Here is a 57,421-nt window from a genome sequence, read left to right as displayed (position 1 = left end):
AACGAGCTGGCGCGGCGCGGGTACACGGTGCATATCCTGAGCCTGTGGGACGCCGCGAGCTGCTTCGAACTCGAACCGGCGGTGCGACACGATGCGCTGTTCGCGCAGCGGCCTTCGTTCAAGACGCGGTACATGACGACCGTCCTCGGCATTCGTCGGTATCTGAAGCGGCATGAGATCGAGGTGTTGATCGAGGTCGATACGATGCTGACGTTGTTTACGCTGCCGGCATGCATGGGCCTCGGCGTGCGGCGCATCGCCTGGGAACATTGCAATTTCGACCAGGATCTCGGGCGACGGGCACGACGGCTGGCGCGGCGGCTGGCCGTCGGCACCTGCGAGCATGTCGTCGTCCTGACCCATCGTGATCGCCGCAAATGGGAAACCGCGCTTCGGTGCCGGAACGTCGTGGTCATTCCGAACGCGTTGCCGCTTCCCATGCCACGCGAGACGGTGCCGGCGACGTCGAATGTGGCCCTGGCGGTCGGGCGCCTCACCCATGCCAAAGGCTTCGACGTCCTGCTGCATGCATGGGCGCTCGTCCATCGACATTGTCCCGATTGGCGGCTCGATATCGTCGGCGATGGAGAGCTGCGCGATGAACTGGTGAGGCTGCGGGATGGACTGGGTCTGCAGCAATGCGTCCGCTTCCTGCCCGCACGAAAGGAGCTCGAACCCCTGTATCGGCAGGCGTCCCTGTTTTGCCTTCCGTCTCGTTATGAAGGCTTCGGGCTCGTGTTGCTGGAGGCCATGGCGTTCGGATTGCCCGTCGTGTCGACCGATTGCGAAACGGGGCCCAGGGAGTTGTTGAGCGGCCGCGAGGTGGCGATCGTCGTCCCTCCGGACGATGCCGCGGCCTTCGGTACCGCGGTTTGCACGCTCATTCGCGAGCCGAATCGCGCCATGGCAATGGGGCAAGCGGGCCGGGCATTCGCCGCGGGGTACGATGGACGCGAGATCGGCAAGCGATGGGCAACACTTCTTGCGGGGCCAGACGCGAAGGGCCGGAGTATCAGCCCCGCGTCCTCGATCTAAGCAGCGTGACCGCGTGGTTGAAGCGGCCCTGCCAATCGTGCTGCTCGCGGAACTGCGCGATGTCGCTTGCCGAGGGCGACTGACGGGTGGTTCGCGCCCACAGCGAGCGCCAATCCATGCCCTTTTCGATCCGTTCGGCCTGCCCGCCCTCGATACGACGCCGCATTTCTCCGAAGGCGGATGTCCACACGGGCACCCCAAGGGCCCGCAGTTCGTAGAACTTGATGGGATCGACCGATGCAGTCAGCGCGTTGATCTTGAATGGGATCAAACCGGCCGCAAAGGTCCGGCAATGTTCGATTGCTTCATGCATCGTGCATTCCGGAGAGACGCGAACGTTCGGGGGCAGGGACGGAACCCGGCTGCGTACCGGGCCGATCAACTGCACCTGTTGCTCCGGCAGGGCCCGCGCGAGTTCCACGACAAGGTCCCAATCGAACCACTCCCCCATGGTGCCGACAAATCCGATCGCGGCGCCGGCCCGGCGCGTACAGGCGTCGGCGGGCGGGAGTCTGCTCATGTCGTAGCCGTTCGGAACCACGTCCACCGCGGCTTTTCCCGCCGTCATCCTTAGAAATTTCTGTTTCAGGCCGGTGGCCGAGCAGATCACCACATCGACCATATCGGCGATCTGCCGCTCCACCCGGGACATGCTTCGACGCGATATCCCCTGGTAGAACAGCGGATAGTCGTCCATGGCATCAAGAAAACGGCATTTCGCGTCGAAGGTTCGCAAAGCGCGCACTGCCAGTTTGGATGGCCGGCCGACACCGACGACAGTCGGTCCTCGCAAGCAAAACTGCTCGCATCGCCGCCAGGCCGCCCTCCAGAAGAATTGATTGATCAGCTCCGAACCCGCAAGGGGCTCGATAGGAAGCCCGCCTGCCCGCTGTGTCGCAACGCGACTCACAGGGACATGCCGCGCAACGGATGCCTTGCCCAACAGCGCAAAGTCGGCAAGTCGCGGCAACCGTGTCGGATAAGGATCGACCCACAGCACTTCGGCGTCCACGTTCGTCACCATGTGGTGGACGAAATAATGGGGCCGCTGCCAGTAGCTGGCCATCGGAACCGGAGCGAAATAGAGCAGGCGCATGTTATCCGGCATAGCGCTCGCGCAGTACGTTGACGATGCGCTCGGCGGCGCGCCCGTCCCCGTATGGCGAGACACCGCGCGCCATTGCCGCATACGCAGTGGAGTCGTCGAGCAGCCGCTGCGTGTTCGACACGATTGCCTCGTAGTCGGCGCCCACCAGCTTGACGACACCCTGGACCACCGCCTCCGGGCGTTCGGTTTCCCTGCGCATCACCAGCACCGGCTTGCCCAGGGCCGGAGCTTCCTCCTGAACGCCGCCGGAGTCGGTCAGTATCAGATAAGCCTTCTTCATTGCCGCCACGAACGGCAAATAATCGAGCGGCTCGCACAGCGTGATGCGTGGATGCCCGCCGAGAATCTGGTGTGCGAGCGTATGGACGTTCGGATTCGGATGCACCGGATACAGAATCTCCACATCCGGGTTGCTGTTGGCGATATCGCGCACCGCGCAGAAGGTTTGTTTCATCGCCTCGCCGAAGTTCTCCCGGCGGTGCGAAGTGACAAGGATCAGGCGACGCCCTTCGCCGACCGCCGGCATTGCGCTATCGCAGCGGGCAGAGACATCGAGCAGGGCGTCGATCACCGTATTGCCGGTGACGTAAATCGCATTCTCCGGTATCCCTTCTCTCCTGAGGTTTTCGCTGGAACTGGTGGTCGGGCAGAAGTGCCATTGCGCGAGCCGCCCCGCCACCACACGGTTCATCTCTTCCGGGAAGGGATTTGCCATGTCCCCGGTTCGAAGCCCGGCTTCGACATGTCCAATTGGAATCCGGTGATAAAAGCAGGTAAGCGCGACAGCCATCACGGTAGTCGTATCGCCTTGCACCAGGACGGCCTCGGGCTTTTCGGCTTGCAGTGCATCGTCCAGATCGAGCAACAGTCTGGCGGTCAGCGTAGTCAGCGCCTGGTTGGGCCGCATGATGTCGAGGTCGATATTGGGCTCGATATTGAAGATCTTCAGAACCTGATCCAGCATGTGGCGATGCTGCGCGGTCGCCAATACCCGCACCTCGGCCCAGGGCTCCCTCGCGAGGGCCCGAATGACTGGGGCCATCTTGATGGCCTCGGGACGGGTACCCACCGCACAAAGGATCTTTCGTTTCATGGCAGGTCCGATACGAGAGGGATGGATAGTGGAGCGAACGCCGGTCGATCAGATCGGGTCGACCACGAACGCCGGCATCGCCTCGCCCGTGGTCGTGGTGGCGAGATATTTCTCCACCACGTCGAGCGCTTCGGCGATGGTCACGTGCATATCCAGATACCGATAGGTGCCCAGCCGGCCCACGAACGTCACGTTTCTTTCTGCTTGTGCTCTCCCGATGTATCGGGCCAGCTGCGCCTTTTCGTTGACCAGGCGGATCGGGTAGTAAGGCGTATCGCCCTCCTCGCACAAGCGGCTGTACTCCTTGAAGATCACGGTGGGCTCGTGGCTTTCCCACGGCGCAAAATGCTTGTGTTCGGAGATGCGTGTCCACGGCACCTCGATATCGCCGTAGTTGATGACCGCATTGCCCTGGTAATCGCCGTGATGGCGCTCTTCGGCAAAATCCAGGGTTCGGTATCCGAGCCGCCCTTCCGAATAGCCGAACCAGCCATCGATTGGTCCGCTGTAGAACAGGTGGCTGTATCCCCCTCCCATGTCGCGCGACAAGGGGGTATTCAGGTGCACCGTGATGGCGGGATGGTCGAGCATCTTCTCCACGATGTAGGTGTACCCGTTTCGAGGCATGCCCTGGAAATTGCTCGCGTAGTAGTTGTCGTCGTAGTTGAACCGGACCGGCAGCCGCTTGAGAATGCTGGCCGGCAGTTCGGACGGATGCATTCCCCATTGCTTCATGGTGTATCCCTTGAAGAAGGCCTCATACAGCTCGCGCCCCACGAAGCGCAGCGCCTGCTCCTCGAAGGTCTTCGGCTCGACAATGGTGGTGTCGGCCTGGGATTCGAGAAATGCCTGCGCCTGCGCCGGGGAGAACGTCTTGCCAAAAAACTGATTGATGGTGAGCAAGTTGACCGGTAGGGAATAGACACGCCCCTGCGTGATGGCCTTCACCCGGTTCGTGAATGGCATGAATTCGTCGAACTGCGGTGGTCAAGTTTTATCAGACAGTCGTTAAGGTGGTCTGGTTGAACTTGTCCTCGTAATCCTGCGGCGACTCATACCCCAGTGTCGAATGCAGACGCATGGGGTTATAGAAGCCAACGATGTACTGCATGATGTCGCGCCGGGCTTCGGCCCGGTCGGCGTAGCGGCGCTGCCACACGCGCTCCATTTTCAAGTTCAGGAAGAAGCGTTCGGCCACCGCGTTGTCCCAGCAGTCGCCCAGGCGGCTCATGCTGCAGACCATCCCGTGACGCGCCAGCAAGCTCTGGTACTCGTCGCTGGCGTACTGGCTGCCACGATCCGAATGCACGATCAGACCCGGCCCCGGCTTGCGGTGCGCAATGGCCATCTGCAACGCGCTTACCACCAGGGTGGACGGCATGGCCGCGGCCATGGACCAGCCCACGACCTTGCGGGAGTACAGGTCCAGCACCACCGCCAGGTACAGCCAGCCCTCTAGCGTGCGGATATACGTGATATCCGACACCCACGCCTGGTTGGGCGCCGCGGGTCTGAACTGTCGATCCAGCACGTTGCGCGCGACCGGCCGGTCGTGCCGGCTGTTGGTCGTTGCCACAAATTTGCGTTTCCACACCGGACGCAGATGGGCCTGACGCATCAGCGTGCGAGCGCGATACCGGCCGATCTTGACCCCTTGCCGGCTCACATCCCGCGCCACCCGCCGGCTGCCATAGGTGCGCCCGCTGGCCTCGAATGCGGCGCGCACGTACACCATCTGTCTGGTCCGCTTGGCGTCGCCACCGGGGCGGCGCAAGAACGCATAATAGCCAGCGCGGCTGACACCCAGCGCCAGGCAGGCGCGGCTCAGGGGAATGGCCTCCTTCTGCAAACCACTGACTGCGTGATACATCACTTCAGTTCGCGGGCGAAGAAGGCCGATGCCTTTTTTAGAGACTGTTTCAAAAAGACGGCTCAGCGCGCCTGAAGATGTTCCAGCAGACGAGAGAGCAGCCGAGTTTTAGGAACGCTTCGTGAATGTCGGCTCGACGTTCGAAGCGAATGCGAAGACGACGAAAGTTGTGAAGCCACGCGTGAGTACGTTCGACAACCCAGCGGAATTTGCCCAAGCCACTGCCGTGTTCTGTCCGGCGCTTGGCGAGCACCGGTTTGATGCCGCGCTCGCGAAGCCGCTGACGATGCGGCTCGGAGTCGTAGCCACGGTCTGCGTAGATGACTTTGGGCTTTTGAAGCGGGCGACCGCGCACGCCGCGAATTGGCGGGATCGCGTCGACGAGCGGCAGCAGTTGGGTGACGTCGTTGCGGTTCGCCCCGGTCAGGATTGCGCTGATGGGGACGCCATTTGCGTCGACGAGGATGTGATGCTTGGAACCTGGTCGCGAGCGATCCGTGGGGTTCGGACCAGTTTTTCGCCCGCCCCAACGGCTCGCACAGACGATGAATCGACGGCTGCTCGGGAGAAGTCGAGTTCGCCGGCCTCGCGTAACTTCGCCAGCAGTAGCTCGTGCAATCGCTTCCAAACGCCGGCCTTCTGCCAATCGCGCAAGCGCCTCCAGCAGGTCGGCCCCGACCCGAATCCCAACTTGGTCGACAGGTCGCACCAGCGTATGCCAGTCTTGAACACGAACAGGATGCCGTTCAGTGCAGCCCGGTTCGAAACCGGGAGCCGCCCTGGATATTTCTTGCGTCGCGGTTTCGGCGGCGGCAGCAAAGGTTCGATCAGTGCCCACAGTTCATCATCAATGATCGGCGCGCTCATCCCCTCGGTTCCAGTTGTTCAGATGGCCAAGGTTAACAGCTTGCCGAAAAGGTTAACAGCCCCCCGGGGCTCTTTTTGAAACGGTCTCTTAGGATCAGGTTGTCCTCCTTCAGGCGCCGGTTCTCTTCCTCCAGCTGACGGATGCGTTGCTGCTCCGGCGTCAGCGGCCTACCAATCCCCTTCTCGCCCTTGAGCTCGGCGTCGTACTGGGCCAGCCAGCGCCGTACGGCCGTCTCGCCAATGGCCATCGAGTGGCACACCTCGGCCACCGACAGGCCTTGATCCCGGATCATCCGGACCACCTCCAGCTTGAAGGCAGGGTCAAATTTGCGGCGTTGCTTCATGGTTCGGTCTTTTTCCTCGTCGATCGTGATTTTCCACTTATCGACCTGTCTGAGGAAATTGAACCACCGCAAACTGCTGGATGTATTTCCAGACCCGTTCGTTGCTCGTATGGAAGATGTGCGGGCCGTACTGGTGGATCATGATGCCGGTCTCGGAATCGCGTACCGCGTGGCAATTCCCCGCGACATGGTTCCTTGCCTCGAAGACCTCGATCTCGTACTCCCCTGTCAGTGCCAGTTCATGCGCGATCACTGCGCCCGACAGACCGGCACCCGCAACAGCGATCCTCTTCATGGCCGCTCCTTCAAAGGATGCGAAAGTTCCGATTCAGCTCGTTGCTGATCGCCCAGTTGGTGCGTTGCCACCACTGCATCAATTCCCGCTTCGCGGTGTCGTCATCGCTGTAGGTCAGGTAGAACCAGGCGTGATGAAAAGCGATGTTCAGCAGATAAGGCCGCCGCTCCGAACTCTCGGGCAATGACTCGTACAGCGAGATGATGTTTCGCAGGATCTTGTGGTTGTCTGGCGCGCGCTTGCGTGCCACGTCCGGCGCCACCGACTGTCCCGGCCTACCTATGTAGTAGCGGTAGAGCGCCAGATTCTCGTAAGAGACCTTCCGGATGAATTTCTGCGGGAAGGCGATATATTCCTGGTCCACATAGAACGACTTTTCCGTGATGCGGATGTCGTTGTCCTTCAACAAACTCGTGCGGTACGTGATGGCGTGCATGTGCGCGTAGGACAGGCTCGAGTTGTCGACCATCACCTGCCTGTAGAAGTCGGCCAACTCATAGACCTTCTCCTCCAGCCGTTCGGCATAGGAGACCAACTCACTGCGGCCACCGTCGAAGCTTCGCAGGTAGTTGGTGACCACCATGTCGGTGTCCACCTTTGCCAGATAGTGCATGTGCTCGGTGAGGTCGACCGGATCGAGCCAATCGTCGGCGTCGACAACCTTGAAATACTTGCCGGTTGCTTCGCGAATGCCGGCGTTGATGCATGAGCCGTGTCCGCCGTTCTCCTTGTCGATGACCCTGACGGTGCCCGGGTACTTTCTTTCGTACTTCCGCGCCAATTCCAACGAGCCATCCGTCGAACCGTCATTGACGACAATCACCTCCAGCCGGCCAAACTGGGAGGGCGCCACCATGCTTTCCATGCACCGTGGCAGCAGCGCCTCCATGTTGTAGGTCGGAACCACGACCGTAAGCAATGTTCCGTCCGTGGCCTGGACCATCGACAGCATGGACGTTTCGATTGCCTTGGCCCGGGATGCCCAGGTATTGGCCTCTGCGTCCCTGCGCAGCCTCGCGCGATGCTCCGGATCGTTCTTCAGCGTGAGGGCGTGGCCAACCTTGGCCACGAAGTCCTGCTCGTCGTCGGCGACCAGGCAGGATTCGTACTTGCGACACTCGTCCATGCCACTGGTCACCACGGGAATGCCCTGCGCCATGTACTCGAACATCTTCAATGGCGAGACGGACGTGGTCAGCTCGTACTCACGGAACGGTACGATCCCGGCATCGAAGAACCGCGAGAAATACTTGAGCCGGTGATATTTCTGGGCGGGCAGAATGTGGACGTTGGGAAGCTCGGAAATACGGCTCTGGGCAAAGGCGCCCTTTCCCCATTCGTAGTCGTAGCCGATCATCACGATGTTGACATCGGGACGGGCCTCGGACAGCACCTTGATCAGGTCATAGTTCATCCAGGCGGCAAAGCTGCCGTAGTAGCCCACGATCGGCTTGCCTTCGTCGACGATCGCCTGGATCTCCTCCGGAACCGGAGGGTTGTCTTCCAGCGTCCAGTCCTCGAGGCGCACGCCGTTCGGCGCGCAAATCAGGTTCCGCTTGCGGTAACGGGCACACTGCCGATAGAGATTGTAGCCGACGCCACTACCAGCACGTCCTCGTCGCGCAACAGATACTCGTGCCGCAGCAGACAGAAATCGGAAATCCCCGGATTGATGTCCTTCGAGATTTCATCGATGAAGTCGTACATGAACGTGTAGCCCAGCCGCTTCAGCCGCTCGATATCCTGCAGCGAAGTCCCGGGCTCCGTCCCAACCAGGTGATAGAACAGCGGCGCCCGGCTCTCCACCGCCAGCAACTCGATGAACTCACGCCAGATGGCACGATCGTCGAAATTGACCAGAAAGAGATGCTCGCCGTCGCGCTTGATGCAGTCCGTGAAGTCATCCTGGTAAACCGGGTTCATTGCGCAAAGCACCAGATAGCCGGCGGACATCAGGTAATCGGCAATATGGTGCGGCCGCTGCTTGAAGACCTCATGCCACCCCATGCAGCAAGAGCCCATGACAAAGACCCCCGCGTATTGCCTGTCGCGCAGATACGCGAGCAACTCGTCGGCACGACCGTTCGCACGTACATCCACGCGCGCCACCGCCTGCTCCGTCGGCGCAAAGCTCTGCGCGCGAGACAGGTATGTCCTGGTCCTTTCCAGCGCGACCCGTGGGCCGTATAGCCGCATGTAGTTCAGGAACAGTCCGATATTGCGGCGGTTCGCATTTCGCGCGCAGCGGGCGAGGAACCGTCCGCCGCGATAGACGGTGCGGACACCGCGGTAACGCAACGACCCTTCAGGCAGTACCCGCTTGCGCACAAGGTGCAGTGCCGTGAGGTACTTCCATCCCCTGGTAGCCTTGATGGTCGCCAATTCCCGCGCCACTCCCTGAAGTTCCTGGTCGCGGGTTGCCAGCACATCGCGGATCCGCTGGAGTTCGGTCCGCCCCTCGGCTACCTGCGCGTAAAGCCGGGACGATCGCTTCTTCTCCGCTTCCAGGTCACCCACAAGCCCCAAGATCCGCCTCTCACGTTCACCCACGGCATCGTTCAACTGCGCAATGCTGGCATCGCGCCTGGCGAGTTCCTGCTCCGTATCGAGCAGGCGGTCACGCAGCGCGGTAGCGTGTTCATCGGTGATGCTAAGGTCCTTGAGAACGACCCCGCTATCAGCCAGAAAGCTGGTGCGTGCGTAGACCAGCAGGATTTGAAGGCCCGGCCAGTAGCAGGGTTGATGCCGGCTGGCGTCGATCACGATGGAATGAACGAGCGCGTATTCGCGCGACGGCGCAACGGCCAGGTTCGATGCCTCGAAGGTATGGTGATGCTCGGGATGCCGCTCGAACTCCCGGTACGGCAGAAGCAGGACCACGCATTTGCTGGCCGCCGACATCAAGCGCTGCAATGTCGAATGCGGGTCATGGAAATGCTCCAGGGTATTGGACGAAAAGACGACGTCGTACTGCTGCGATGGCGCGGCCGCCGTTACCCAGTCCTCCACCAGGAATTTGAGTTGCGGGTAAAAGGAAGCGGCCTTCCTGATGGCCGCATCGGAAAAATCAACGCCGGTGACGCTTCCCGCTCCGAAGTAGCCCGCCAGGACGTCGGTGCCATCGCCTTCGGCGCAGCCCCAGTCGCATATCGTCATGCGCTGCGACCGGGCCAGTTGAAGAAACCAAGAGGGCAGATGATCGATGGCCAGCCGCGCGAAATAGCGGGATTGCTGACGCCCCTGGCTTTCGTCCCAATCCGTCTCGAAGCGCAGGTCCCAGTACTGCTTGTCGTTGATCTCGATGTCATCCCTATACACGGGTCAGCTCCTGGGTGATTTCCGGTTGGAACACGCCGAACAGGCGCGCCGCGGCCGAGGACGAGAAGTAATGCGCTCCCTCCAGGTACTCGTAATAGTGAATGGCAGGACTGGCACGGTTCTCGACCGCCGCGACGAGCAGATACCGCCCCGTGACTAGCGGATTGCGGAAGCGGAAGGCAACGCGATAGATGCCGTTGTCCGACTCGAAACGCATGCGCTTCTGGTCGTGCGTGGAAGAGACAATGAGGTCGCTCCCCTTCAGGTCCTTGATCGAGAAAGCCACGCTGAGATCGTCTCTTTCCACGACTTGCGGCGGCCGGAACTCGATGCGCACTTCCATTTCCTCGCCCAGCTCGAAGACATCGGCTCGCTGTCCGTCCTGCCGGTAAATGCCGGCGTTGCGAATACAGCCGATATGCGAGCCCCAGTGCGTGACCGGCTTGGTGTCGTAGCCCTTCTCGGCTTCCGCATGGTCGTGAGGCGACCCGACCGCCGCGCCCAATGTTGCTTCTTCGAGTTCCGCAATGTCTCCCTCGAACAGGTGCGCCATGAAACTGCCCGTCACGGGGAACACATCGCCGTCCATGCGTAGCCTGCCCTCGTCCAGCCAGATGGCGCGGTCGCACAAGGTCCGCACCGAGCCGACATCGTGGCTGACGAAGAGGATCGTCGTACCGTTCTGCTGCAGGGTCTTGATGCGCTTCATGCATTTGGCCTGAAAGCGCACGTCGCCGACGGACAGCGCTTCATCGACGATCAGGATGTCGGGATCGACGTTGATCGCTACGGCGAAGGCGAGGCGGACGTACATGCCGCTGGAGTAAGTCTTGACCGGCTGTTCGATGAAACTGCCGATATCGGCGAAGGACGCGATGTCGTCGAAGCGGGCATCCATTTCGGACCTGGTGAAGCCCTGGATTGCGCCGTTGAGATAGACGTTCTCCCGCCCGGTGAACTCGGGATTGAAGCCGGCGCCCAGCTCCAGCAACGCCGAAACTCGTCCCTGGGTTTCCACGGTGCCCAGTGTTGGGGTCAACGTCCCGCAGATGATCTGCAGCAGCGTGGACTTGCCCGACCCGTTGCGCCCGATCACGCCTACCGTTTCGCCCTTGCGAATCCCAAACGACACATCGTGAAGCGCCCAGAACTCCCGGAAGTAGTCGATGGCGCGCATGCCGACCAGCCGCCTCAACTTTGGCAAGATGAACTGCTTCAAGCGGGCACGCCCGGACTCGTAGATTTCATAGCGCTTCCCCAGACCCATCGCCCGGATGGCGAACGGCCTGGTTTCCGCCGCAATCGTTCGTGACGCCGGACTGTCGATCGCGTCGAGCACTTCGACGTTAGAGGACATCGGCGAACCCCTTGCGCGTCTTCTGGAACCACCAGAAGCCGAGCCACGCAACGGCGATGCTGATTGCGGCATACAGCAGCAGAACCGACCAGTCCGGAGGCTGCCCCAGCACCAGCACCTTTCGGCTCTCTTCGATGATGGAGGTCAGGGGATTGAGCTGCATCCAGAACTGGTATTTGGGCGGTAGCGCGGAGACTGGAAAGAAGACGGGTGACAGGAATAGCAGTACCGTAGCCGCGATGCCCGTGACTTGCGCAACATCCCGGACGAAAACACCAAGGGAGGACAGAAACCAGGCGAATCCCATCGATCCGAGCGCGAGCGGTAGTGCCACCAGGGGATAGTAGACCGCGGTCCATGGGAACGCTCGATTGATCAGGAGCTGCGCGACCAGCAGGACCAGCAGCCCGATCAAGGAGTGGAACAGCGATGCGCAGAACGCGACCAGCGGCAGGATCTCGAGCGGGAACACCACTTTCTTGACGTAGTTGATGTTCGAGGTGATGACGCTCGGTGACCGTGTAATGCACTCGGCGAACAAGCCGTGCACAATCATGCCCACAAACAGCATGATGGCGAAGTCACCTTTGCTTTGGGCGTCCACCGCCGATCCCCAACGCGCATTGAACACTTCCGAGAATACGAAGGTATATACCGCGAGCATCAGCACTGGGTTGAAGAATGACCATGCCAAGCCCATCACGGAGCCCTTGTAGCGGCCAAGGACCTCGCGTTTGGTCATCTGCAGGATCAGATCGCGGTTCCGGTACAGGCCGCGGAGAAGGTGAAGCGGGCTTGTGGCGTTTGAAACGTGTGGATTCATGCGGCGCTCCCCCTATTCGCGACGTCCCTCCGGCGCTCGGCCGCTGCTCAGCCGCTACGCCAGTCCAGGGCGCATGTCATCAGTGCGGAATCCGCCAGCCAACTGCGATACGTGTCATCCGCGCTTGGCCTTGGTTGGGCAGCACCAACCACACGTACACTGTGAACTTGCTATGGAGATTGGCCGAAATCGCTGGCTTCGATTCTCGTTGGAAGAACAATGTTGGCCCATCCGCCAAAGGTGGGAAACGATGCACCAACATTGCGCCGGCGGATGCGATGCATTCCCCCTCTTTCAGGTGCTTGCCCCGCGGAACTCGACCGATGGTGTGCGCGCGCTAGGATGCTGCCAACTTGGACGATCGATCGTTCGATATGAGCTATACCAGCGTTAGCCCGATGGGATTTCGACGCCCTAACCTTTCCCGCTTGCGGTTTCCCCCCAGACTGGCAGTAGAGCTTGTGGCGCCTTGTAGCAACTTGGGCTCCGCCATCGGCCGCCGACCTAGCTCTCCAAGAATACCATTGCTTGAACGCCGCCCTTCTTAGTGCTACGTGGATACGTCATCAGATCACAAGCCAGGCTTGCCGTCGCTGAAGCGCAAATGCTTCACGGACGTTGCGTGGTAAAGAGCGGCCTTACCGATCGAGTCATTGCGTGTCTACGAGCTTCGGGGCGCGCCTGCTGCGTACCGGCATGCTGTTCTTGGCGAAATTCAGACGATGATGGCTGTGCGCGGCGCCGGCCAAGGTGTGCGCAGTACGCCGCGATTGCACCCCAAGAGCGTTCGCGGTACCGTGCTGGCGAAACCAGTGCGATGACGATCGGGCTCCCGCTGTGGGGTTGTCGCGTGGTGCGATGCGTCGAGTTGGCATGAGCGTCCAGCAACCTCGCACGGCGCGAGTCGACAATGCAAACCCTTAGGCTGTGGGACGCTACGAGCTGCTTCGAACTAGAACCTGGTAATGAGCGACCGTGCGCGCTCCGCGCAGCGCGCCGCCGTCCACAAGGTGGTGTTTGCCTACCGTCCTCGGGATTTGACGGTTATCCGAAGCAGCGTTGGATCCGTGTCTGGTCGGCGTCCCTTTCCGACTGGCACCTGGCTATTGGCCGCGACGGCAAATGTGCAATCAACTGATAGCGCCGCGAGATTCACTTCGTCGGAAGGGCGGTTGCTACAAGCCGGCCAGAACCCGTCCGAAAACGTGTATCGGCGAGGCTCGTTGCTTTTGCTCTTCACCCGTTATGGGGATTGTAACTGCTCTTGTCCACGGTGATCCCGTTCCGGCTACCGGTGGCGACAACAAACCGTGAGACGGAGCTCGAATTAGTAGATGGTAAAGCGACGGCGGCCCTCGTACCCCAACCATATCGAGATGTTCGCCAACTCAATTTGAGGGTGTAGCATACGTGGACCGCACAGCTTGCGATGCGCAACACGTCAAGACTTCGCGGATCACTTGATCTGCGAATCATCGCCGAAATGTGATTTCGCCATTTAGCGGCACCGGGACCCACGAATCCCCTTGGTTGTATCATAAACGTCGGCATAAGCCCCATTCTGCGGGCCACATTTTCGCAAGGCGACAACTGCACTGCTGCAAGCGACAATGGCGGAAGCTGTGCGTCGCTAGTCAATATTTATTGCTTCAAGCGACGCGTACCCTGGGTACGAGAGACGCTGCGGGGTTCGGCCCTTCGGCACAAACGAGCCAACAACTGAACTCCACCGGCGCCAATGGCACAGCCGTCACCGCCGCAACATCTTGCGACAGACCCGAATCAGTCGCCACGCATTCCGCATAAATAGCAAATGCGTTAGTGCGATGAAGAGAAATAGAGCAAACAACAATTGCTGCGAGGCACCCAATTTCCACCCGATTATCCCGATTGCGCCCATCAGCGCATTGCACATGAGTATCAGCCAGACAATACAGTTAGGGGTGAGATTTAGCCGCAATAGCATATGATGCAGGTGAGTGCGGTCCGCCGATAGTGGATTCTTTCCTTTAAGAGTCCGGCGCATCACGACCGCCAGTAGGTCTATCAAGATGAATCCCAAAATCCAAAGCATAACCACTGGCGGCACGCCGGCCTTTAGGTTATAGCGATCCTGCGACAACTCAACCGAAAACCAAACTATCGCAAATCCGAGCATGAGGCTTCCGGCATCACCAAGGAATACCTTGGCGCCACGCCGCAATGGATTTCGCGTGTTGAATATCAGAAAGCCAAGCAGCGCGCCTACAAAGATCACGCAAATACGCTGAGCAGGTAAGTTACCGACCTCTCCAGCCAGATAGGCGAACCACCCAAAAGCAATAAGCGCAAGCCCACCGCAAAGACCATCGAGTCCATCGCACATATTCATTGCATTGACGACAGATACAACAGCGAATAATGTTAGCGGAATTCCCCAGTTCCCCAAAACTATCTCACGGTGCCCAAGCAGATCTCCTAAGGATATAAGATAGACGCCGCCCCAAGAGGTCATGAGGATCGCTGCCACTAGCTGCATCACCAGCTTTGTAACAGGCGACAGATTCTGTAGATCATCGGCCACCCCAATGATGGCCAGCAAAGTCAATCCTCCTAATAGAGCAGAGTAATATCCCTGTCGCTGCAAGAACAAAAGCATGCAAACCCAAATAGCGAGTGTAATGGCGATACCACCGATTAACGGTACATTCCCTTCATGGCGTTTACGAAAATCAGGTCTATCGATAAGGCCGATACGGACCGCAAGCGGACGAAGTGCAAAAACTAACATCACACAAAAGAGGAAGGCCGCCGCGGGAACCCAGAAAAATTGGAACATGATGAGGTCGCGTACCTACATTCTATGGCTTATGCGGAATCGCCAGTAGACAAACGATGTCAACAATTTTGCGAGACTGCTCACATGCCATAAAAAAAAGCGAAAGTTCCGATGACTATCGCGCCGGGCGTCATGGATAACGACACCTGCACATACCCAAGTCACACAACGGCGCAATAAATGGATACGGAGACAGATATCGATGTCTTCGCAATAAAGCCGATAGCGGCTATCAAATCCACCGACCAGGCGAAACGTTTCAGCATCAAACATGAGACACATGCCTGCCAGCCAATCCACTTCGATGGCATGCGGCACATCGGCTGAATAATCAAGCAAGAACTTACCCAGAATCCAGCGTTGTGCGAGACGCCAAACGGAAGGCACGCGGCGTGCATTATCCTCGAAATTGCCGGAAGGATTGATCACACGTGGACCCGCTACACCCGGATGACGAAGCACCTGCTCCATTAATATAATAAAGCCGTTAGCGTCAATCTGGATATCGGGATTAAGGACGCAAAAAAAACGCGTTTTGCATAGTGCGAAAGCGGCGTTGTGATTTTCTGCGAAACCCTTCTGCTTCCGGTTGCACACGCTTATCACGTCGAAATGCTCAGTTGGTCGAACCGCACACGGGACCTCCTGGGTATTGTAAGTGACAATCACCGTCATCGGAACCCACTCCGCGTGCTCACGCAGAGTTAGGAGAAGAGTCCTTACCAATTCCCCTTGCCCGTGGCTCACAATAGATACTGTCAAAGACTTTTCTGCCATAACCATAGGCATACAATCAACTACGGTCGGAATAGATCGCGTACGGATTCTGCGATTCCGCTCGAAAAGCGCTGGTACCCGCCAGTTCGATGCTCTGCCATAACAGCCAACGCACGCGCCATCGAGTTTCTTGGAAACCGAATCCTTCGTTGGAGGTGCTCTATCGCCCCGTCGACAAGATACAGCTTGTCCGGTGCGATCACTCCATACTTCATTAGTCGCCCCCGGAGAGCACGAAGTCTCCGGAGACGGGTTGCCAAATACAGATGTCTGTCGGTGCGAATTAATTTCTTGATTCCGCGCACGTACCTAAGGAATTCCGTTGGAGGCACACCAATAACATTTCGATCGTGCTGCCGATAGTCAGCTAGGAGCCGTGGCAGGGTGGCAATTTTTGCAAAGGCAGCCGCACAAACTCCAATCCATTCGTCGTGCAGCCAGTCCTCCGGGAAAGGTAGCGCAATAGAAAGCAACTCTCGTCGAAACGCACTCGACATGCCGGTTACCACGTTGCGCCGACACAGCACCTCAAACATCTTATCACCACGCAGAAGCTCCAATTCCGAACGGCTCAGTCTCATCGCCTCAAACATCGTCCGTCCCAACGGCGCGCCGTTCCCATCTACGAGGCGAACATCAGCATGAGCAAGCATCGTGTCGCGGTTTGTCGCCAGACACGCCGCGAGCACCTCAATCTTGTCGTCATGCCATACGTCGTCTTGATCGGCTAGAAAAATCAAGTCGGTGCGGAGCAACATTACGGCCTGCTCGAAGTTGCGAGCTACGCCAAGGCTTTCCGCGTTACGCCGAAGGATGACATCAATGCCGTAAATAGAACGAGCCTGTTTCGCCCATTGATTCAGAGCGCACCACGTGCCGTCAGTTGAACCGTCGTCGCAGACGACCACTTGGTCCGGCATCTGCGTCTGTCTTGTGATCGAGTCCAGTTGAGCGGAAAGATAGACTCCGGCGTTGTATGTACACATCGCAACACCGCATGTCATTCGTGAATTCATGCGCATTCCGATAAACAGATGCCTACGCAAATGTATGGCAATATGACTCGTTCAATTACGTGATGATTTTCGTTACGAACGCGAGTGAACATATCGCCTCAGCGAACACATTGCTGGTCGAACCAAGCTGCTGTTCGCCGCAGTCCGACGAGAAAATCCGTAGTTGGTGCCCAGCCTAATTCTTTCTCGGCACGACGAACATCCAAAATGCTGATGGGTACGTCCACTGTACGCCCTGGTCTCCAAGCCACCTCTATTGGCCTAGCCAAGACGACTTCTATTGCGCGAATCACGTCCCGTATAGACCGTCCTTCACCGCTGCCAATATTGAATATCCTCTCTTCGCCATCGTGCAACGCCGCCCGGATAAAAGCCTGGACGACGTCCTCGATGTACACATAGTCGCGCACTACACTGCCATCTCCCCATACCTCCACCGGATCGCCTGCGAGAGCTCGGGCCAAAAAAGCACTAATTACACCCTGGCTCTTAGTGGCAAGCTGATACGGGCCAAACGGGTTGGCCACGCGAAGCACACGATAATCCAAGCCATATAGATGACGATACAAAGATAGATATTTCTCAATGGCCAGTTTCGATATGCCGTACGCTGTAATAGGATACGTTTCGGCCGCTTCAGAAGTTGGAACCTGCTGTGGAATGCCATAAACGGTGCCACCCGAAGATGCAAACACGATGCGCTTAACTCCCTCGGCACGGCAGGCCTCCAAAAGGTGCAAAGTACTGACCACATTTGCCTGCAAATCAGCGACCTTATCGACGTTCGCACTCGACGGTGTAGACGCATTGAGAAGGTGGAAGACTGTATCGCACCCGGCGATCGCACTAGGGATTGATGTCGCGTCGCAAAAATCAGCAGGATACCAGTCCACCCCCTTGACTGCGGCGGGAAATGCTTGACGCCGTCCATACGCGCGAACATAGTCGGCCCTCCCTCGTAACGCTAGGGTGAGATTTGTGCCAATGAACCCACCGGCGCCCAAAATTACGCAACGCATGGACTCCAGAGACCTCATTATCCAAGCTCCTTCAAGACCTCAGCGACACGAATAGCTTCTTTCCTCCAGTCTGTCGCAGCCACGGTGCGCAACCCGGCTTCGCGCAAACGCTTCCTTTCTGTTGGAGATTGCAATACATCTACAAGGGCGGCGGCTAGCCGATCAACCGTCGGTGGGGCCAATCGAGCATTTTCAGGATTCAGCATCCATTCAACCCAAGGGCCGGTATTACTGATAACCGGTGTACCACATGCCATCAGCTCGAGCGGCAGCAAGGAAAGATTCGAAAACGACAACACGAGCGCAGCATCGCATTGGCTATAGAGGTCTGCAAGCTCGGGCACCGGAACCAAACCAGCGTTCAAATGTTCGAACGGAATGGCATAGCTAGATACGTCCCACCCAGCAAAAATAACTTTTACGTCGGGAAGACGCTTCACCACCTCGTCCAAAACCAATAGACCCAACTCGAATGCACGTCGTTGTGTTGGAGGCCTAGCATAGAAGAAGACGTGCCGGCACTCTGGCCGTCGGCGCGGTAACGGTTTGTAGAGCTCCCGATCATATGAAAATCCTATCGCATGGGTCGTCATCCCATACTCGCGAGCCAGCTTCTCGGCAAGCCAACCCCCAGCTGTTAGGCCCACGAAACCAAACCGGTACGATTCCTCCGCTAAAGCACTTTCAGAACCTGCGGCATAAAACGAAGGCTCGAAGTCCTGAACGAAATAGCAACGATAATTGGTATGCGGGAAGGCCCGTACGTAATATGCCGTTTGCCACGCAGTCGCAATGGAAATATGGGCAGCCGGTACGTTCTCCATGCCAATGTAAACCTGGGCTTTCAGAGGAAAGAAATGTTTATTAATTTGAGCGGCAACAAAATCGGCAGAAGTGGGAGTGGGATCGCCCACGATCACGATGCGACAATCATAACCCAACTCCTCTAAATTGCGGACGAATCTAAAAATGTTCAAATGGCCACCTGAGCCAATGCCAAATGGGGGTATTACCCAATTTACGGTGTTCTTCGCTACCCCGAGCGGTTTGGAGATCGGCGCGGCCACCGGTTGTCGGACAAATGAATAAAATGAAAGCACATCTATCTTAGAAGGCGTTCCTTGACGTTCGATACGACTTAGCACCTTGTGCTTTACCAATCGCGCGAGTGCACCGACCCCATAGGAGCGACCGTAGCGCACGGCAGTTTTTAAGCGAGCGATATTTCTATGCAGCGTCACTTGGACTCCCTTGTACCGGTATTAAGAAGACCCAACAGCATGCGCTTATCTCTCGAAAGCCTTGTCCGCAAGGAGTTGGGCAGAGAATCGCCCCGCGCGCCCAAATAGTGGCCTAGTAATCGCATCAGATGATCCCATGGCATTCCTACCACGGCTCGGAAGTTGGTCCGCCAAAGGTTGTGCTGCTGAGCGTAGCCCAGGTCGCGAAGCGTCAACGCGCACCATGAGCGCAACATGGCTCTCGGTCCCGAACACAGCTTGTAGCCAAACAGCCTCCGAAAGGCATAGCTTTCGTCGAAGCTCCGCTGCAAGCGTTCAAACCAGGCATAATCATGTGAGTGCTCTACCACAGCATCTTTCGCATAGCCTTTCTTGTAACCAGCTTCTATGATTTTCTGTGCCCACATCTGGTCCTCGGCAAAGTCAACGTCCGGGTACGGAATAGACTCCCACACGCTGCGACGAATTAGGGCGTTATTGTCCGAAAAGAAATGGAGGTACTGGCGGTAGCCCTCATCTCGATCGTATCGTTCGCGATCGTCGATTTGAACTACATTGGCCGCTTCAAAGCCAGCGAAATGCATCGTCAATTCAGCCGCAGTAAACGGGCTTGCATTCGGATACGCCACATGACGACCAAAGACGCCGGCAATGTGGGGGTCCGAATCGGCTACTGCGACCAAGTTGGCGAGCCATTTATTGGACGCAGGCCTAGCGTCATGGGTGAGCAAAACTGCATATTCGCCCGTTGTTCTTGCCACACCGAGATTTCTTGTACGGCCGTGGCCAAACTCAGACGGTAGGATTTCGAGAAGGCGCAAACGCGCATCGCTAAGGCGACGCAAGTACTCTACGGTGCCATCTCGAGAGCCAGAATCAATCACCAGGATTTCGTAGTCGAAGCCGACATCCTGCATGCGAACCGCGTCCAATACTGACTTAAAAACCGGACCAGGATTCTTCGTTGGAATAATTACCGATGCCTTGATCATCGAAGAGAGCTCATAGATTTGTACGTCGATCCCATCGTGCTTTGATGGCTCTGAACGGTGCGGTGATCCGCCAACTAAAACTTTGCGTAAGGGTATCGATTTTGAGGCAAAGGCCGGCATTATCCGCCCTAAGCCGTTGATTCTCTTCTTTGAGCTCGTTTAATTGGCCGTGATACGCTTCCGCACGCTGCGCCATGTCATTTGTCCGATTCGTCAGTTCTGCCTCGAGCCTAGCCACATCGCGTTCAAGTTCACGGCAGCGGCTCTCCAGTTCCCCACCATGTCGTCCAAGCTCAGCACAGCGTTGCGTGGACTGGGCAAAGGCCTCGCGCAATTCCACTTCGGTGGCACGCGCGCGCACCACAACTGCGGTGTGTCGCTCGAGAATCGCTTTAACGGTACGCTGCCATATAGGCTCCAACGAAATGGACGACATGGACGTGTCCAAGACGCTAAGTACGCGCTCGAGATTGGTCTCTAGATCGAAGCAGCATTTGGCATAGTCGGAGAGCGACTGAACGGCGATTTTTGCCTGTTCGAATCCCCCCACCCATTCGTCCACGAGATCGGATGCTGTCAATCGCCGCATATCCGAACGGCCGGAGAAATTGTGCCAGGCCGCCGCGCTGACATTTTCCGGTGACAGCCATCCCGGCCCACCGAAGTGGTCATAGCAGTAAACGGGAATATGCATGGCAAGACAATACTGAACAGTCTTGCCAATCGTCACCACCGCGTCATACTTGGTGAGGATTTCCGGTTCAATTCGCACCGATGTCCCACCATGGCCAAAATGGTCTACTTCGACGCCTCGCTCTCGCGCCATGCTCATCGCCTCGACGACTTCCCTTGGCGGGTGGTTGGATACAATAGCCAACCGGCTTAGTGCATCCTTCGATCGGGATGCCGAGGGGGGCATGAGCCAGAATCGGAGCGGTGCTGCATTCGGAAATATCGTCATTCGGTCGGCGAGTGCCGGGTATGCGGAGCGAAAATACTCCGCATTCTCGTCCGAATTTACCAGATAGAGAGTAACACCTGCCACCGGGATCGGCGGACACTCAAGGGGCTCATAATGTGACAACGATGAGAAAACCACTTGCGACGCACGTATCCCGAACTTAAAAAATAGGGCATAGTAGGTCAAGGCGTGATGCACCCAAGCGAGATCATACTCGTGCATCACCGCAGGAGGTTGGCTTAAGTTCAGTAATTCACAGCCAATATTTTGAGCAGTTCGTGCAACATCGCCACCAATTTCGAATGACGCAATGGTGACGGCTATCCCACGGGCGCGCAATGATTCTGCAAGCTCCAGAGTAGCAATCTCGGAGCCTGCAAGGTCGGAAAAACGAGAGTTTCCCAGAAGCACACGATTAAGCTTCATGGTCAAAACGCTGTTACAGCATGGCGGAACAACTTATCACCCCAATGAAAAAGCGGACGACCAAAATCGGACTGCACATGAACGGCTTTACCTCGGCGGCCCTCCCATTTTCTTCCATAGGGCTCATAGGGGAAATGCCGAATATAGTATGAGCATGTATCTTCCCAGTGTTTTACGGATAAACTTTTCCCATAATGTTGACAGTAGAAACGAGTCAGCACCAGGCCATCCACTGAGGGCTCCCGCGCGTCCAATCCTTGATAGACCGCGCCCGCATTGTTACGCCACAACATGAGTATATCTCGTCTCTCTGGACCGAAATGTTTCCGAAAATTGAATAGCCGGTCTCCAGCTCCAAATGCTTTACAGTCATCGGGCGTCATATAGGCGTCGAAAAGCTGCACTCGAATGCCTTTGCAATCGGGTGGAATATCATCGCGCAATACGCGCCGAATAGCACCAACGTAACGTTCGTCCGCGTCCGCACATAGGCACCATTCAAAATCGTGTAAAAGCTGCGCAAATCGAAGCAATAGGCCGCGATGGCGAGTTTCCGCGAGCAGCCTCTCTTCTACTGCGGGCTTCCATGAGTCATTACAAATTACCCCTGTTACTGCCGGATGGCCTAAAAGAATGCTGCGGGTGTCATCCTCGCTAGCATCATCATAGGCGACGATATAGTCGGCAATATCTGCCAAGTGATTGAGAGTATCTTGCAAGATCAGAGATTCATTCCGTACGCGCAGCAAAGCAACAACAAAACCACGAGGGCGGCGTTCGCCCGTAATCTTGCTGACAAAGCGTTCATCCCGGCCCAGTGTCCAATTACCATGACCACTCATGCTCGCACCTAATAAATCCGCTTGCAACGGGAAGCCCCTTGGAGCTGTACCGATTCTCGACGCGAAAGACGTGACAGTGGTCGCGGCGGTCATACGAGAACATCGCGTCAAGGTCGGAAATCACTATAGACACCATATATGTGCCAGGCGTGAACCGATGATCTCGGATCGTGACAGAGATTTTGTCCTTAGGTTCGGTAAGGAAAATATCGTCTCGAAGTGTATTGAGGACAGTTACAAGGTTGCCGAGGTTGTCGTTGAAAATCAGTCCGACGCCGTAGCCAGGTACAGCGCGGTGAAAGCCGAGGTCCAGTTCAAAAGTAATATCGTCACCCATCTCAAATACATCCCCGGAGATATTCGAGCTCCTTATCTCGATAGACTTCTCGAGCGGATGGCATTCATTATCCGATGTCGACTCAATAACGTTTGGTGACGCCCTGACCATCTCCCGTTGCAACTCATCATCGATCTCGCGTTGATACTCTTCACAGATCGAAAGACGTTCGCCCATCGCGCGTACCTTACCCTTGTCGAGCCAAATTGCTGTCTCACAAAAATTTCGGACAGCCGGCAACGAATGCGATACAAAGAGGATTGACGTACCCCGCTCACGGATCTCTTTCATCCGGGTAATCGACTTCTCTTGGAATGCCAGATCGCCAACACTCAACGCCTCGTCTACAATCAGCAGGTCGGGTGTCGCATGCACAGCGACAGAGAACGCAAGTCGAGCAAACATCCCACTTGAGTATGTTTTGACCGGCTGGTCGATAAAGGCGTGAACACCGGAAAAATCGACGATCTTTTTATAGCATGCATCAATCTCCTCCTTTTCCATTCCAAGGAGCATGCCGTTCAAATAAACGTTATCTCTCCCGGAGAACTCGGGATTAAAGCCCGCGCCCAACTCCAGTAGGGCAGCGACACGCCCGGTAGTACGAACAGTACCTGTTGTCGGCGCCAACGTACCGCAGATAATTTGCAACAGCGTCGATTTCCCTGCGCCATTCCGACCTATGATACCGACGGTCTCGCCTTTAGCGATGGAAAACGACACCTCCTTCAGTGCCCAAAACTCTCTAAAATAGTGACGCGGTGCCATGCTGAGCCCACGTCGAATTCTAGGGAGGAAAAACTGCTTCAGTCGATCACGAGGAGTTTCGTAGATTTGGTAGCTTTTACTCAGGGTTTCCACCTGAATCGTGGCGTTGTCAGAGGACATCGGAGAAGCCTTTTCTCGTTCTTTGGAACCATGCAAAGCCCAGCCACCCGACTGCAGCACCCGATACCGCCAATATGCCGAGGTTATGCCACTGAGGCGCTTGACCCCACATCATGACGTTGCGCGCCTGCTCTACGATACCCGACAGCGGGTTGATATATAGAACGCGCTGAAATTGCTCAGGTAGCACTGAGATCGGGTAGAAAATTGGCGTCAAAAACATCAAGACCGATGTGAGAATGCTGGTGATATGCGTTACGTCCCGCAAGTACACGCCAAGCGATGCCAGAAACCAAGAAATCCCTAAGGTGAAAAATGCCAGCGGTAGCAGCACTAATGGTAAGTATAAGATCGTGGCGCTCGGCATGCCTACAATTGCAATGTAGAAAACTATCCAGACGACAAAGCTAATTGCCGCATGAAAACAGGCAGCGCCAAAAGCAACAACGGGAAGAATCTCGAGCGGAAAGATAACCTTCTTCACGTAGTTCGCGTTGCCAACGATCAAACTTGGCGCCTTACTTACGCATTCAGCGAACACCGTAAAAATCATTAGGCCGGAAAATAGCACTAGAGCGAATTCACCTTTTGATTCGCTTCCACCACTCCATCTCGCTTTAAAAACGACGCTGAACACGAAAGTGTAAACAGCAAGCATCAACAACGGGTGAAAAAGCGACCAAAGTATTCCGAGCATTGAGCCTCGGTAGCGACCCATTATTTCGCGGCGAATAAGGTTACCAATTAGGTGCCTATTTCGCCAAATAGTAGCGAAGACCTCGCGGGGCACGACAGAGAACTTCTGCATCAGGCGAAGACCTCGGCGGCGTTAAGAGGAACACCTAGGCTGTCCTTCTCCGACACGATCGGATCTTTGATACCGCACCAATCGATGGCAAGATCCGGGTCATCCCAGACGATACATCGCTCGTGTTCGGGCGCCCAGTAATCCGTAGTCTTGTACAGAAAATCGGCAAACTCAGTCAGCACCAGGAAGCCATGAGCGAATCCTTCCGGAATCCACAATTGGCGCTTGTTCTCCGCCGAGAGATGCACTGCAACCCATTTACCGAAGTTCGGAGAACTGCGCCGGATGTCCACGGCAACATCAAGCACCTCGCCGCAGGTCACGCGTACCAACTTGCCCTGGGGCCGTCTGACTTGATAGTGCAACCCACGGAGTACATTGCGCGAAGACCGGGAATGATTGTCCTGAACGAATGTACGTTCAATGCCAGTGGCCTTAGTGAAGCTGGCCGCGTTAAAGCTTTCAAAAAAAAACCCTCGATTGTCACCGAAGACCTTTGGCTCGAGGATGAGCACCTCTGGAAGCACTGTCGGTAGGCTGCGTAGGCTCACTTAACTGACTCCGAAATGATCTGCTGAAGATATTTTCCGTAGCCGTTTTTCGCTAGGGGAGCCGCGAGTGCGGCTACGGTCTCAGCGTCAATCCAATTGTTGCGATATGCAATCTCTTCTGGACAGGCAACGATTAAACCCTGACGCTTCTGAAGCGTGGCAATAAACATGGCCGCATCAAGAAGCGAGTCGTGCGTGCCGGTATCCAGCCACGCGTACCCTCGACCCATTATTTCCACGTTGAGTCGAGACATCGAGAGATAAGCCTTATTGACGTCTGTTATCTCCAGTTCGCCGCGAGCTGAGGGTTGGATGTCGGCAGCAATATCGCATACTTGATTATCATAGAAGTACAATCCTGTTACTGCGTAATGCGAGCGGGGCTTAGCGGGTTTCTCCTCTAACGAAACAGCCCGAAAATCGTCATCGAACTCTACGACTCCGTAGCGCTCCGGATCCTGGACGTGGTACGCAAAAACGGTGGCACCCTGTTCTACATTTGACGCACGGTGAAGCTGACTAACCAGATCGTGTCCATAAAAAATATTGTCACCTAGGATCAGCGCCGATGGATCTCTTCCTACGAAGTTTTTCCCGATAGTGAACGCTTGCGCGAGGCCGTCTGGCGAGGGCTGCACCGCATACTGGATATTGATCCCCCAGTTCCTCCCATCGCCCAGCATTTCAGAGAAGCGAGGAGTATCGTCGGGCGTGGAAATAATCAAGATGTCCCGCATTCCTGCCAGCATCAGCGTCGACAGGGGATAGTAGATCATCGGCTTGTCGTATACTGGCAGCAACTGCTTTGAGACAGACCGCGTGATAGGATAGAGACGCGTGCCGGATCCTCCGGCAAGGATAATGCCTTTACGCATAGTGATTTGCTTCAGGAATATATCTGGTCCAGCAGAAAGTCCACTCCCTGCTTCCAATCTGGGAGATGAACACCAAAGGTGTGACGCAGCTTGGTCGTATCCAAGCGGGAGTTCGCTGGACGTCGGGCAGGCAACGGATATTCACTGGCGGAAATCGCTACCACGCCACTCGCACGGGTCTTCAATGTGACGCCAATCGATTCTGCATATGCCAAGAGATACGTCGCATAACCATGCCAAGTGGTTTGCCCGCTGGCAGCAAGATGGTACGTGCCACAAGGGAAGCGCTCACGTTCGCGGACCAGCCAGTGTCGCGACAAGATTTGCGCTGTCACATCGGCAATCAGGGGTGCGGTCGTCGGCGCGCCGAATTGATCGGCAATGACACGGAGACTGTCGCGTTCTCGTGCCAGCCTCAATATTGTCTTAGCAAAATTGCCGCCGTGTGCTCCGGCAACCCAGCAGGTACGTAGTACCAGGGTCGCCGCCCCTGAAGCCTCGACGGCTCGCTCTCCAGCGAGCTTGCTCTTGCCATAGACTGATTGCGGATTTACGGAGTCGGTTTCGACATAGGCACCATCTTTAGTGCCGTCAAATACATAATCCGTCGAATAGTGAACCAGCAAAGAACCAAGCGTCTTCACTTCTTCGGCCAGAACCCCAACAGCCTCCCCGTTGATGGCCAACGCCATCTCTGGCTCACTCTCCGCCCTGTCGACGGCCGTATAGGCCGCCGCATTGAGCACCACATTCGGCCTTATCTCTCGAACGACCCTGCGCAATTGCTCAGGCCGCGACAGGTCACATACCGCGCGGTCTAGGGCGACGACACGCCCCAAAGGCGCAAGGCTGCGTCGCAGCTCGAAGCCAACTTGTCCGTTGCTTCCAGTCACGAGAAAAATCGGTACATCGGACGATTTACGCCGCATACTGCTTCGCCACCCAATTCCGATATTCCCCGGACATCACATCCTGCACCCAGGTCTGATTGTCCAGATACCACTGCACCGTCTTGCGCAGCCCAGTCTCGAACGTTTCAGCCGGCTTCCAGCCCAGCTCGCGTTCCAGCTTGCGGGCGTCGATCGCATAGCGCCGGTCGTGTCCGGGCCGGTCCTTGACGAAAGTGATCTGGTCGCGATAGGACCCCGAGGCCTTCGGCTTCAGTTCGTCGAGCAGGTCGCACAGCGTGTGGACCACGTCCAGATTCGTCTTCTCGTTCCAGCCGCCGACGTTGTACGTTTCGCCGAGCCGCCCGCGCGCGAGCACTTCGCGGATTGCGGAGCAGTGGTCGCCCACATACAGCCAGTCGCGCACGTTCAGGCCATCGCCGTAGACGGGCAGCGGCTTGCCGCCGAGCGCGTTGGCGATCATCAGCGGGATCAGCTTTTCGGGGAAGTGGTACGGCCCGTAGTTGTTCGAACAGTTGGTCGTCAGGGCCGGCAGGCCGTAGGTGTGATGGTAGGCACGGACCAGATGGTCGGAACCGGCCTTCGAGGCCGAGTACGGGCTGTTGGGCGCGTAGGCCGTCGTTTCGGAGAACGGCGGATCGTTCGGGCCGAGCGAGCCGAAGACCTCGTCGGTCGACACGTGCAGGAAGCGGAAGGAAGCCTTGCGTGCGTCGTCGAGTCCGCTCCAGTAGGCGCGCACGGCCTCGAGCAGCGTGAAGGTGCCGACGATATTGGTCTGGATGAATTCGCCGGGGCCATGGATCGAGCGGTCGACGTGGCTTTCGGCGGCGAAGTGCAGGACTGCGCGGGGCTGGTACTCGGCCAGCAGCCGGTCCAGCGCGGCGCGGTCGCAGATGTCGGTGCGCGAGAAAACGTGGCGCGGGTCGCCATCAAGCGATGCAAGCGTCTTCAGGTTGCCCGCGTAGGTCAGCTTGTCGACATTGACGACGCTGTCGGCGTCGGCGTTGCCCAGCCAGTTCAGAACGAAATTGGCGCCAATGAAACCAGCGCCGCCAGTCACGAGAATGTGCGGCAAACCCCTTTCTCCCTAACTATCGATATGTTTCGAAAACGGGACAATAGCCCGGCGCCCGCCTTGATCCGTGGGTGGGACGGCAGGATCATCAGTGTTCTCAGAAGTGGCGGTATTCTATCCGACCGCCCCCCCGGGATTACCCGGGCCGGTCATCTTTTTGTAGCCTGTTGTAACGGCTCACGTCCCCCCTCTTTACAATCGACAAAAAGCCGCCTTCGGCTCTCTTTTTTACCTCTATGCCCCATCCCTCGGTGCCATCGCCCTACCCCTACGCCGTCGGCGACCTGCAAGGTTGCGACCCTTCCCTGGAACAACTTGTCACCAAAATCCCCGACGATGCGCCACTTTGCTTCGTCGGGGATCTGGTAAACCGTGGGCCGGCATCGCTGGCGACATTGCGCAGGGTCCGCACGATGGGCGTGCGGGCCGAGTCGGTGCTGGGCAACCACGATATCCATCTATTAGCGGTCGCCGCGGGTGTGCGCAATCCGGGTTCGTCTGACACGCTGGACGACGTCCTGCAGGCGCCGGACCGGGAGGAGCTGCTGCACTGGCTGCGCCATCGGCCGCTGGCCCTTCACCGGGGCGGTTTCCTGCTGATCCACGCCGGGGTGCTGCCGCAATGGACCGTCGAACAGACGCTGGAACTGGCCGGCGAAGTCGAGCGGGAATTGCGGGGGCCGGGATGGAAAGCATTTCTCGCGGATATTTTTGGCAATGCGGCGAACCGGTGGCACGAGGGGCTGCGTGGCATCGAGCGGCACCGGGTCGTGATCAACGCCTTGACCCGTTTGCGCTTCTGTACCGTTGACGGAGTGATGGACCTCAAGACCAAGGAGGGATTGGGCAAGGCGCCCGACGGCCTCCTGCCGTGGTTCGATGTGCCGACACGCCGCACACGGGACACCACGATCGTCTGTGGCCACTGGTCGACGCTGGGCCTGGTGATGCGGCCCGACCTGATGGCGCTCGATACCGGCTGCGTCTGGGGCGGCCGGCTGACCGCGGCCCGCCTGGCACCGGACCCGGCAGACCGTGAGGTCATCCAGGTCGATTGCCCCCAATATTGTGATCCTTTAGGCTGATATTGTCATCCCCTTGCCGGGGATGTCGGTGCGCTGGCGTACCGACGATCAGGCTGGATTGCCGGTGGCCGTGCTTCGCGCCGGCGTATCGGACGGCTCGCCGGCGGGCAACACCGATTCGCTCTCCGATTCGCTCTCCGATTCGCCCTGCGGTTCACCCTGCAGTTGCCGGCACAGCGCGAGCACCGCTTCGCGCGACTGTTCGGCCAGGGCACGCCGCTCGCACTCGTCTGCCTGCAGCGGCGGGCCGAATGCGACCTGCGCGGTGATCGGCGGCGCCTGCAGGATCGCGTCGAGCGTCTGCAGCAACGTGAGGTCGCCGATATAGGCCGGTGCCACCGTGCGCTCGCCGGTGGCGGCGTCGCAATAGCGCAGCGCCACCGGCAGCACCGGCAGGCCGGCAGAAATCGGCGCCTGCATCAGATTGGCGTGGAACGGCAGCACGTCCGTGCCATCGGTGGTAGTGCCTTCGGGGAACACGCAGACGCGGTCGCCCTGCAGCATGCAGTCGGTGATGTCATGCAGCACCCGATGTGCGTCGCGCTTGCGGCCGCGTTCGATGAACAGCGTGCCGGTCTGCGCGCACAGCCAGCCGATCAACGGCCAGTCGCGGATCTCCGACTTGGCGACGAAGCGGGACGGCTCCCAGCTGTGGATCACGAAGATATCGAGCCAGGAGATATGGTTGGCGACCACCATGGCGCCGCGCCCGGTCTCCGGCACCGGCCCGATCAGTTGGATGTCGACGCCGCAGATGCGCAGCAGCCGGCGCGACCAGCGGCGGATATGCCATTGGCGCGCCGCCTTGCCAAGCCACGGGAACAGGACCGCGCAGGTCAGCAGGCCGCGCAGCAGGTGCAGGCAGAGGGCGAGCTTGCGCAGGGCGATCATGGGGTCGATGGAATTAGCGGGCGTCGAAACCGTCGCGGTGGGTCAAGGGCTGCTGCCCTCCCCCCCGGCCCCTCTCCCGCAAGCGGGCGAGGCGAGTGTCGGTCTGCGAGGGCCGGCGCATAGCCGCGGGATCAGCGGGCGGCCACGGCCTCGCCGTTGCGCGACTGGCCGGCCAGCTCGTAGACCAGCTGGCCGCCGACCAGCGTGGCCGTGACCCGGCCGCGCATCTCGTACCCCAGCCATGGCGAGTTCTTGCCCTGGCTCTTCAGCGTGCGCCGCTCGACCTTCCACACCGCCTCCGGATCGAACAGGCAGACGTCGGCCGCACCGCCGACCGTCAGGCGACCGGCCGGCAGGCCAATCACGCGCGCCGGCTCGCTGGTGATGCGACCGAGCGCCTTGACCAACGGCACCTTGTGCTCGTCGGCCCAGCGCAGCGTCAGCGGCAGCAGCAGTTCCAGGCCGGTCGCGCCCGGCGAGGCCTCGGCGAACGGCAGCAGCTTCTCGTCGTCGTCGACCGGCGTATGGTCCGAGCACAGCGCGTCGATGGTGCCGTCGGCCAGCGCGGCGACGATGGCGTCGCGATCGCGCCCGCTGCGCAGCGGCGGCGAGAAGCGCATCTGCGAGTTGAAGTAGCCGATGTCCATGTCGGTCAGGCCGACATGGTGGATGTTGACGTCGCAGGTGACCGCCAGCCCTTCGCGCTTGGCCTGGCGCACCAGCTCGATGCCCGCCGCCGAAGACAGCCGGCACAGATGGACGCGCGCGCCGGTGGAGCGCATCAGTTCGAAGATCGTATGCAGCCGCACGGTCTCGGCGATCACCGAGACGCCCGACAGACCCAGCCGCGACGCGACCGCGCCGCTGGCCGCGACGCCGCCGCCGAGATACGGGTCTTCCGGCCGCAGCCAGACGGTGAAGCCGAAGGTCTGCGCGTACTGCAGCGAGCGCAGCAGCACCTGCGTGTTGCGGATCGGCGCCTCGGCCTGCGAGAAGCCGACGCAGCCGGCTTCCGTCAGCTGGGACATCTCGGTCAGCACCTCGCCCTTCAGCCCCAGCGTCAGCGCACCGAGCGGGTACACATGGGTCTGGTTCAGCGTGCGGGCGCGGTACTTCAGCATTTCGACCAGGCCCGGTTCGTCGAGCACCGGGTCGGTATCGGGCGGGCACACCAGGCTGGTGACGCCGCCGGCGGTGGCCGCGGCCACTTCGGATTCGAGCGTGGCCTTGTACTCGTAGCCCGGCTCGCGCAGCCGGGCCGACAGGTCGACCAGGCCGGGGCAGACGATCAGCCCGCGGGCGTCGATGGTCTTGTTGGCCTGGAAGTCGGCCGGCGCGTTGCCGATGCCGACGATCTTGCCGGCGGCCAGGAACAGGTCCTGCTGGGCATCGATATTGCCGGCCGGGTCGATCAGGCGGCCACCCTTGATGTGGATCTTCATATCGTGTCGCTTGCTATCGCTTGCCATTGCGGCTTGTTTTGGTGCCTGGCGGCCGTCGTCAGGCCGACGATTGCCTGGCGGATCGCGCTTTTGTCGTTTCAGTCGTTGTTGCCGGCGACGATGCCCATCACTGCCATCCGCACCGCGATGCCGAAGGTGACCTGATTCAGGATCACCGACTGCGGACCGTCGGCCACGGCCGAATCGATCTCGACGCCACGGTTCATCGGCCCCGGGTGCATCACGATGGCGTCGGGCCTGGCCAGCGCGAGCCGCTCCGGAGTCAGGCCGAAGGCCTTGAAGTATTCCTGCGCCGACGGCAGCAGCGCGCCGCTCATGCGCTCGTTCTGCAGCCGCAGCATGATGATCACGTCGACGCCCTTGAGCCCCTCTTCCATGTTGTGGAAGACCCGCACGCCCATCTGCTCGAGGCCCGACGGCAGCAGCGTGCGCGGACCGATCGCGCGCACCTCGGGCACACCAAGCGTGGTCAACGCGTGGATGTCCGAGCGCGCCACCCGCGAGTGCAGGATGTCGCCGACGATCGCGACGGTCAGCTTGGTGAAGTCCTGCTTGTAATGCCGGATCGTGTACATGTCCAGCAGGCCCTGGGTCGGGTGCGCATGGCGGCCGTCGCCGGCGTTGATCACGTGCACGTGCGGGGCGACGTGCTCGGCGATCAGATAGGGGGCGCCCGAGCTGGCATGCCGCACCACGAACATGTCGGCAGACATCGCCGACAGGTTGTTGATGGTGTCGAGCAGCGATTCGCCCTTGCTGGTCGACGAGGCATTGATGTTCAGGTTCAGCACGTCCGCGGACAACCGCTTGGCGGCGATCTCGAAGGTGGTGCGGGTGCGCGTGGAGTTCTCGAAGAACAGGTTGAACACGCTCTTGCCGCGCAGCAGCGGCACCTTCTTGACGTCGCGGTCGGAGTCCGACAGCGACACGAACTGGCTGGCCGTGTCGAGGATGTGCGTGATCATGTCGCGCGACAGCCCCTCGATGGACAGCAGATGCTTGAGCTCGCCGTTCCTGGTGAGCTGCGGGTTGCGGAACGTCTTGGTCATGGGTGAGGCGTGGGCGGGTGCGGTTTGGCTCGGTACGGGTGCGCGGGTGCTGGTACTTGTGCTGGTGCTTGCCCTGGCTCGGGCTTGTGTGCTCGTTCTCTACTGCGGTAATGCGTGCCGGTCAGCCGGCGGCGGAATCGTGGTTGCCGTTCAGCGTTTCGGTGGCAAAGGAAAAACGGATGCCGGCCCCCTCGCCTTCGCGCGACAACACCAGGTTCGTGCCGCGCGGCAGCGTGATCCGCTCGCCGACGAAGTCCGCCCCGATCGGGAGCTCGCGGCCGCCGCGATCGACCAGCGTGGCCAGCGCGACGCGCGCGGGCCGACCGTAGTCGAACAGTTCGTTGACCGCGGCGCGGATGGTGCGGCCGGTGGCCAGCACATCGTCGATCAGCAGCACATGGCTGTCCTGCACGGAAAACGGCAGCGTGCTCGGTTGCGCCTGGCTGTGCAGGCCCTTCTTCGCGTAATCGTCGCGGTGGAAGGCCACATTGATCACGCCGTAATGCGGCAGCTGCAGATCGGCCGCCAGCCGCTCGGCGATCCACGCGCCACCCGAATAGATGCCGGCGATCGACCAGGGCGCGCCGCCCGAGGCAGAGCCCGAGGCCGAGCCCGATGCCGCGGACAGCATCCCTTGCACGTGGTCGCGCAGCGCGCGGTAGAGCGCCTCGGCGTCGAGGGTGACGTTGGAGATCATAGCGGGAGTTGGTCGAAATACTGTTGCAGGATGATGCGGGCGGCTTCGTGATCGAGCGCCCCCGGCCTGGCGCCGGCGGCCTGGGCCTCCAGCGAACTGTAGCGCTCGTCGACCCAGGTCACCGGCAGATTGAAGCGGCCATTGAGCTGATTGCCGAAGCGACGCGCCAGCTTGGTCGCGGGCTGTTCGCCGCCTTCCGGGGTCAGCGGCAGGCCCACCACTAGATGCACCGGCGCCCATTCGGCGATCAGCGCGGCGACGGCCTCAAAGCGCCCTTCGACGGTGATGTTCGGCAGGATGGTCAGCGGCCGCGCCTCGCGCGTGATGAAGTTGCCCAGCGCCACGCCGATCTTGCGCTCGCCGTAGTCGAAACCCAATACGGTGCCGTCGGTTGGCACGGCAGACACGGGCGCGCCTTGCGGCGCCGGCTTGTGGAGCGGCGTGGCCGCGTCCGCGCTAGGCATGCCCCGCCTCGCCGGAGAGCATGGTGATGTCGATGCCCAAAAGGCGAATGGCGGCGGCGAAGCGTTCCTCGGGAGGCACGCTGAACACGATCTCGGGGTCGGCCTGCACGGTCAGCCAGCCGTTGCGGCTCAGCTCTTCCTCCAGCTGGCCTGCGCCCCAGCCGGCATAGCCCAGCGTCAGCAGGAAGCGATGCGGGCCGCTGCCGTTGGCGACGGCCTCGAGCACATCCTTGGAGGTGGTCATCTCCAGGCCGCCGGGCACGGTCAGCGAGGACACATAGACGCCGACCGGGTCATGCAGCACGAAGCCGCGCTCGGTCTGCACGGGGCCGCCGAAATAGACGGGCTGCTGCGCGACGGGCTGGATTTCGAGCTTGAGATCGATCTTGTCGAACAGCGTGGCCATGTCGATGTCGATCGGCCGGTTGATCACCAGGCCGAGCGCGCCACGCTCGTTGTGTTCGCAGATGTAGACGACGGCGCCGGTAAAAGTCGGATCCGCCATGCCGGGCATGGCGATCAGGAATTGATTCGTCAGATTGATGGGGGCTGCGGACGTCGCCATGCGTTGCATTTTATCAAATCAGCGCCAATGTTCCGGAAAAGATTCCCTCGTCCGGGCCCGCGCAGGGAGCTGGACGGTGCGCGCCGCCCCACAGCCGTTGCGCCGCAGCATCGCGGCCGCGGTTGGCCCCCGCCTCAGTCCTTGCGCGCCAGTTCGGCCAGATCCGCCGGCGTCAGCCAGCGCCATTCCCCGGGCGCCAGCGCCGGGTCCAGCGCCAGTCCGCCGATGCGGCTGCGGTGCAGCGCGGCGACATGGTTGCCGGCCGCGGCGACCATCCGCTTGACCTGATGATACTTGCCTTCGGCCAGCGTCAGCCGCAGCGCGCGTTCGCCGACGATCTCGCAGGCCAGCGCGGCAATCGGGGCCGGTTCGTCCTCCAATTGCACGCCTTCGCGCAGCGCCGCGGCCTGGGCCTCGGTGACCGGCTCGGCCGTCGTCACCTCGTAGATCTTGGGCACCTTGCGCTTGGGCGAGGTCTGCGCGTGGATGAACTGGCCGTCGTCACTGAGCAGCAGCAGCCCGGTGGTGTCCTGGTCGAGCCGGCCGACCGCCTGCACGCTGCGCTCGCGCAGCGGCACCGGCAGCAGCGTGTAGACGCTGGGATGATGCAGCGGCCGCTGCGAGCATTCGTATCCGGTCGGCTTGTGCAGCATCAGATAGGCCTTGTCGTGGCAGACCCAGTCCTCGCCATCGACGGTCAGCCGCAGCCCTTCGAGCACGAATTCGGCGCGCGGGTCCTCGCACAGCTCGCCCTCGACCTCGACCATGCCGGCCGCCACCAGATGCCCGCAATAGCGGCGCGTGCCGAAGCCCTGCGATTGCAGGATGCGGTCCAGCGGCGTGGTCTTGGGCGGTTTGGCGGTCTTCGCGTTCATCGGCGGTAAGGAGGGAGTGAGGGAGTGAAGGGAGTGAGGGCGGTCAGCGGCGAAGCGGCGCTTTGCAGGGGAATGGCGCAGGGGGTCATGCTACGGTAAACGATCGCGCGACCGGCGGCGCGGTGCTCACGGAGAATCGAGCTTGAACCCATCCCCCCATCGCGAACCGTACCGCGTCGGCCGTTCGTTCGCCCGCGCGCTGGTCTGGTTTCGCCGCGACCTGCGCGTGGACGACCACGCGGCGCTGCATTATGCCCTCAAGCATGCCCGCCAGGTGTGGTGCGTGTTCGTATTCGATCGGGAAATCCTCGACCCGCTGCTGGCGCGCAGCTTGGCGCGCGGCAAAGCCAGCGATCGTCGCGTGGCCTTCATCCTCGCGTCGCTGGCCCCGCTGGACAAGGCCTTGCGCGAGGCCGGCGGCGGCCTGATCGTGCTGCACGCCGCGGCCCGCACGGCGATCCCCGCGCTCGCCCGCGAACTCGACGCGCAGGCCGTCTTCGCCAACCATGACTACGAGCCCGCGGCCATCGAGCGCGACCGCGCCGTGGCGGACGCGCTGGCCGCCGATGCGCGGGTCTATTTCAGCTTCAAGGATCAGGTGGTGTTCGAGCGCGACGAGATCCTGAACGGCCAGGGCAAGCCCTTCTCGGTCTTCACGCCGTACAAGAACGCATGGCTGAAGGCGTTGCAGCCCTTCGATCTGCGGCCCTACCCGGTCGCGCCCTATCTGCCCGCGCTGGCGCCGCTGCCGCCGGGGCACGACCGGCCGCTGCCGACACTGGAAGCGCTCGGCTTCGCCCCGGCCGATCCGGGGGCAGTGCCGCTCGCTCCGGGCAGTCCGGGCGCGCACGCGCTGTTCGATGCCTTCCTCGACCGGCTGGGCGACTATGCGCGCCGGCGCGATTTCCCCGCGGTGCGCGGGCCCAGCTATCTGTCGGTGCATCTGCGCTTCGGCACCATCTCGATCCGTACGCTGGCGCGCGCCGCGCATGCCGCGATGCTGCGGGGCGGGGCGGACGCCAACGGCGCGGCAACGTGGCTGTCGGAACTGATCTGGCGCGACTTCTATTTCATGGTGCTGCACCATCGCCCGGACCTGGCCGATGGCCGCTCGTACCACGCGGCCTATGACGCGATCCGCTGGCGCACGGGCCCCGTGGCGGAGCAGTACTTCGCCGCGTGGTGCGAGGCGCGGACCGGCTATCCGCTGATCGATGCGGCGATGCTCCAGCTGCGTCAGAGCGGCTATATGCACAACCGCCTGCGCATGGTCAGCGCCAGCTTCCTGGTCAAGGACCTGGGCATCGACTGGCGCCGCGGCGAAGCGGTATTCGCCGACCTGCTGAACGATTACGACTTCGCGGCCAACAACGGCGGGTGGCAATGGGCCGCATCGACGGGATGCGATGCGCAGCCGTGGTTCCGGATCTTCAATCCCGTCACGCAGTCGCGCAAGTTCGATCCCGAGGGCCGCTTCATCCGGCGTTACCTGCCGCAGCTCGCCGGCCTGCCGGACAAGTATCTGCACGCGCCGTGGACCGCGCCGGAAGCGGTGCTGGCGGCGGCCGGAATCTCGCTGGGGAAGGATTATCCGCGCCCGATCGTGCAGCACGACGTGGCGCGGCAGGAGACACTGGAGCGGTATGCGGTGGTGAAGGCGGGAGTGGGAGCGCCCGCGGCAGCGGCCGCGAGCGAGCGATCGGGATAGCTGACACCTTGCCCTCTCCCCGCCCCTCTCCGGCGCGGGAGAGAGGGAGCAAACCACGGCTGCCCGGGTATTCGCGTGACGCGACCAGCCCTGTTACTCCTCAGCCGTGTCGGGCCCCAAGGCGTGTTACGCCCTCAGGCTGGGGTACGCCACCAGCAGTGCCACACCACCAGCGGTGTTACACCACGCGCGGTGTCACACCACCAGCAAGCGTTACGCCGCCAGCAGCGCGCTTTCCCGATAATGCCGCTGCGCGTCCTCCGGCCGTTCGGTCTGCTCGAACAGCCGCGCCAGCGCCAGATGCGCGCGCACGCGCAGGCGGCGCTGTTCCTCGCTGGTGGCGTACTTCAGCGCGCGCTCGAAATTGGACTGCGCCTTGCCCCACAGCTGTTCGCCCAGGCAAAGCACGCCCAGCGTGAAATGCAGCTCGGCATCGTTCGGATGCTGGGCCAGCCATTTCTCGGCCTGCTGGATCTGCGGCAGCGCCTGGCCGGGCTCGGCGCAGTCGGCGTAGCGCAGCACCAGCCGGCTGTCCCAGTTGACCTTCAACGCGTCCTCGACGATCCGGCGCGCTTCCTGCTGGCGGCCCAGCGCCGAGAAATAGCGCGCGGCCGGCTCGGCGATGCGGGCGGCGCGGCGCTCGTCGTTCGACAGCGAACGCCAGAAGTCCTGCAACGCGTCGGCGTCGTGGCGGCGTTCCTCCAGCATGGCCTCGCAGGCCAGCTGCTTCAGACGCAGTGCCAGCACCGGATGCAGCGCGTTGCGCTTCTCCAGCGAACGCGCGAGCCGCAGCACCTCGCTCCAGTTCTTCAGATGCTGATGCGCACGCAGCGCGATCCGTTGCACATGGATCTGCCGCCCGCCCTGCGCCTGCAGCTGGGCGATGGTTTCCAGCGCGCCATCGGCATCGCGCGCGTCGACCAGCATCTCGGCCAGCGACACCAGCCGGGCCTGCTCGCGCTCGGGTGCGGTGACCTGGGCCAGCCAGCCGTCGCGCCGATCGGCCTCCTGCATCTGGTGCGCGGCGCGGGCGCCGATCAGCGCCGCGGTCTGCGCCTGCTCGGGCCAGACCTGGGCCTCGCGCGCGGTGCGCTCGGCGCGGGCGAAGCGGCCGGCGAACAGGTTCTCGATCGCCTCGCGCAACGCGGCCTGGGCCTTCAGCATGCGGTTGCGCTCGCGATAGGCCGCGGCGCGCCGGGGCATCTCGGACAGATGCCGGATCGCCGACAGCACGGTCCAGGCTATGAAGAACAGCAGCAACAGCAGCGCCAGCGCCAGATTGAGCGACAGCTCGACCCGATACGGCGGGTAGAACAGCACCACATTGCTTTGATTGAACTGCGTGAACAGCGCCAGGCCGACGGCGCCGCCAAACAGGATCGCCACCCAGAATAGAAGTCGCATGCGCTACTCCTTCTTCAGGGAACGCAGCGCGCCGAGGCTGTCGGACATCGTCGGCAGCTGCACGGCCACCGCGCCCGCCTGCGCCTGCTTCAGCAGGGTCTGCACGGCCTGCACGCGGCGGCTCTTGGTATCGAAATAGCGCTCGATCATGCCGTGCGCCGCGGCCAGATCGTTGCGGAACACCTGCTCATTGCGCGACAGCAGCGCGAGCCGCGCGTTGAGCAGCCGCAGCTTGACGTTCTCGCGCAGGAACCAGCCCTGGTCGCCGGTCAGCAGCAGCGCCTCGGTATCGTCGACCCGGCGCACGCGGATCACGCGCATCAGCTCGTCGCGCACCGTCCCCCAGACGCCGGCGAACCACTGCGTCACGCGATTGCCGGTGCCGTCGCCATTGCCTGCGGCAACGGCCGAGGCCACGCCGGGCTGGGACGCGGCCGCCGTGCCGCGCGGCGTGCCTTCGCTGCGTTCGAGCATCCGTTCGCTCGACAGCAGCGGCAAGGCGTCGATCTGGTTGATGGCTTCGTCGAGCTTGATGGCGGCGCCGGTCAGGTCGGTGTCGGGCATCGCCTTGAGCCGGCCGATGTCGCGCGCGATCGCCCGGCGCAGCTGGTTGTATTCGGGCTTGTCGGAGCGGGCCAGGCGAACGTCGGCGCTCTGCAGCGCGGACAGCGCGACCTGCACGTTGCCGGTCAGTTGCAGTTGCTGGCCGGCGTTGGTCAGCAACTGCTGGATCTCGGCGATCTCCCAGTCGTCGCGGTTGCGCATCAGGTCCTGGTAGACCTGCTCGAGCGTGGCCTGCTTGTCGCGGGTCTCGCCGACCTGGGCCTCCAGCGCGCCGACCTTCGCCTGCATTTCCTTGACGGTGGTCTGCGCCTCGCGGGTCAGCACGCGAGACTCCTGTACCAGCGCGTCGTTGTTCTGCTGGCGGCGGGCCAGTTCCTCGGTCAGCCGGTCGACCCGTTGCTGCAGCCACCAGAACGCGCCGCCGGCGACCAGCACGAAGATCGCCAGCAGCAGCCAGGCCAGGGCGCCGCGGCCCCGTGAAGCGGGCCGCTCGCCGGGCGAGGCGCCAGCGGGCGCCGGGCCGGGCGGCATGCCGGCCGGTGGAGAAGAGGAGGAAGCGGTGGAGGTTTGCTGTTGCGTCACGCGATCGACCTTCGTTGACGTGGATTGCGGTGATTCGGTGGGCGGGATTGGGGGCGGCGCGGCGGGCGGGCTCGCCGGTGCCGCCGATGCGGCGAGCGATGGCGCCTGCGGTTGCGCTGCGGGTGCCGGCGCCGGAGCCGGCGCGGTCGAAGCGGCCGCAGGGGCGGGCGCGGCAGTCGGGCCAGGCTCCGACTGGGAGACCGACGGCGACATCGATGGCGGCACAGGTTGCGACACCGCGGGCGACGCCAATTCCGACGCCGGTTGCGACGCCGGTTGCGACACCGGTTGCGACGCCGGCTGTGAAGCCGATTGCGACGCCGATTGCGACACCGGCTGTGAAGCCGATTGCGCCGTCGCCTGCAATTGACTCCGATACAGCTCCGCCCAACGCAGGCAGGCCGCCCGCAGGCCCTCGTCCCCCGGCGCGGCCAGCAGCACGCGCGTGAAGCCCAGGGCCGCCGCCTGCTCGGCAATTCTCGCATGCGGGGCAATGCACTGCACCTCGCGCAGCGCGGCGTCTTCCTGCGGCGACAGGTTGTCGCGCACCAGCTGGTCGAGGTTGCGCACGGCTTCGGAACTGGTCAGCAGCCACGCCTGCGGCGCCGCGCCCGGCTTCAGGCCGTCACGCACGGCCTGCCATTGCATCGAGCCTGGCACGGGCATCGTGCGTCGATAGGCCTCGACCGCCAGCACGGTGGCACCGGCCTCGCGCAGCTTGTCGCCGAGCCAGTCGCGGCCGCCGTTGCCGCGGACGATCAGCACCTCGCGGCCGGCCAGCGACGGCACGTCGAGCTGGGCCCACAGCGCCTCGGAATCGAAACGCGCCTCGGCAGGATCGATGTCGGCTGCGGCGCCATCGGCGCCGGCCGGCGAGATCACGCGGTGGCGCGGCGCGGCGATGCCGCGCTCGGCAAGCGCCGCCACGCTGGCGGGCCCGACCACCGCGACCGGCACCGATTCCGGCCAGGCCGCGGCGCCGCCCTGCGCCAGCGCGAGCGCATCGAGCGCATAGGCGATCGCGTTGGGGCTGACGAACACGACCAGCGCGAACTCGGGCAGCCGCGCCAGCGCCGCGCGCAGCGGGCCGTCATCGGCCGCGGGCCCGATCGCCAGCAGCGGAAAGCTCAGTACGTCCAGACCCGCGGCCTGCAGCGCCTCGGTCAGTTGCCGGGACTGCCCGGCGGGTCGTGTGACAACGACGGTCGGGCGGGGCATCGCTTCCCCTCAGTGGCCGCCGGGGCCCGCCGGCGCGCCGTCGTTCCGCAGCGCGACGGCCAGCAGCGCGTCGGCGCCCTGGGCCAGCAGCGCGTCGGCGACGGCGTTGCCCAGCGCTTCGGCATCGGCGGCGCTGCCGACTTCGGCCGCGCGCTGCGCATGCACGCTGCGGGAGCCGTCGGGCGTGGCGACGAAGGCGTCCAGTTGGAGGCGGCTGCCATCCCGGCTGCCATCCCCGCTGCTATTCCAATAAGCATGGGCGGCCAGCGGCACCTGGCAGGAGCCGCCGAGCCGGCGCGATACCGCGCGTTCGGCGCCGACCGCCAGCGCGGTGGGAACATGATTGAGCGGTGCCAGCCAGGCGGCCAGCTCGGGCCGATCCGAGCGGATCTCGATGCCGAGCGCGCCCTGCCCGGCCGCCGGCAGCGACGTCGCCGGGTCCAGCAGCGCGCGGATGCGGCCGGCCAGGCCCAGACGCTTCAGGCCGGCCGCGGCGAGGATGATCGCGCCGTAGTCGCCGCGATCGAGCTTGGCCAGCCGGGTATCCAGATTGCCGCGCAGCGGCTGCACCACCAGATGCGGGTAGCGGCTGCGCAGGGCGGCCTCGCGGCGCAGGCTCGAGGTGCCGACCACGGTGCCGGGCGGCATCTCGTCGAGCGAGGCGAAGCGCGTCGACACCAGCGCATCGCGCGGATCTTCACGCTCCATCACGGCGGCCAGCGCGAAGCCCTCTGGCAGCTCCATCGGCACGTCCTTCAGCGAATGCACCGCCAGGTCGGCCCGGCCCTCGGCCATCGCCACTTCCAGCTCCTTGACGAACAGGCCCTTGCCGCCGACCTTGGAGAGGCTGCGGTCCAGAATCTGGTCGCCCCGGGTAGTCATACCCAGAATGGACACATCGCACGCGGGATAGTATTGTTGCAACGCAGCACGCACATGTTCGGCCTGCCACATGGCCAGTCGGCTTTCGCGTGACGCGATCACGAGCCTGCCCGGCGCGGCGGATGAGGATGCGGAAGGGACGGAAGCTTGCATGCCGCGAATGGTAGCACGCACCCCCTGCCGCTCCGGCCGCCGCCCCGGACGCTGGCGGCGTGGCGCCCGACGGCCGCAGAGCCGGGGCGAAAGCGGGTCCGGAAGGCGATCGGAACGATCGGAAACACCAGCCACATCAGAACCAAACGCAGAGGAGATTGCATGACGCAGCCAGCTGCGCGCCCGGCCGGCCGCCGGATCCGCGCTGTCCGAGGCCGATCGGAAACCGCCGGGAACGAGCCGAATCGGCCAGCCGAGGCGGGGACACCAGCCGCTTCGCCAGAGCACGCCGAGAATGCCGATCATGCCGATCACCTGGCATCGGCTGGGTCGGCACCGCCCACCGCGCCCTCCACCGCGCCCTCCACCGCCCGCTCCGCCCCCGCCCCTTCCGCGCGAACCGCTCGCCGCGCCGCCGCCAAACCGGCCTCCCACCTCGAAGTGGTGCCGGCCGCACCGGCCCGCAAGTCGGCCAACGACAAGGACCTGCCGCTGCGCGAGGACATCCGCTTCCTCGGCCGCCTGCTCGGCGACGTGCTGCGCGAGCAGGAAGGGGAGGCGGCCTTCCAGATCGTCGAAACCATCCGCCAGACCGCGGTGCGCTTTCGCCGCGAGAACGACCGAGCCGCCGCGGCCGAGCTCGACCGGCTGCTCAAGCGGCTGTCGCGCGACCAGACCAACCAGGTGGTGCGCGCCTTCAGCTATTTCTCGCATCTGGCCAATATCGCCGAGGATCAGCACCACAACCGCCGCCGGCGCGTCCATGCGCTGGCCGGCTCGCCGCCGCAGCCGGGCAGCATGGCCCGCGCGCTGCAGGCGATCGACGCCGCCGGGGTCACAGGCAAGCAGCTGCGCAAGTTCTTCGACGAGGCGCTGATCGTGCCGGTGCTGACCGCGCACCCGACCGAGGTCCAGCGCAAGAGCATCCTGGACGCCGAGCGCGAGATCGCCCGCCTGCTGGCCGAGCGCGACCTGCCGATGACGGCGCGCGAACTGGCGCACAACACCGCCCAGCTGCGCGCCAAGGTCACCACGCTGTGGCAGACCCGGATGCTGCGCAATACCCGGCTGATGGTGGTCGACGAGATCGAAAACGCGCTGTCGTACTACCGCACCACCTTCCTGCGCGGCATTCCGCAACTGATGACCGAGCTGGAGGAGGACATCGCCGCGGTCTACCCGGCCTCGCGCCGCGCCAAGACCGAGCCGGGCCCGCTGCCGCCCTTCTTCCAGATGGGCTCGTGGATCGGGGGCGATCGCGACGGCAATCCCAACGTCACCGCCGACACGCTGGAGCACGCGGCCTGCCAGCAGGCGCTGCTGATCCTCGAGTGGTATCTGGACGAGGTCCACGCGCTGGGCGCCGAGCTGTCGATGTCGACGCTGATGGTCGAGGCCAGCCCCGCGCTGCTGGCGCTGGCCGAGGCCTCGCCCGACCGCTCCGAGCACCGCGCCGACGAGCCGTACCGGCGCGCGCTGATCGGCATCTACGCGCGGCTGGCCGCGACCTGCCATGCGCTGACCGGCCGCGCGGCGCCGCGCCATCCGGTCGCCGACGCCGAGCCCTACGCCAATGCGGAGGCCTTCGCCGCCGACATCGAGGTGGTCATCGACTCGCTGCGCGAGCATCACGGCGAGGCGCTGGCACGCGCCCGCATCGATGCGCTGCACCGCGCGATCGGCGTGTTCGGCTTCCATCTGGCGTCGATCGACATGCGCCAGGTGTCCGACGTGCACGAGGCCGTGATCGCCGAGCTGTTCGCGGCCGCGGGCGTCGAGGCGGACTACGCCGCGCTGCCGGAGGAGCGCAAGCTCGAGCTGCTGCTGGCCGAGCTGCGCCAGCCGCGGCTGCTGACGCTGCCCTGGCATACCTATTCGGAGCAAACCCGCAGCGAGCTGCGCGTGCTGACGGCGGCCCGCGAGCTGCGCGCCCGCTACGGCGCCCGCGTGGCGCGCAACTACATCATCTCGCACACCGAGACGCTGTCGGACCTGGTCGAGGTCATGCTGCTGCAGAAGGAGACCGGCATGCTGCGCGGCACGCTGGGCAGCAGGAGCGATCCGGCGCGCATGGAGCTGATGGTGATTCCGCTGTTCGAGACCATCGAGGACTTGCGCAACGCCAGCGGCATCATGCAGGCGCTGCTCGATCTGCCCGGCTTCGCCGCGGTGCTGGCGAACCAGGGCGGCGAGCAGGAGGTGATGCTCGGCTATTCGGATTCGAACAAGGACGGCGGCTTCCTGACCTCGAACTGGGAGCTGTACAAGGCGGAACTGGCGCTGGTGCAGCTGTTCGCGCAGCGCAAGATCAAGCTGCGGCTGTTCCACGGCCGCGGCGGCACGGTCGGACGCGGCGGCGGTCCGACCTACCAGGCCATCCTGTCGCAGCCGCCGGGCACGGTGAACGGCCAGATCCGGCTGACCGAGCAGGGCGAGATCATCAACAGCAAGTTCGCCAACGCCGAGATCGGGCGCCGCAACCTGGAAACGGTGATCGCCGCCACGCTGGAGGCGTCGCTGCTGCCGACGGCGAACGCGCCGAAAGACCTGGCGGCGTTCGAGAGCATCATGCAGAAGCTGTCGGACCGCGCCTTCGTCGCCTACCGGGACCTGGTCTACGAGACGCCGGGCTTCAAGGACTATTTCTTCGCGACCACGCCGATCACCGAGATCGCCGATCTGAACCTGGGTTCGCGCCCGGCCTCGCGCAAGCTGATGGACAAGAAGAACCGCCGCATCGAGGATCTGCGGGCGATTCCCTGGGGCTTTTCGTGGGGCCAGTGCCGCCTGCTGCTGCCGGGCTGGTTCGGCTTCGGCAGCGCCGTGCGCGCGCTGCTCGACGAGGCCGGTGACGACAAGGCCCGCAAGGCGTTGGTGGCGACGCTGCGACGCATGGTCAAGACGTGGCCGTTCTTCTCGACGCTGCTGTCCAACATGGACATGGTGCTGGCCAAGACAGACCTGGCGGTTGCCTCGCGCTACGCCCAACTGTGCGAAGACGCGGCGCTGCGCAAGGCCGTGTTCAACCGGATCAGCACCGAGTGGCATCTGACCGGCGAGATGCTGGGACTGGTCACCGGCAAGCACGAGCGGCTGGCGGACAACCCGCTGCTGGCCCGCTCGATCAAGAACCGCTTCGCCTACCTGGACCCGCTGAACCACCTGCAGGTGGAATTGCTCAAGCGCTACCGGGCCGGCAAGGACGGCGACGACGTGCGCGTGCGGCGCGGCATCCATCTGACCATCAACGGGATTGCGGCGGGGCTGCGCAATACGGGTTGAGGTGCGGGGGCTGGAGGGTAGCCCGGCCCTCCGGCCCGTTCCCACTCAAGCCGCGTGACGCGGCGCGGATGAATTCAGCGGCCGCACCGCCAGGCACAATCCCATCGCCTTCAGGATGGCAGTCAGGCTGCTGAGCGCCGGGTTTCCCTTTGGCGAGAGCGTGCGGTAAAGCTGGGTGGGATTGAGATCGGCCTGCTCCGCTACCGCTTGCACGCCGCCGAACGCCTGCGCCAGTTGCCGCAGCACCGTCAGCAATTCGCCCTGGTCGCCATCTTCGAGAATGCCGTTGATGACATCGAGCGCGAGCGACGGATCGCTGCGGTACAGCTCGGCCATCGCCTCATCATGCGGTCTGCTTCTCATCGTCGCCTCGTTGTTGCCAGTCTTGCCAATAAGCTACCGCTCGATCGATATCGGCCTGCTGAGTGCGCTTGTCGCCCCCGCATAGCAGCACCACAATGCGGTGTCCGTGCAACGCGTAGTACACCCGATAACCGGGCCCCACGTCGATGCGCAATTCGCACACCCCTTCGCGGCAGTGCCTGTGGTCGCCAAAATTGGCGCCCTCCATGCGAGCCACGCGGCGAATCACGGCCACTTTGGCCTCGCGGTCGCGCAAGCGGCTCAGCCAATCCACGTAGATATCCCGCTGCCCGTCGGCCGTGACGTAGTGTTCGATCAAGTACAGGGTCATTTTCGTTTAAAGACGAATCGAGGTCAACCGAATTGCAGAGGGAAGGCGCCGCCTTGAGGCTCGCTGCGGCCGCATGCGGTGGTCGCATGTCTCGGCGGCCCTGCCTTCGGTGGCGGCGTGCTGCCGCGCTGGAATGACGCTCGAGCGTAGGCTGGGTGGCACGATGAAAGTGTTCCCGTCCGTCAACGGTGCCCGGCAACGATATAATTCCCGTTTTTCCTATCCTCCTTTCCGTTGCCCGGCACGCCTCGGTGCGTGGGCACTGTCCAGTTCCCTACCGCCATGACCTCCCAACTTGCCAAGAAAGGCGAAGCCTGGTCCGCCCGCTTCTCCGAACCGATGTCCGACCTGGTGAAGCGCTACACCGCTTCGGTGTTCTTCGACAAGCGCCTCGCGCTGTTCGACATCCAGGGCTCGCTGGCGCATGCGGCGATGCTGGCCCGGCAGGGCATCATCAGCGACGCCGACCGCGCCGAGATCGAGCGCGGCATGGCGCAGATCCGCGGCGAAATCGAGGCCGGCAGCTTCGAATGGAAGCTGGACCTGGAAGACGTCCACCTGAATATCGAGGCGCGGCTGACCGCGCTGGTCGGCGATGCCGGCAAGCGGCTGCATACCGGCCGCTCGCGCAACGACCAGGTGGCCACCGACATCCGCCTGTGGCTGCGCAGCGAGATCGACAACATCGTCGGCCTGCTGGGCGACCTGCGCCACGCGCTGCTCGATCTGGCCGAACAGCACGCCGGCACGATCCTGCCTGGCTTCACGCACCTGCAGGTCGCGCAGCCGGTGACCTTCGGCCACCATCTGCTGGCCTACGTCGAGATGTTCACGCGCGATGCCGAGCGGATGCAGGACGCCCGCAAGCGCGTCAACCGCCTGCCGCTGGGCGCCGCCGCGCTGGCCGGCACCAGCTATCCGATCGACCGTGAATTCGTCGCGCAGCAGCTGGGCTTCGACGGCGTGTGCCGCAATTCGCTGGACGCGGTGTCCGACCGCGACTTCGCCATCGAATTCTGCGCGGCCTCGGCGCTGGTGATGACCCACGTATCGCGCTTCTCGGAAGAGCTGGTGCTGTGGATGAGCCCGCGCGTCGGCTTCATCGATATCGCCGACCGCTTCTGCACCGGCAGCTCGATCATGCCGCAGAAGAAAAACCCGGACGTGCCGGAGCTGGCGCGCGGCAAGACCGGCCGCGTCAACGGCCACCTGATCGGCCTGCTGACGCTGATGAAGGGCCAGCCGCTGGCGTACAACAAGGACAATCAGGAAGACAAGGAGCCGCTGTTCGACACGGTCGATACCGTGGTCGACACGCTGCGGATCTTCGCGGACATGGTGCCGGGCATCACGGTCAAGCCGGAGGCGATGCGCGCCGCCGCGCTGCAGGGCTATGCGACCGCGACCGACCTGGCCGACTACCTGGTCAAGAAGGGCCTGCCCTTCCGTGACGCGCACGAGGCGGTCGCCCACGCCGTGCGCGCCTGCGACGCGCGCCAGTGCGATCTGGCCGACCTGACCGTGGCGGAGCTGCGCGAGGCCACCGGCCTGGGCGACAAGGCCGCCCTGATCGGCGACGATGTCCACGGCGTGCTGACCCTGGAAGGCTCGGTCGCCGCCCGCAACCATATCGGCGGCACCGCGCCGGACCAGGTGCGCGCCGCGATCGCGGCCGCGCGCAAGGCCGGCTGATCGATGACTTGGCTGATCGGCGGATCTGCCGATCCGCAGACCTGTTGATCCGCTGAGCTGACGATTTGCTGATTTGCTGATTTGCGGATCGGCTGCCGGTCCGCCGCGCACCATGGCGTCCCCGTTTCCCGCGGGGACGCTCCCCACCTTGGTGGGGAATCTCCCTCTCCCGCCTCTCCCCGCCTCTCCCTCCACCCGCCCTCTTCTGGTGCGGACTACGCAGACAACCACGCAGACAAAGTGACGAATTGGGGATTAACCCTAGCGATTTGCCGTGGGGTTCAACCGTAAACTGACGCGCCACCCCGGTTTTTCCCCATCCCTAGGACGTTCACATGTCTCTCCTCATGAGGATCTCACGGCTTATCGACGCCGTGAACGATGTCATCGGGAGGTGGGCGAAATGGCTGATCCTGCTGGCCGTACTGGTCTGCGCGGGCAACGCCATCATTCGCTACACCTTCAGCATCAGCTCCAACGCCAGGCTCGAAATGCAGTGGTACATGTTCGCCGCCGTGTTCCTGCTCGGCGCGCCGTACGCCCTGCGCAAGGACGAGCATGTGCGCATCGACGTGGTCGCCGGACGCTTCTCCGAGCGGACCCAGGTCTGGATCGACATCTTCGGCATCCTGCTGTTCCTGCTGCCGATCTCGCTGATCATCCTGTGGCTGTCGATCCCCTACTTCTGGCTGTCCTTCGTCGGCCATGAAATGTCGGGCAATGCCGGCGGCCTGATCCGCTGGCCGGCCAAGTTCCTGATCGTCGCCGGCTTCTTCCTGCTGATCCTGCAGGGCCTGTCCGAGCTGATCAAGCGCTTCGCCTACCTGAGGGGGGAACTGCCGTTCGAAGCCTTCCGCAAGCACGGCCACAGCCCCGCGGAAAACGCCGCCGCGCTGGCCGATGGCGGCCGCTCCGGTCCCCCGGCAACCCCGTAAGCGAGGCGCGCAATGACGCAATTCCTGATCGACAACATGGCGCCGATCATGTTCGGCTCCCTGGTGGTCTTCCTGCTGTCGGGCTTTCCGATCGCTTTCGCGCTGGCGGCCAACGGGCTGCTGTTCGCCTTCATCGGCATCGAGCTGGGCCTGCTGGCGCCCGAACTGCTGCAGGCGCTGCCGAGCCGGCTGTTCGGCATCATCGAGAACGACACGCTGCTGGCGATCCCGTTCTTCACCTTCATGGGGCTGATACTGGAGCGATCCGGCATGGCCGAGGATCTGCTCGATACCATCGGCCAGCTGTTCGGCCCGATCCGCGGCGGCCTGGCCTATGCCGTGATCTTCGTCGGCGCGCTGCTGGCGGCGACCACCGGCGTGGTGGCGGCCTCGGTGATCTCGATGGGGCTGATCTCGCTGCCCCTGATGCTCAAGTACAACTACGACAAGCGGCTGGCGACCGGCGTGATCGCCGCGTCGGGCACGCTGGCGCAGATCATCCCGCCCTCGCTGGTGCTGATCGTGCTGGCCGACCAGCTGGGCCGTTCCGTCGGCGACATGTACAAGGGCGCCTTCGTGCCCGGCATGGTGCTGACCGGCCTGTACATGCTGTACGTGCTGCTGATGACGCTGGTCAAGCCGGCCTCGGCGCCAGCCCTGCCGCTGGAGGCGCGCACCTTCCGCGAGCCCAGCGGCAAGAGCGGCTCGACCTCGGTGCTGGTGCTCACCGCGCTGGCCGTGGTGGTCGGCGTGGTGGTCGACCTGAACTACAACCCCGGCGGACCGCTGGACGAGCGGCTGGTGGTGTCGATCGGCGCGGCGATCTCGTTCGCCTTTGTGCTGGCGGTGATCAACCGCGTGCTCAAGCTCAATCTGCTGTCGCAGATGGCCGAGAAGGTGACCTTCGTGCTGATCCCGCCGCTGGCGCTGATCTTCCTGGTGCTGGGCACGATCTTCATCGGCGTGGCCACGCCGACGGAAGGCGGCGGCATGGGCGCCCTCGGTGCGCTGGTGCTGGCGCTGATCAAGGGCCGGCTGAACCTGGGCCTGACCAGGCAGGCGATGGAATCGACGCTGAAGCTGTCGGCCTTCGTGATCTTCATCCTGATCGGCGCCCGGGTGTTCTCGCTGACGTTCTACGGCGTCGACGGCCACCTGTGGGTCGAGCATCTGCTGACGGCGCTGCCCGGCGGCCAGACCGGCTTCCTGATCGCGGTCAACATCCTGTTCTTCCTGCTGGCCTTCTTCCTGGACTTCTTCGAGCTGGCCTTCATCCTGGTGCCGCTGGTCGGCCCGGTGGCGGACAAGCTGGGCATCGACCTGATCTGGTTCGGCGTGCTGCTGGCGGTCAACATGCAGACCTCGTTCATGCACCCGCCGTTCGGCTTCTCGCTGTTCTACTTGCGCTCGGTCGCGCCGCGCTCGGTCAAGACCTCGGACATCTACTGGGGCTCGGTGCCCTTCGTGGTGATCCAGCTGATCATGGTGGCCCTGATCATCATCTTCCCGGGCCTGGTCAGCACGGACAAGGCGAAGGCGCAGGACCGCAGCATCACGCGCAGCCTTGACATCGACCTGGGCAAGCCCTCCCAGCCGGCACCGGGCGGCCCCGCTCCTTCCGGTCCATCGGAGGCGCCCGAGGCGCCGACGCTGCCGGGCGGCGCGCAGCTCGAGACGCCGGGCGCGCCGGCCCAGTCGAACGACAGCGGCCCGGCGGCACCGGTGTTCGAGTTCGAGAAGAAGTAGTTCGGGAAGAAGTACTTCAAGCCGGGATCGTTCGGGTCGAAATCGCTCGAACGACGGCCCCAGGAAAAACGGCCGGCATCAACATGATGCCGGCCGTTTTTTTCTTGCCGCCTCGCCGCCGTCAAGCCGTCTGCTTCACGCAATCGACGAAATACACGCGCTTGCCGTCGATCTCCTCGGCCACCAGGCCGTGGATATCGGTCTCGAAGCCCGGGAACAGCTGGTTGAACTCGCGGGCGAACTTCAGGTACTGGACGATGGTCCGGTTGAAACGCTCGCCCGGGATCAGCAGCGGAATGCCCGGCGGGTACGGCGTCAGCAGGATCGCGGTGACGCGGCCCTCCAGATCGTCGACCGGCACCCGCTCGATCTCGCGGTGCGCCATCATCGCCCAGGCGTCCGACGGCTTCATCGCCGGCTCCATGTCCGACAGATACATCTCGGTGGTCACGCGCGCGACGTCGTTGGCCTTGTAGACGCTGTGGATGGCATCGCACAGGTCGCGCAGGCCCATCCGCTCGTACTGCGGGAAGCGCGCGACGAACTCCGGCAGCACGCGCCACAGCGGCTGGTTCTGGTCATAGTCGTCCTTGAACTGCTGCAGCTCGGTCACCAGCGAGTTCCAGCGGCCCTTGGTGATGCCGATGGTGAACATGATGAAGAACGAGTACAGCCCGGTCTTCTCGATGATGATGCCGTGCTCGGCCAGGTACTTGGTGACGATCGCCGCCGGGATGCCGCGCTCGCTGAACTCGCCGTCGACGTCGAGCCCCGGCGTGATGATGGTGGCCTTGATCGGGTCGAGCAGGTTGAAGCCGTCGGCCAGGTCGCCGAAGCCGTGCCAGCGGTCGTTGGCCTTCAGCATCCAGTCCTCGCGGTCGCCGATGCCGTCCTCGTTCAGATCTTCCGGACCCCAGACCTTGAACCACCAGTCGCCGTTGTTGCCGGCGTCGTAGTCGCCCTCGACCTTGCGCATCGCGCGGCGGAAGTCCAGCGCCTCCTGGATGCTCTCCTCGACCAGCGCGGTGCCGCCCGGCGCTTCCATCATCGCCGCGGCCACATCGCACGAGGCGATGATCGAATACTGCGGGCTGGTCGACGTATGCATCAGGTACGCCTCGTTGAAGCGGTACCGGTCGAGCTTGCGCGTCTCCGAGTCCTGCACGAGGATCTGCGAGGCCTGCGACAGGCCCGCCAGCAGCTTGTGGGTCGACTGCGTGGCGAACACCAGCGCGTCCTTGCTGCGCGGACGATCGCGCCCGATCGCATGCATGTTGCGATAGAAATCGTGGAACGCCGCGTGCGGCAGCCAGGCCTCGTCGAAATGCAGCGTGTCGATCTCGGCCGCCAGCATCTCCTTGATCTGCTCGGCGTTGTAGAGCACGCCGTCGTAGGTGCCCTGCGTGATCGTCAGGATGCGCGGCTTCTGGTTCTTCGCCTGGCTGGCGAACGGATGCGCGGCGATCTTCCTGCGGATGGTCTCCGGGTCGAATTCGCTCTTCGGAATCGGACCGATGATGCCGTAGTGGTTGCGCGTCGGCATCAGGAACACCGGAATCGCGCCGGTCATCATGATCGCGTGCAGGATCGACTTGTGGCAGTTGCGGTCGACCACCACGATGTCGCCGGGCGCCACGTTGGCGTGCCACACCATCTTGTTCGACGTCGAGGTGCCGTTGGTGACGAAGAACATGTGGTCGGAGTTGAAGATCCGCGCGGCATTGCGCTCGGACGCCGCCACCGGTCCGGTGTGGTCCAGCAGCTGGCCCAGCTCGTCGACCGCGTTGCAGACGTCGGCGCGCAGCATGTTCTCGCCGAAGAACTGGTGGAACACCTGGCCGACCGGGCTCTTCAGGAAGGCGACGCCGCCCGAGTGGCCCGGGCAGTGCCACGAGTACGAACTGTCCTGCGCGTAGTCGATCAGCGCCTTGAAGAACGGCGGCGCCAGCGATTCGAGGTAGACCTTGGCTTCGCGGATGATATGCCGGGCCACGAACTCGGGCGTGTCCTCGAACATGTGGATGAAGCCGTGCAGCTCGCGCAGGATGTCGTTCGGGATATGGCGCGAGGTACGGGTCTCGCCGTACAGGAAGATCGGCAGGTTGGCGTTGCGCCGGCGCACCTCGGTGACGAAGGCGCGCAGCTTCTCGATCGCCGCCGCTTCCGGCTCGTCGGTGCCGCTGGCGAACTCGTCGTCGTCGATCGACACGATGAAGGTCGAGGCGCGGCTGGACTGCTGCGCGAACGAGGTCAGATCGCCATAGCTGGTCAGGCCCATCACCTCCATGCCCTCGGCCTCGATGGCCTGGGCCAGCGCACGGATGCCCGAGCCGGAGATGTTCTCGGAGCGGAAGTCTTCATCGATGATGATGACGGGGAAGCGGAATTTCATCGGGCGTCCTCGCGGAAAGGAGAGAGAGGCAAAAGGACTTGAGCCACATGGCCGCGTTCAGGCGCGCGGCGGCATGTGGCTCGGAGATTCATGCGGAGCGGTCGGGCCGCTCCGTCGGTCGTCGGCAATCGGGGGGTGGTGCGTTCCCGGGGCCATTGGCCCGCATTGTAGGGCAATCAGGTTTTCGGCAGCGTGACACCGTGCTGGCCCTGGTATTTGCCGCCACGGTCGCGGTACGAGGTCTCGCAGACCTCGTCGCTCTCGAAGAACAGCACCTGCGCGCAGCCCTCGCCGGCGTAGATCTTCGCGGGCAGCGGCGTGGTGTTCGAGAATTCCAGCGTCACGTAGCCCTCCCACTCGGGCTCGAACGGCGTCACGTTGACGATGATGCCGCAGCGCGCATAGGTGCTCTTGCCCAGGCAGATCGTCAGCACGCTGCGCGGGATGCGGAAATACTCGACGGTGCGGGCCAGCGCGAACGAGTTCGGCGGGATGATGCAGACATCGCCCTTGAAGTCGACGAACGACTTTTCGTCGAAGTTCTTCGGGTCGACGATGGTGCTGTTGATGTTGGTGAAGATCTTGAATTCGTCGGCGCAGCGGATGTCGTAGCCGTAGCTGGAGGTGCCATAGGAGACGATCTTGCGGCCATCCATTTCCCGGACCTGGCCCGGCTCGAACGGCTCGATCATGCCATGCTGCTCCGCCATGCGGCGGATCCACTTGTCGGATTTGATGCTCATAAGGTAGCGGTAAACGGGGGAAGCGCCGCGAAGTGGAACGCCGCAACCGGCGACATGGCGCGCAATGGGCCGCATTGTACAACCAAAGCGCGGCCGGCCCGGCAAGGCAGGCCGGGGTATCGAAGGGCAAGCCGGAAGGACAGCGGACGCGAGAGCGGAAGGGAGCGCGCGAGGAGAGCGGCCTTACGCCACCGCGGCCTGCGGCTCGCTGTGGCGGAAGCGCTGGCGGCCCGTATAGAGCAGGAAATGCTTGCCGGTGCAGCGCGCGAACAGCGTCATGTTGACGCGCCTGGCCATCTGGTAGCCCATCTGCGTGACACCCGAGCGCGACAGCAGGAACGGGATGCCCATCTGCGCGCCCTTGATGACCATCTCCGAGGTCAGGCGGCCGGTGGTGTAGAACACCTTGTCGGCGCCGTCCATTCCCTCCAGCCACATCCGTCCGGCGATCGCGTCGACCGCGTTGTGGCGGCCCACGTCCTCGATGAACATCAGCAGCTCGCGCCCCTGGAACAGCGCGCAGCCGTGCACCGAGCCGGCCTGCTTGTAGACCGACTGCTGCAGCCGGATCGTGTCGATGATGCTGTAGAGGGTCTGCTGGTCCAGCACTGCGTCGTCGGGCAGCCGGATCTGGTCGACCTCGTCGAGCAGCGAGCCGAATACCGTGCCCTGGCCGCAGCCGGTCGTGACGATCTTGCGCGCGGTGCGCTCCTCGATCCGGTCGACCCCGCCGCGCGTGGTCACCGCGGCCGACTCGGTCTCCCAGTCGACCTGGATCGCGGCGATGTCCTCGATCGATTCGACCAGGCGCTGGTTGCGCAGATAGCCCAGCACCAGCGCCTCCGGGGCGCCGCCCAGCGTCATCAGCGTGACCAGCTCGCGCTTGTCCAGATAGACCGTCAGCGGCCGCTCGCCCGGCAGGAAGGCGGAGCGCACGCGGCCCTGCTCGTCGACCACCTCGACCTCCTCGATCAGCGGGACGGCGGCTTGGCTCAGTTCGGGACGCAGGGACATGGGTACGGGGAAATCGAAAACATCGAGGCGGGACCGGCCCCTGGCTGGCCCGCGTGGTGAGCCACGGCGGACCACGGCGCCGGCCGCGCCGGTCAGGTCAGGTCAGTCAGGACTTGACCACCACGCCGCAGGCGATGCGGCCGCCCGAATTGCCGGTGGGCTGGGTCTTGTAGTCGTCGGGGTCCTTGTGCACGACCACGGCACGGCCGACGATGCTGTTGGGGCCGGGCGCGACGGTCATGCTGGTCAGCTGGAAGCTTGCCCGCGCGCGGCCGTTGGCGTCGGCGGTCAGGTTCGGCATGTCGCCGACATGGTGGTCCGACGTATTGACGGAGCCGTGCGGCTTCCCGGTCGGGTTGAAATGGCCGCCGGCGCTCATCGCGTCGGGGGCCGAGCAGTCGCCCTTCTCGTGGACGTGGAAGCCATGCACCGAATTCGGCGGCAGGCCGGTCACGTCCGCCAGCACCATCACATGATCGCCATGCTGGGTGAAGGTGACGGTGCCCTGGGTATTGGTGCCGCTCTTGGCGGTCAGCGGGGCGACCGCGCGTTCCGCCGTCGCTCCGCCGCCCATCTTGTGTCCCAGATGCTCCATCTGCGAACACGCTGCCAACGCAGCGCTTGCCACCAGACCGAAAAGAATACGCTTCATGCCGAACCTCCTGTCACGGTGATGTCGAGCATGCATTGTAGCGCTCATCCCGGCCCTTTCCCCGACAACGCCGGTACGGCAGCGCTTACGCCTCGCCAGGCGCGGGCCGCCGTTCCGGCTGGCGGCGCGAAGGCGTGGAACGCTGCGCCGGGATCTTGCCCGAGCGGACGTCGTCGTACCAGTGCTCGTGGTGCTCCTTCGCCCAGGCCTCGTCGACATAGCCGTCGCGCATCGCGCGGTAGGCGCCTTCCATGCCGATCGTGCCCATGTAGATATGGCCGAACGCCATCGCCATCATCACGATCGCGGCGATCGAGTGGACGATATGGGCCAGCTGCATCGTGGTGCGGTAGTAGTCCAGGCCCGGCACGATCTTGTCGAGCACGAAGCCCGAGGCCGAGATCAGCAGCCCAAGGAAGAACACGCCGACCCAGAACCAGCCCTTCTCGCCGGCATTGAAGCGGCCGCTCGGCACATGCTTGCCGCTGGCGATGCCGCCCAGGCTGGTCAGCCAGCGGATGTCGTCGCGCGACGGCAGGTTGTCGCGCACGAAGATCACGAAGCCGACGATCAGCGACAGCGTGAAGACCGGTCCGACGATGTTGTGGACGTTCTTCAGCAGATAGGTCAGCCAGCCGAACAGCGTATGGCCCATGATCGGCAGCAGGAAATGCTTGCCGAACAGCATCACGATGCCCGACACCGCCAGCACCACGAAGGCGATCGCCATGGTCCAGTGGACGATGCGCTCCAGCGGCGTGAAGCGCTCGATCATGCGGCCCGTCGGCGCCGACTTCAGCGGAATGGTGCCGCGCCAGACGAAGAAGGCCAGGATCACGGCCGGCACCAGCACCAGCAGCCAGCCGCCCCAGGCCGTGATCACGCCATTGCGCAACAGCCGCCATTCCTGGCCGGTACGCAGGATCAGCACGCCGGCTTCCTTGTCGGGCAGGCTGCTGTAGTGGCGCTGGTCAGAGTTGATCTCGCGCCAGACCGGGGCGTTGTTGCCCGGCTGCGTGCGCGTGCGGCTCTGCTGCTCGCGCGCCTCGGCGGCGATGTCGCGCTCGGGCACGTCGAAGATGTTCTGCGAGGCGATGCCCGAGAACGGCTGCTGCGGATGCAGCGCCGGGTTGTTGGTGTCGGCATCGCCCGGCGCCGGCGTCGCGGCCGGGCTCTGGCCCTGCGCCGCTGCCTGCGCGGGCGCTTGCGCGGGCGTGGTCTGCGCCTGCGCCGCGCCGGCATGCAGCAGCGGCACGGCCAGGGCCAGCGCGCATGCGGCCGTTGCCGCGGCGGCACGGGCCTTGCCGGCCAGCGCGGAAATCAGCTTGGCGCTCATAGGGCCTCCTTCGGATCGGCTTGAAGTCGGCGGCAACGGCGGCCGCCCATGCACGCCCCACTCATTGGACGCGCGTGTACTCGTTCTGCAGCTGATTGCGCTGGCGGATCTGCTTCTGCCAGCTGGTCTGGTCGCCCTGCGTCCAGCCGGTGGCGACGAACGGATCGCCGGGCGCGCCCTTCCAGGCCGCCGTGTCGGTCTTCTTCGGGCTCGGCCTGGCGGTTTGCGGCTCCTCGCCGCAGCCCGCCAGCCCGATCAGCGCGGCGGCGCCCGCCGCCATCCACATCAGCTTGTTCATCTTCATGATGCCTGTCCCGCGGGAGTGGACGGACCGGCCGGCGTCTGCTGGGCCGGAGCCGGGGTGCCGGCCGGCGCGGCCGGCGCGGTCTGGGCAGCCTTGCCGTTGGTGCCGTAGGCGGTGCCCCAGCCGAACACATCGCCGCCGGTGCCGCGCTTGATCACGCGGTTGCGCAGGATGTCGGCGATCACGTCGCCGTCGCCGCCGAGCAGCGCCTTGGTCGAGCACATCTCCGCGCACAGCGGCAGCTTGCCTTCGGACAGGCGGTTGCGGCCGTACTTCTCGAACTCGGCCTCGCTGCCGTTGGCTTCCGGACCGCCCGCGCAGAACGTGCACTTGTCCATCTTGCCGCGCACGCCGAAGGTGCCGGTCGACGGGAACTGCGGCGCGCCGAACGGGCACGCATACGAGCAGTAGCCGCAGCCGATGCAGACATCCTTGTCGTGCAGCACCACGCCGTCGTCGGTGCGGTAGAAGCAGTCGACCGGGCAGACCGCCATGCAGGGCGCGTCCGAGCAGTGCATGCAGGCCACCGAGATCGATTTCTCCGCGCCCTGCACGCCGTCGTTGACCGTCACCACGCGGCGCCGGTTGACGCCCCACGGTACCTCGTGCTCGTTCTTGCAAGCGGTGACGCAGCTGTTGCACTCGATGCAGCGCTCGGCGTCACAGATGAATTTCATGCGTGCCATTGTGTTCCCCTTACGCGAAGCGCTCGATCTGGCAGACCGTGGTCTTGGTTTCCTGCATCATCGTCACCGCGTCATAGCCGTAGGTTGTCGCGGTGTTGACCGCCTCGCCCCGCACGATCGGATGCGCACCGTCCGGGTAGTAGTCCAGCATGTCCTTGCCCTGCCACCAGCCCGAGAAGTGGAACGGGATGAACGCGGTATCCGGGCCGACCCGCTCGGTGACCAGCGCGCGCACCTTCAGCGTGGCGCCGGTCGGCGTCTTGACCCAGCAGTAGTCGCCGTTGCGGATGCCGCGTGCGGAGGCCGCGCGCGGATTGATCTCGACGAAGTTCTCCTGCTGCAGCTCGGCCAGCCACGGGTTCGAACGCGTTTCCTCGCCCCCGCCCTCGTACTCGACCAGGCGGCCGGAGGTCAGGATGATCGGGAACTTCTCGTGGATCTTGTTCTCGACGTTGCGCTGCTGCACGGTCTTGTACAGCGTGGGCAGACGCCAGAACGCCATCTTGTCGTCGTGGGTCGGATACTTGGCGACCATGTCCGGACGCGTCGAGTACAGCGGCTCGCGGTGCTGCGGAATCGGATCCGGGAAGTTCCACACCACGGCACGCGCCTTGGCGTTGCCGAACGGATGGCAGCCGTGCACCTTCAGCACGACGCGCTGGATGCCGCCCGACAGGTCGGTCTTCCAGTTCTTGCCCTCG

General features: G+C 62.8%; 50 protein-coding genes and 2 pseudogenes (2 of these 52 only partly in view). 7 read left to right on the top strand and 45 right to left on the bottom strand.

Translation table 11 applies throughout. From position 1 onward, the window contains the following. Positions 1-1,035 carry the 3' portion of a glycosyltransferase family 4 protein gene (locus KZ686_RS06840; protein WP_265633301.1) on the top strand. 84 nt of this gene lie to the left of the window's left edge, so only the last 1,035 of its 1,119 coding nucleotides appear in the window; the start codon falls outside the window, past its left edge; its stop codon occupies positions 1,033-1,035. Here the strand turns inward: KZ686_RS06840 and KZ686_RS06835 are convergent. From KZ686_RS06835 to rfbB, 25 genes and pseudogenes are all read right to left on the bottom strand, one after another. Then, a complete protein-coding gene (locus tag KZ686_RS06835) occupies positions 1,013-2,131 on the bottom strand; it encodes a glycosyltransferase family protein (RefSeq protein WP_265633300.1) in 1,119 nt (372 codons plus the stop codon). The genes KZ686_RS06840 and KZ686_RS06835 overlap by 23 nt on opposite strands. A 1-nt stretch (position 2,132) precedes the next feature. After that, positions 2,133-3,236 carry a non-hydrolyzing UDP-N-acetylglucosamine 2-epimerase gene (gene wecB, locus KZ686_RS06830; RefSeq protein WP_265633299.1) on the bottom strand — a complete coding sequence of 368 codons (1,104 nt, stop codon included), beginning with the start codon at positions 3,234-3,236 and terminating at the stop codon, positions 2,133-2,135. Between the two features lie 48 nt (positions 3,237-3,284). Beyond that, the gene (locus KZ686_RS06825; protein ID WP_322784912.1) at positions 3,285-4,202 is read right to left on the bottom strand and encodes a UDP-galactopyranose/dTDP-fucopyranose mutase family protein; all 918 of its coding nucleotides are present in this window, start codon (positions 4,200-4,202) and stop codon (positions 3,285-3,287) included. Between the two features lie 31 nt (positions 4,203-4,233). Further along, a pseudogene (locus tag KZ686_RS06820) lies at positions 4,234-5,145 on the bottom strand (IS3 family transposase); the annotation flags it as partial. Positions 5,146-5,155: 10 nt separating this feature from the next. Beyond that, positions 5,156-5,973, bottom strand: a protein-coding gene (locus KZ686_RS06815) for an IS5-like element ISJp4 family transposase (RefSeq protein ID WP_086004422.1) whose coding sequence is annotated in 2 segments (ribosomal slippage) — positions 5,156-5,625 and positions 5,625-5,973 — 819 coding nt in all. Because the reading frame shifts where the segments join, the coding sequence is not laid out codon by codon here. Between the two features lie 77 nt (positions 5,974-6,050). Beyond that, a pseudogene (locus KZ686_RS06810) lies at positions 6,051-6,317 on the bottom strand (transposase); the annotation flags it as partial. Positions 6,318-6,354: 37 nt separating this feature from the next. Beyond that, the gene (locus KZ686_RS06805; protein WP_322784911.1) at positions 6,355-6,612 is read right to left on the bottom strand and encodes an NAD(P)-binding protein; all 258 of its coding nucleotides are present in this window, start codon (positions 6,610-6,612) and stop codon (positions 6,355-6,357) included. Between the two features lie 10 nt (positions 6,613-6,622). After that, positions 6,623-8,140 carry a glycosyltransferase gene (locus KZ686_RS06800; protein ID WP_265633298.1) on the bottom strand — a complete coding sequence of 506 codons (1,518 nt, stop codon included), beginning with the start codon at positions 8,138-8,140 and terminating at the stop codon, positions 6,623-6,625. Between the two features lie 17 nt (positions 8,141-8,157). Further along, a complete protein-coding gene (locus tag KZ686_RS06795) occupies positions 8,158-9,930 on the bottom strand; it encodes a methyltransferase domain-containing protein (RefSeq protein ID WP_265633297.1) in 1,773 nt (590 codons plus the stop codon). Then, positions 9,923-11,287: an ABC transporter ATP-binding protein gene (locus KZ686_RS06790; RefSeq protein ID WP_265633296.1), complete on the bottom strand. Its 1,365-nt coding sequence runs from the start codon at positions 11,285-11,287 to the stop codon at positions 9,923-9,925. Before KZ686_RS06790 ends, KZ686_RS06795 begins: the two co-directional genes overlap by 8 nt. Further along, entirely contained in the window at positions 11,277-12,110 is an 834-nt protein-coding gene (locus KZ686_RS06785; RefSeq protein ID WP_265633295.1) for an ABC transporter permease, read from the bottom strand. The genes KZ686_RS06790 and KZ686_RS06785 overlap by 11 nt, the downstream gene beginning before the upstream one ends. 1,750 nt (positions 12,111-13,860) lie before the next feature. Continuing rightward, positions 13,861-14,928: an undecaprenyl/decaprenyl-phosphate alpha-N-acetylglucosaminyl 1-phosphate transferase gene (locus KZ686_RS06780; RefSeq protein WP_265633294.1), complete on the bottom strand. Its 1,068-nt coding sequence runs from the start codon at positions 14,926-14,928 to the stop codon at positions 13,861-13,863. Positions 14,929-14,943: 15 nt separating this feature from the next. Beyond that, complete coding sequence (locus KZ686_RS06775) at positions 14,944-15,603, bottom strand: glycosyltransferase family protein (protein ID WP_265633293.1); 660 nt, start codon at positions 15,601-15,603, stop codon at positions 14,944-14,946. Between the two features lie 122 nt (positions 15,604-15,725). Then, entirely contained in the window at positions 15,726-16,721 is a 996-nt protein-coding gene (locus tag KZ686_RS06770; protein WP_265633292.1) for a glycosyltransferase family 2 protein, read from the bottom strand. A 98-nt stretch (positions 16,722-16,819) separates the two neighbouring features. Further along, positions 16,820-17,740, bottom strand: coding sequence for an NAD-dependent epimerase/dehydratase family protein (locus KZ686_RS06765; RefSeq protein WP_265633427.1), 921 nt, complete (start codon positions 17,738-17,740; stop codon positions 16,820-16,822). Between the two features lie 17 nt (positions 17,741-17,757). Continuing rightward, positions 17,758-18,981 carry a glycosyltransferase family 4 protein gene (locus KZ686_RS06760; protein ID WP_265633291.1) on the bottom strand — a complete coding sequence of 408 codons (1,224 nt, stop codon included), beginning with the start codon at positions 18,979-18,981 and terminating at the stop codon, positions 17,758-17,760. Further along, positions 18,978-19,973, bottom strand: a complete 996-nt coding sequence (locus KZ686_RS06755; RefSeq protein WP_265633290.1) for a glycosyltransferase family 2 protein — start codon at positions 19,971-19,973, stop codon at positions 18,978-18,980. The genes KZ686_RS06760 and KZ686_RS06755 overlap by 4 nt, the downstream gene beginning before the upstream one ends. 10 nt (positions 19,974-19,983) lie before the next feature. Further along, positions 19,984-21,360: a hypothetical protein gene (locus tag KZ686_RS06750; protein WP_265633289.1), complete on the bottom strand. Its 1,377-nt coding sequence runs from the start codon at positions 21,358-21,360 to the stop codon at positions 19,984-19,986. 2 nt (positions 21,361-21,362) lie between these two features. After that, on the bottom strand, positions 21,363-22,202 hold the full coding sequence (locus tag KZ686_RS06745) for a glycosyltransferase family 2 protein (protein WP_265633288.1): 840 nt from the start codon (positions 22,200-22,202) through the stop codon (positions 21,363-21,365). Continuing rightward, entirely contained in the window at positions 22,186-23,427 is a 1,242-nt protein-coding gene (locus KZ686_RS06740; protein ID WP_265633287.1) for an ABC transporter ATP-binding protein, read from the bottom strand. The genes KZ686_RS06745 and KZ686_RS06740 overlap by 17 nt, the downstream gene beginning before the upstream one ends. Continuing rightward, on the bottom strand, positions 23,417-24,235 hold the full coding sequence (locus tag KZ686_RS06735; RefSeq protein WP_265633286.1) for an ABC transporter permease: 819 nt from the start codon (positions 24,233-24,235) through the stop codon (positions 23,417-23,419). The genes KZ686_RS06740 and KZ686_RS06735 overlap by 11 nt, the downstream gene beginning before the upstream one ends. Continuing rightward, entirely contained in the window at positions 24,235-24,786 is a 552-nt protein-coding gene (gene rfbC, locus KZ686_RS06730; RefSeq protein ID WP_265633285.1) for a dTDP-4-dehydrorhamnose 3,5-epimerase, read from the bottom strand. The genes KZ686_RS06735 and rfbC overlap by 1 nt, the downstream gene beginning before the upstream one ends. Beyond that, positions 24,783-25,661 carry a glucose-1-phosphate thymidylyltransferase RfbA gene (gene rfbA, locus KZ686_RS06725; protein WP_265633284.1) on the bottom strand — a complete coding sequence of 293 codons (879 nt, stop codon included), beginning with the start codon at positions 25,659-25,661 and terminating at the stop codon, positions 24,783-24,785. The genes rfbC and rfbA overlap by 4 nt, the downstream gene beginning before the upstream one ends. An 11-nt stretch (positions 25,662-25,672) precedes the next feature. Beyond that, entirely contained in the window at positions 25,673-26,590 is a 918-nt protein-coding gene (gene rfbD / locus KZ686_RS06720; protein ID WP_265633283.1) for a dTDP-4-dehydrorhamnose reductase, read from the bottom strand. Further along, the gene (rfbB, locus tag KZ686_RS06715) at positions 26,580-27,644 is read right to left on the bottom strand and encodes a dTDP-glucose 4,6-dehydratase (RefSeq protein ID WP_265633282.1); all 1,065 of its coding nucleotides are present in this window, start codon (positions 27,642-27,644) and stop codon (positions 26,580-26,582) included. The genes rfbD and rfbB overlap by 11 nt, the downstream gene beginning before the upstream one ends. Before the next feature lie 236 nt (positions 27,645-27,880). Between rfbB and KZ686_RS06710 the strand changes: the two genes are divergently transcribed. Then, positions 27,881-28,729, top strand: a complete 849-nt coding sequence (locus KZ686_RS06710) for a symmetrical bis(5'-nucleosyl)-tetraphosphatase (protein WP_265633281.1) — start codon at positions 27,881-27,883, stop codon at positions 28,727-28,729. A gap of 48 nt (positions 28,730-28,777) precedes the next feature. Here the strand turns inward: KZ686_RS06710 and KZ686_RS06705 are convergent, their stop codons facing one another. The 7 genes from KZ686_RS06705 to KZ686_RS06675 all read right to left on the bottom strand — a co-directional run bounded on the left by KZ686_RS06705 (position 28,778) and on the right by KZ686_RS06675 (position 34,733). Continuing rightward, positions 28,778-29,620, bottom strand: coding sequence for a lysophospholipid acyltransferase family protein (locus KZ686_RS06705; protein WP_265633280.1), 843 nt, complete (start codon positions 29,618-29,620; stop codon positions 28,778-28,780). Positions 29,621-29,751: 131 nt separating this feature from the next. Then, the gene (locus tag KZ686_RS06700) at positions 29,752-31,062 is read right to left on the bottom strand and encodes a dihydroorotase (RefSeq protein ID WP_265633279.1); all 1,311 of its coding nucleotides are present in this window, start codon (positions 31,060-31,062) and stop codon (positions 29,752-29,754) included. Between the two features lie 98 nt (positions 31,063-31,160). After that, positions 31,161-32,132 carry an aspartate carbamoyltransferase catalytic subunit gene (locus tag KZ686_RS06695; protein WP_265633278.1) on the bottom strand — a complete coding sequence of 324 codons (972 nt, stop codon included), beginning with the start codon at positions 32,130-32,132 and terminating at the stop codon, positions 31,161-31,163. Between the two features lie 121 nt (positions 32,133-32,253). Then, positions 32,254-32,829, bottom strand: coding sequence for a bifunctional pyr operon transcriptional regulator/uracil phosphoribosyltransferase PyrR (gene pyrR / locus KZ686_RS06690; protein WP_226108441.1), 576 nt, complete (start codon positions 32,827-32,829; stop codon positions 32,254-32,256). Next, a complete protein-coding gene (gene ruvX, locus KZ686_RS06685; protein ID WP_223819794.1) occupies positions 32,826-33,293 on the bottom strand; it encodes a Holliday junction resolvase RuvX in 468 nt (155 codons plus the stop codon). The genes pyrR and ruvX overlap by 4 nt, the downstream gene beginning before the upstream one ends. Continuing rightward, positions 33,286-33,858 (bottom strand): YqgE/AlgH family protein, encoded by a 573-nt coding sequence (locus KZ686_RS06680; protein WP_006575892.1) that lies wholly within the window; start codon positions 33,856-33,858, stop codon positions 33,286-33,288. The genes ruvX and KZ686_RS06680 overlap by 8 nt, the downstream gene beginning before the upstream one ends. A gap of 134 nt (positions 33,859-33,992) precedes the next feature. Further along, entirely contained in the window at positions 33,993-34,733 is a 741-nt protein-coding gene (locus tag KZ686_RS06675; RefSeq protein WP_265633277.1) for a 16S rRNA pseudouridine(516) synthase, read from the bottom strand. A 142-nt stretch (positions 34,734-34,875) separates the two neighbouring features. Between KZ686_RS06675 and KZ686_RS06670 the strand changes: the two genes are divergently transcribed. Then, complete coding sequence (locus tag KZ686_RS06670) at positions 34,876-36,441, top strand: cryptochrome/photolyase family protein (RefSeq protein WP_265633276.1); 1,566 nt, start codon at positions 34,876-34,878, stop codon at positions 36,439-36,441. 213 nt (positions 36,442-36,654) lie between these two features. On the opposite strand, the gene KZ686_RS06665 is transcribed toward KZ686_RS06670, so the two are convergent. From KZ686_RS06665 to hemC, 3 genes are read right to left on the bottom strand one after another with little or no spacing between them, the layout of a single operon-like run. Continuing rightward, complete coding sequence (locus KZ686_RS06665) at positions 36,655-37,845, bottom strand: heme biosynthesis protein HemY (RefSeq protein WP_149317736.1); 1,191 nt, start codon at positions 37,843-37,845, stop codon at positions 36,655-36,657. Between the two features lie 3 nt (positions 37,846-37,848). Further along, the gene (gene hemDX, locus KZ686_RS06660; RefSeq protein WP_265633275.1) at positions 37,849-40,209 is read right to left on the bottom strand and encodes a fused uroporphyrinogen-III synthase HemD/membrane protein HemX; all 2,361 of its coding nucleotides are present in this window, start codon (positions 40,207-40,209) and stop codon (positions 37,849-37,851) included. 9 nt (positions 40,210-40,218) lie between these two features. Continuing rightward, entirely contained in the window at positions 40,219-41,244 is a 1,026-nt protein-coding gene (hemC, locus tag KZ686_RS06655; RefSeq protein ID WP_150084384.1) for a hydroxymethylbilane synthase, read from the bottom strand. A gap of 162 nt (positions 41,245-41,406) precedes the next feature. Here hemC and ppc point away from each other — a divergent pair, with 162 nt between their 5' ends. After that, complete coding sequence (ppc, locus tag KZ686_RS06650; protein ID WP_407648520.1) at positions 41,407-44,526, top strand: phosphoenolpyruvate carboxylase; 3,120 nt, start codon at positions 41,407-41,409, stop codon at positions 44,524-44,526. Positions 44,527-44,571: 45 nt separating this feature from the next. On the opposite strand, the gene KZ686_RS06645 is transcribed toward ppc, so the two are convergent. Both KZ686_RS06645 and KZ686_RS06640 read right to left on the bottom strand, forming a co-directional pair. Continuing rightward, positions 44,572-44,889: a helix-turn-helix domain-containing transcriptional regulator gene (locus tag KZ686_RS06645; protein WP_265633273.1), complete on the bottom strand. Its 318-nt coding sequence runs from the start codon at positions 44,887-44,889 to the stop codon at positions 44,572-44,574. After that, the gene (locus tag KZ686_RS06640; RefSeq protein ID WP_265633272.1) at positions 44,870-45,220 is read right to left on the bottom strand and encodes a type II toxin-antitoxin system RelE/ParE family toxin; all 351 of its coding nucleotides are present in this window, start codon (positions 45,218-45,220) and stop codon (positions 44,870-44,872) included. The genes KZ686_RS06645 and KZ686_RS06640 overlap by 20 nt, the downstream gene beginning before the upstream one ends. Positions 45,221-45,502: 282 nt before the next feature. On the opposite strand from KZ686_RS06640, the gene argH reads away from it, so the two are divergent. The 3 genes from argH (at position 45,503) to KZ686_RS06625 (ending at position 49,593) form a co-directional block, all read left to right on the top strand. Next, a complete protein-coding gene (argH, locus tag KZ686_RS06635; RefSeq protein WP_265633271.1) occupies positions 45,503-46,912 on the top strand; it encodes an argininosuccinate lyase in 1,410 nt (469 codons plus the stop codon). 335 nt (positions 46,913-47,247) lie between these two features. After that, positions 47,248-47,847 (top strand): TRAP transporter small permease subunit, encoded by a 600-nt coding sequence (locus KZ686_RS06630; RefSeq protein WP_265633270.1) that lies wholly within the window; start codon positions 47,248-47,250, stop codon positions 47,845-47,847. A 12-nt stretch (positions 47,848-47,859) separates the two neighbouring features. After that, positions 47,860-49,593 (top strand): TRAP transporter large permease, encoded by a 1,734-nt coding sequence (locus tag KZ686_RS06625; RefSeq protein ID WP_265633269.1) that lies wholly within the window; start codon positions 47,860-47,862, stop codon positions 49,591-49,593. Between the two features lie 121 nt (positions 49,594-49,714). On the opposite strand, the gene KZ686_RS06620 is transcribed toward KZ686_RS06625, so the two are convergent. From KZ686_RS06620 to KZ686_RS06585, 8 genes are all read right to left on the bottom strand, one after another. Beyond that, positions 49,715-51,985, bottom strand: coding sequence for an arginine/lysine/ornithine decarboxylase (locus KZ686_RS06620; protein ID WP_265633268.1), 2,271 nt, complete (start codon positions 51,983-51,985; stop codon positions 49,715-49,717). A 176-nt stretch (positions 51,986-52,161) separates the two neighbouring features. Then, positions 52,162-52,728, bottom strand: coding sequence for a dCTP deaminase (dcd, locus tag KZ686_RS06615; RefSeq protein WP_053821151.1), 567 nt, complete (start codon positions 52,726-52,728; stop codon positions 52,162-52,164). Positions 52,729-52,911: 183 nt separating this feature from the next. Further along, a complete protein-coding gene (locus tag KZ686_RS06610; RefSeq protein ID WP_149317726.1) occupies positions 52,912-53,742 on the bottom strand; it encodes a formate dehydrogenase accessory sulfurtransferase FdhD in 831 nt (276 codons plus the stop codon). 106 nt (positions 53,743-53,848) lie between these two features. Beyond that, positions 53,849-54,394, bottom strand: a complete 546-nt coding sequence (locus tag KZ686_RS06605) for a superoxide dismutase family protein (protein ID WP_149317725.1) — start codon at positions 54,392-54,394, stop codon at positions 53,849-53,851. Positions 54,395-54,479: 85 nt separating this feature from the next. Beyond that, positions 54,480-55,730 (bottom strand): formate dehydrogenase subunit gamma, encoded by a 1,251-nt coding sequence (locus tag KZ686_RS06600; protein WP_265633267.1) that lies wholly within the window; start codon positions 55,728-55,730, stop codon positions 54,480-54,482. Positions 55,731-55,791: 61 nt separating this feature from the next. Further along, positions 55,792-56,028 (bottom strand): hypothetical protein, encoded by a 237-nt coding sequence (locus KZ686_RS06595; RefSeq protein ID WP_149317992.1) that lies wholly within the window; start codon positions 56,026-56,028, stop codon positions 55,792-55,794. A 2-nt stretch (positions 56,029-56,030) separates the two neighbouring features. Then, entirely contained in the window at positions 56,031-56,720 is a 690-nt protein-coding gene (fdh3B, locus tag KZ686_RS06590; protein WP_149317724.1) for a formate dehydrogenase FDH3 subunit beta, read from the bottom strand. Positions 56,721-56,730: 10 nt separating this feature from the next. Beyond that, positions 56,731-57,421 carry the 3' end of a molybdopterin-dependent oxidoreductase gene (locus KZ686_RS06585; protein ID WP_149317723.1) on the bottom strand. The gene runs 2,339 nt beyond the window's last position, so only the last 691 of its 3,030 coding nucleotides appear in the window; its start codon lies beyond the right edge, outside the window — the gene reads right to left on this strand; the stop codon is at positions 56,731-56,733.

This window comes from Cupriavidus cauae, from assembly GCF_026210475.1.
Classification (GTDB): domain Bacteria; phylum Pseudomonadota; class Gammaproteobacteria; order Burkholderiales; family Burkholderiaceae; genus Cupriavidus; species Cupriavidus cauae.
The sequence above is the reverse complement of the archived record's forward strand: the minus strand, read 5'-3'. Positions and strand labels throughout refer to the sequence as shown.

Bases quoted from the DNA above. Each gene is read 5' to 3' on its own strand.
- dcd (WP_053821151.1), bottom strand. From the start codon at position 52,728: ATGAGCATCAAATCCGACAAGTGGATCCGCCGCATGGCGGAGCAGCAT.
- hemC (WP_150084384.1), bottom strand. From the start codon at position 41,244: ATGCAAGCTTCCGTCCCTTCCGCATCCTCATCCGCCGCGCCGGGCAGG.
- fdh3B (WP_149317724.1), bottom strand. From the start codon at position 56,720: ATGGCACGCATGAAATTCATCTGTGACGCCGAGCGCTGCATCGAGTGC.
- rfbA (WP_265633284.1), bottom strand. From the start codon at position 25,661: ATGCGTAAAGGCATTATCCTTGCCGGAGGATCCGGCACGCGTCTCTAT.
- KZ686_RS06765 (WP_265633427.1), bottom strand. From the start codon at position 17,740: ATGCGTTGCGTAATTTTGGGCGCCGGTGGGTTCATTGGCACAAATCTC.
- argH (WP_265633271.1), top strand. From the start codon at position 45,503: ATGACCTCCCAACTTGCCAAGAAAGGCGAAGCCTGGTCCGCCCGCTTC.
- KZ686_RS06630 (WP_265633270.1), top strand. From the start codon at position 47,248: ATGTCTCTCCTCATGAGGATCTCACGGCTTATCGACGCCGTGAACGAT.
- wecB (WP_265633299.1), bottom strand. From the start codon at position 3,236: ATGAAACGAAAGATCCTTTGTGCGGTGGGTACCCGTCCCGAGGCCATC.
- KZ686_RS06680 (WP_006575892.1), bottom strand. From the start codon at position 33,858: ATGGCGACGTCCGCAGCCCCCATCAATCTGACGAATCAATTCCTGATC.
- KZ686_RS06780 (WP_265633294.1), bottom strand. From the start codon at position 14,928: ATGTTCCAATTTTTCTGGGTTCCCGCGGCGGCCTTCCTCTTTTGTGTG.
- KZ686_RS06640 (WP_265633272.1), bottom strand. From the start codon at position 45,220: ATGACCCTGTACTTGATCGAACACTACGTCACGGCCGACGGGCAGCGG.
- ruvX (WP_223819794.1), bottom strand. From the start codon at position 33,293: ATGCCTAGCGCGGACGCGGCCACGCCGCTCCACAAGCCGGCGCCGCAA.
- KZ686_RS06735 (WP_265633286.1), bottom strand. From the start codon at position 24,235: ATGCAGAAGTTCTCTGTCGTGCCCCGCGAGGTCTTCGCTACTATTTGG.
- KZ686_RS06710 (WP_265633281.1), top strand. From the start codon at position 27,881: ATGCCCCATCCCTCGGTGCCATCGCCCTACCCCTACGCCGTCGGCGAC.
- pyrR (WP_226108441.1), bottom strand. From the start codon at position 32,829: ATGATCTCCAACGTCACCCTCGACGCCGAGGCGCTCTACCGCGCGCTG.
- KZ686_RS06695 (WP_265633278.1), bottom strand. From the start codon at position 32,132: ATGACCAAGACGTTCCGCAACCCGCAGCTCACCAGGAACGGCGAGCTC.
- KZ686_RS06755 (WP_265633290.1), bottom strand. From the start codon at position 19,973: ATGATCAAGGCATCGGTAATTATTCCAACGAAGAATCCTGGTCCGGTT.
- KZ686_RS06835 (WP_265633300.1), bottom strand. From the start codon at position 2,131: ATGCGCCTGCTCTATTTCGCTCCGGTTCCGATGGCCAGCTACTGGCAG.
- KZ686_RS06785 (WP_265633295.1), bottom strand. From the start codon at position 12,110: ATGAATCCACACGTTTCAAACGCCACAAGCCCGCTTCACCTTCTCCGC.
- KZ686_RS06745 (WP_265633288.1), bottom strand. From the start codon at position 22,202: ATGAGTGGTCATGGTAATTGGACACTGGGCCGGGATGAACGCTTTGTC.
- KZ686_RS06825 (WP_322784912.1), bottom strand. From the start codon at position 4,202: ATGCCATTCACGAACCGGGTGAAGGCCATCACGCAGGGGCGTGTCTAT.
- ppc (WP_407648520.1), top strand. From the start codon at position 41,407: ATGACGCAGCCAGCTGCGCGCCCGGCCGGCCGCCGGATCCGCGCTGTC.
- KZ686_RS06645 (WP_265633273.1), bottom strand. From the start codon at position 44,889: ATGAGAAGCAGACCGCATGATGAGGCGATGGCCGAGCTGTACCGCAGC.
- KZ686_RS06775 (WP_265633293.1), bottom strand. From the start codon at position 15,603: ATGACGGTGATTGTCACTTACAATACCCAGGAGGTCCCGTGTGCGGTT.
- KZ686_RS06605 (WP_149317725.1), bottom strand. From the start codon at position 54,394: ATGAAGCGTATTCTTTTCGGTCTGGTGGCAAGCGCTGCGTTGGCAGCG.
- hemDX (WP_265633275.1), bottom strand. From the start codon at position 40,209: ATGCCCCGCCCGACCGTCGTTGTCACACGACCCGCCGGGCAGTCCCGG.
- KZ686_RS06750 (WP_265633289.1), bottom strand. From the start codon at position 21,360: ATGAAGCTTAATCGTGTGCTTCTGGGAAACTCTCGTTTTTCCGACCTT.
- KZ686_RS06675 (WP_265633277.1), bottom strand. From the start codon at position 34,733: ATGAACGCGAAGACCGCCAAACCGCCCAAGACCACGCCGCTGGACCGC.
- KZ686_RS06700 (WP_265633279.1), bottom strand. From the start codon at position 31,062: ATGAAGATCCACATCAAGGGTGGCCGCCTGATCGACCCGGCCGGCAAT.
- KZ686_RS06625 (WP_265633269.1), top strand. From the start codon at position 47,860: ATGACGCAATTCCTGATCGACAACATGGCGCCGATCATGTTCGGCTCC.
- KZ686_RS06790 (WP_265633296.1), bottom strand. From the start codon at position 11,287: ATGTCCTCTAACGTCGAAGTGCTCGACGCGATCGACAGTCCGGCGTCA.
- KZ686_RS06740 (WP_265633287.1), bottom strand. From the start codon at position 23,427: ATGTCCTCTGACAACGCCACGATTCAGGTGGAAACCCTGAGTAAAAGC.
- KZ686_RS06600 (WP_265633267.1), bottom strand. From the start codon at position 55,730: ATGAGCGCCAAGCTGATTTCCGCGCTGGCCGGCAAGGCCCGTGCCGCC.
- KZ686_RS06665 (WP_149317736.1), bottom strand. From the start codon at position 37,845: ATGCGACTTCTATTCTGGGTGGCGATCCTGTTTGGCGGCGCCGTCGGC.
- KZ686_RS06620 (WP_265633268.1), bottom strand. From the start codon at position 51,985: ATGAAATTCCGCTTCCCCGTCATCATCATCGATGAAGACTTCCGCTCC.
- KZ686_RS06805 (WP_322784911.1), bottom strand. From the start codon at position 6,612: ATGAAGAGGATCGCTGTTGCGGGTGCCGGTCTGTCGGGCGCAGTGATC.
- KZ686_RS06595 (WP_149317992.1), bottom strand. From the start codon at position 56,028: ATGAACAAGCTGATGTGGATGGCGGCGGGCGCCGCCGCGCTGATCGGG.
- KZ686_RS06705 (WP_265633280.1), bottom strand. From the start codon at position 29,620: ATGATCGCCCTGCGCAAGCTCGCCCTCTGCCTGCACCTGCTGCGCGGC.
- rfbD (WP_265633283.1), bottom strand. From the start codon at position 26,590: ATGCGGCGTAAATCGTCCGATGTACCGATTTTTCTCGTGACTGGAAGC.
- KZ686_RS06610 (WP_149317726.1), bottom strand. From the start codon at position 53,742: ATGTCCCTGCGTCCCGAACTGAGCCAAGCCGCCGTCCCGCTGATCGAG.
- KZ686_RS06770 (WP_265633292.1), bottom strand. From the start codon at position 16,721: ATGAATTCACGAATGACATGCGGTGTTGCGATGTGTACATACAACGCC.